Source organism: Amycolatopsis bullii, assembly GCF_014654205.1.
Lineage (GTDB): Bacteria > Actinomycetota > Actinomycetes > Mycobacteriales > Pseudonocardiaceae > Amycolatopsis > Amycolatopsis plumensis.
The window spans coordinates 1-53,314 of the sequence record NZ_BNAW01000061.1 but is presented as its reverse complement, the minus strand read 5'-3'; the positions used below and the strand labels follow the sequence as shown (position 1 = coordinate 53,314).

Genomic DNA, 53,314 nt, shown 5'->3' with positions numbered 1-53,314 from the left:
CGCTGGCCCGGGCCCGCGGCGACGCCCGGCGCGCGGCCGAAGACCTGCGGGCCGCCGTCGAGCTCGCCACCGGCCTCGGCGCGCGCGGGGTCCTGGTCCGCGCGCTGCGGCCGTTGAGCGAGCTGCTCGGCGAGACCGGGAAGCAGACGGAGGCGGCGGACGTGCTGCGGAACGGGCTGATCGCGCTGGGCGCGGAAGACGGGTAACCCTTTTCTGAGCAGTACTAACGAATCCCGATGATCGAGATCGTCCGGCGTTCGGATGGTGTCGCCGACAATCCCTACGAAAGTCGTTCCGGGACGGAACACGGGGAGAATCCCCTGCTGCGGCGGGGTTTGTACGAATTGATTCGATAATCCGGAACGCACCGTTGGTCCGTTCGGCGCATTGACGCCCCGATCCGCTGATCCTTTACTCGGATGCGTCCGGACGCATACCTGCAGTTAGCCGCCTGGACACCTCTCCCCTTTCCCTTACCGGACCTCGATTCTGCCTTCATGGAAGGAAGACCTCGATGACCCATCGTGGGTTCAGCACGGGCTTGGCGGCCGCCGCCGGGCTCGCCATGACGCTCGCGTTACCGGTGACCCCGGCGAGCGCAGCGTCCGCAGCACAGCCCGCCACCCCGGAAGCGGCCGCCGCCCGCGCCGCCGACCAGGCGGCCGCCAGCGGCCTCGACGCCCTGCGCCGCGGCCCGGCCGAATCGTTCCAGCGCATCGGCCTGACCGCCGGGGGCGGTGGCCTCTTCTACGGCGCCTACCAGCGCACCTACCAGGGCCTGCGGGTCGTGGGCGGGGACGCGGTCGTCGTCGCCGATGGTGCCGGGCGCGTCCGCGGCACCAGCGCCGCGGAGACCGCGGCCATCACGGTCGGGACCCAGGCGCTGGTCGACGCGGCCAAGGCAGCCGCCACCGCGCGCGCTCAACTGCCCACAGTGGACAGTGTGAGCACGCCGGAGAAGGTGGTGCTGGCCGGGGCGAGCCCGAAGCTGGCCTACGAAGTCGTCGTCGCCGGGCGCACCGCCACGGCGCCGAGCAACCTGCACGTGTTCGTCGACGCGGCGACCGGTGCGGTGCTCGACAAGCGGGACGACGTGAAGACGTTCGCCTCCGGCGCTCGCACGCAGGCCCAGCCGGCGACGGTGAACGTGGCCGGCACCGGCAACAGCTACTACGTCGGGAACGTGTCCATCGACACGACGCAGTCCGGCAGCACGTACACGCTGCGCGACCCGGGCCGCACCGGCATCAGCTGCGGCCGCGAGGGCGGATCCGTCTACAGTGGACCGGACAACAACTGGGGCAACGGCTCCGGCACCGACCTGGAGACCGGCTGCGTCGACGTCCTCTACAGCGTCCAGACCGAGTGGAAGATGCTCGCCGACTGGCTCGGCCGCAACGGCATCAACGGCAGCGGTACCGGCTACCCGGCGTCCGTCGGCCTCAACGACGTCAACGCGTACTGGAACGGCTCCTCGACGCACTTCGGCCACTCGCAGGACAACCAGCGCCAGGCCACCTCGATGGACGTCGTCGGCCACGAGTTCGGCCACGGCATCTTCCAGTTCACCCCGGGCGGCGCCGGTTCCGGCAACGAGAACGGCGGGATGAACGAGTCGACCGGTGACATCTTCGGCGCGCTGACCGAGGCGTACGCGAACAACGCCAAGGACACCCCGGACTACGAGGTCGGCGAGGGCGTCAACCTGGTCGGCCAGGGCCCGATCCGCTACATGTACCAGCCGTCCAAGGTGGGCGACCCGAACTGCTACTCGTCGTCGATCCCGAGCACCGAGGTGCACGCGGCGGCCGGCCCGCAGAACCACTGGTTCTACCTGCTGGCCGAGGGCTCGAACCCGGGTGGCGGCAAGCCGTCCAGCCCGACCTGCAACAACTCGACCGTCACCGGCGTCGGCATCCAGAAGGCCGGCAAGATCTTCTACAACGGCCTGCTGAAGAAAACCTCGTCGTGGAACCACAAGGCCGCCCGCAAGGCGACCCTCGAAGCCGCGATCGCGCTGTTCCCAGGCAGCTGCACCGAGTACAACGCCACCAAGGCCGCGTGGGACGCCGTCTCCGTCACCACCGTCAGCGGTGAGCCCACCTCCTGCAGCGGCGGCGGGCCGGACTTCTCGGTCGCGCTGAACCCGGCTTCGGGTTCGGTGCAGCCGGGTGCCTCGGCGACCACGACGATCAGCACGGCGATCACCTCGGGCGCGGCGCAGTCGATCACGCTGTCCGCCTCGGGCCTGCCCGCCGGCGCGACCGCGACGTTCAACCCGGCCACGATTCAGTCCGGTGGCTCCTCGACGCTGACCATCGCGACGTCCGCGTCGACGCCGACCGGCAGCTTCCCGGTCACCATCACCGCCGACGGCGCCAGCACCGACCACACCGCGACGTACACGCTGTCCGTCGGCACCACCGGGTCGTGCGCCGCGGTGACCAACTCGACCCGCCTGGACATCCCGGACTACCCGGCGAGCGCGGTCAACAGCACCAACACCGTCAGCGGCTGTGCCCGCAACGCGTCGGGCACCACCAAGGTCGAGGTGCACATCGTCCACACCTACCGCGGTGACCTGGTCCTCGACCTCGTCGCCCCGGACGGCACGGCGTACCGGCTGAAGAACTCCGGCAGCGACTCCGCCGACAACATCGACACCACCTACACCGTCAACGCCTCGTCCGAGGCCGCGAACGGCGCGTGGCAGCTCCGCATCCGAGACGTCGGCCCCGCCGACACCGGTTACCTGTCCTCCTGGACGTTGACCGTGTAGCACGCCCCGCCCCGTGAAGGCCGCACCCGCCAGGTGCGGCCTTCACGGCCGTTCTCCCAACCCCCACCGAAGGAATTCACCGCCATGAAGTGGAAGACACGACTCGGCGCCGGGGTCACCGCCCTCGCCGCCGTGCTGGGCGTCGTATCCGCGCCAGCGGCCACCGCCGCACCCGCCACGGCGCTCGCCGCGCCGGACATCTCGCTGGCCAACATCAAGGGCCACCTCAACCAGCTGCAGGCCATCGCCAACAACAACGGCGGCACCCGCTCGCCGCGCGGCGGCGGGTACGCGGCCTCGGTGTCCTATGTGGAAAACCTGCTGAAGAACGCCGGCTACACGACCACCCGGCAGACCTGCACCAGCTGCATCGGCCAGTCGCAGAACCTGATCGCCGATTGGCCGCAGGGTGACGCGAGCCAGGTCATCATGCTCGGCGCGCACCTCGACAGCGTGAGCGCCGGCCCCGGCATCAACGACAACGGCTCGGGCAGCGCGTCGATCCTCGAGGTCGCGCTGACGCTGGCCCGGACCAACCCGGCGATGGCCAAGCGCGTCCGGTTCGGCTGGTGGGCCGACGAGGAGTCCGGCCTGGTCGGCTCCAAGTACTACGTCAACAACCTGCCGAGCAGCGAGCGCACGAAGATCAAGACCTACCTCAACTTCGACATGATCGGCTCGAAGAACTGGGGCTACTTCGTCTACGACGACGTCGCTTCGATCAAGGCGATCTTCGACGAGTACTTCGCCTCGATCGGCATCCAGACCGAGGGCGACAGCGAAGGCGACGGCCGGTCCGACCACGCGTCCTTCAAGAGCGCGGGCATCCCGGTCGGCGGACTGGCCACCGGGGCCGGCGACATCAAGAGCTCGGCGCAGGCGCAGAAGTGGGGCGGCACCGCGGGTTCGCCGTTCGACAACTGCTACCACCGCGCCTGCGACACGACGTCCAACATCCCGGACCCGCCGCTGGAGAAGAACAGCGACGCCATCGCCTACGCGCTGTGGAAGCTGGCCGTCGGCACGACGCAGGGCAACGACTTCTCCGTGTCGCTGAACCCGGCGTCCGGGACCGTCCAACCGGGACAGTCGCTGCAGGTCGCCGTCAGCACCGCGACGACGTCCGGCTCGGCGCAGTCGATTTCGCTGTCCGCTTCGGGCCTGCCCGCGGGCGCGACGGCGTCGTTCAGCCCGGCCACCGTGCAGTCGGGTGGCAGCTCGACGCTGACCATCACGACGTCCGCGTCGACCCCGACCGGCACCTTCCCCATCACGGTGACCGCGGACGGCGCGAACGCCGACCACACGGCGACGTTCTCCCTCGGCGTCGGCAGTTCCTCGTGCGCGCCGGTGACCAACTCGACGCGGCTCGACATCCCGGACTACCCGGGTGCGGCGGTGAACAGCACCGCGAACGTGGCGGGCTGTGCGCGCAACGCGTCCGGCACCACGAAGGTCGAGGTGCACATCACCCACACCTACCGCGGTGACCTCGTCCTCGACCTCGTCGCCCCGGACGGCACGGCGTACCGGCTGAAGAACTCCAGCAGCGACTCGACGCCGAACCTCGACACGACCTACACCGTCAACGCCTCTTCGGAAGCCGCGAACGGCGCCTGGCAGCTGCGGCTGCGGGACGTCGGCCCCGCCGACACCGGTTACCTGTCCTCCTGGACGCTGACCGTCTGACCGGCCGCTCGGGGGCGTCCTTCGCGGGGCGCCCCCGAGTTGTCTAGACCACCCGTTCGTAGGTAGTCACCGGTTCCCCGCGGCGCTTATGTTGGGCGGACAAGCCGCGTCCACCCTTCAATGACGATGGGAGCCGGGATGTCCGGTCGCTTCTTCGCCACCCTGCTGGCCACGGTATTGGCCGTCCCGCTGTTCGTGTCGGCCCCCGCGCAGGGGGCGGTGCAGGCCGACACGTGCGCGGTGAAACCGCGCCCCGCGGGCAAGGTCCTGCAGGGGTACTGGGAAAACTGGGACGGCGCCGCGAACGGCGTCCACCCCGGCATGGGCTGGATCCCGATCACCGACAGCCGGATGGCCCAGCACGGCTACAACGTCATCAACGCCGCCTTCCCGGTCATCCGATCCGACGGGACCGTGCTGTGGGAGAACGGGATGGACGCCGGGGTGAAGGTGTCGACGCCCGCCGAGATGTGTGCCGCCAAGGCCGCGGGCGCGACGATCCTGCTGTCCATCGGCGGCGCGGCCGCCGGGATCGACCTGTCGTCCTCGGCGGTGGCCGACCGGTTCGTCGCCACGGTGGTGCCGATCCTGAAGCAGTACAACTTCGACGGGATCGACATCGACATCGAGACCGGGCTGACCGGCAGCGGGAACATCAAGACGCTCTCGGCGTCGCAGTCGAACCTGATCCGGATCATCGACGGCGTGCTCGCCCAGATGCCGGCGGGCTTCGGGCTGACCATGGCGCCGGAGACCGCGTACGTCACCGGCGGCAGCATCACCTACGGCTCGATCTGGGGTGCGTACCTGCCGATCATCAAGAAGTACGCGGACAACGGCCGGCTGTGGTGGCTGAACATGCAGTACTACAACGGCTCCATGTACGGCTGCTCCGGCGATTCGTACCAGGCCGGGACCGTGCAGGGCTTCACCGTGCAGACGCAGTGCCTGAACAACGGCCTGGTCGTGCAGGGCACGACGATCCGGGTGCCCTACGACAAGCAGGTCCCGGGCCTGCCCGCCCAGCCGGGCGCGGGCGGCGGGTACCTGTCGCCGAGCCTGGTTTCCCAGGCGTGGCGGTCGGTTCCGGGTCTGAAGGGCCTGATGGACTGGTCGATCAACTGGGACGGCTCGAAGGGCTGGACGTTCGGCAACAACGTCAAGTCCCTCCAGGGCCGCTGAGACCCTCGTGAGTGAGAAACAGTGTTCTGACACTGTTTCTCACTCACGAGTCGCCAGCTCGGAACGGATGAGTTCCAAGAGCCGGCCCAGCCAGTTGGCGCCGCCGGCACTCCAGTACTTCGAAGCCCAGTCGCTGTAGAGCAGGCGGGCGTCGCCCGTGTCCAGCAGCGTCGCCGCCATGGCGGGGTGGCGCTCGAACTTGTCCCGCAGCAGCGTGGCCATCACGCCCAGCCGGGCCGCCGGCCAGCCCGCCCGCCGGGGCGCCTCCTCGCCGAGGCTCCGCGCGTCGATGCCCCGGGAGGCGGCGGCGATCCGATCGTGCCAGCCGGCGTCGTCGGTGGACAGCGCCCAGTAGGCGTGCATGACGCTCGCGTACTCCCGGCCGCCGTGGGTCACCGCCGCCGGGTAGTCGATCTGCAGGACCTCCGGGCCCGCCGGATCGGGCCAGCCGCTCGGGTGGACGTGCCCGCCCACGACCAGCGGGACGGTCGTCTCCGGTCCGTCCGCCACCCGCCGCGGCTGTTCTCCGGCGACGCCGGCCTCACTCCGGCGGAAGTAGCCGAGCGCCCACTCCCGGAGCTCCGGGGTCACCGTGAGCGTCCGGCCTTCGTCCCGGGCCGGGATCGTCTCGCCCACCTCGGCGAGCAGGATCCGCACCGGGACGTCGTTCTGGTCCATGTCGCCGAGCGCGTAGATCCGGCGGTGCTCGGGCACCGCGCGGTAGGCCTCGCGGACGAGCTCGAGGTTGGCCCCGGTCGGATCCGCGGCGTACGCCACCGAGGCGTCCCAGCAGCGCCGGGCGGAATCCGGCCGGTCGTTGAGCTTGTCGACCTCGTCGGCGAGCTCGCCGATCAGCAGCTCCGGAGTCAGCCACGACTCCAGCGCCGGCACGGTTCCCTTGGCCGTGCCGGTGATGACGAGTGGTGCGCCTTCAGGCGGGGTCAGGGTCAGGGTGCCGTCGTCGAACGCGGCGCGGAGACCGTCGAAATCGGTCGTTTCGTAGTTCCAGAGGACGGCGCCGTCCGCGAAGACGCCGAGCGTGCCGAGCACGTAGTAGTTGCTGTTGCGGACGAAGACGTGGCGTTGCCGCCCTCCGACGACATCGCCGCCGACCACGCGCGACGTCGGGGTGCTGTCCGGCATGCCGGCGAGCCTAGCCGGGGATCAGGAGTCGCCCGCCGGGATCGGGTCGTTGTACTCGCCCGGCGGGCCGGCGTACTCGCGGGCGCCGTCCGGGAACGGCCACGGGTTCGGGACGCAGCCGTGCAGCCCGAGCGTCTGCTGCTCCATCACCGGCGCCGGCTTGCCCGGGCCGGGGCACAGCTCGTGGCCCTGGCCGAGCCGGTGCCCGGTCTCGTGCGTGACCATGTACTGGCGGTAGACGTCGAGCGGGGCGCCGTAGTTCGGGACGGCGTTGGCCCAGCGGGCGACGTTGAGCACGACGTTGCTGCCGTTGCGGCAGGAGGTGTAGCTGTCCGGCGTGCCGCCGCACAGCTTGTCGCGGCTGGCCGGTGTCGCGAGGTAGAGGGTGAAGTCGGCCATGTCGGCCGGGCCGACCTGCTGCAGCCGCCACTGGCCGCCGGCGGTCCAGCCGCGCGGGTCGCCGAGGATGGCGCGGATGTCCTTGGCGAACTCGGCGGGCCCGACGCCGTCGATGTCGGTCTCGATGGCGATCCGGTAGCGCATCAGCCGGCCCGACTTCCCGGCGACCTCGTCACTGCCCGGGGTGAACATCCACTGGCCGGACCCCGTCCGCGGGAAGCTGATGGCGGCTTCGACGGGCGCGCTCTGCGTCACCGGCTCGCGCTCGGCGGGCGGCGGGATCGAGGTGGCCTCCCCGATGGCGGTGCGGACCGGCCCCGCCGCGGGCGCGGCGATCGGCTGCCGCTCCCCGCCACAGCCGGCCACCGCCAGGGCGAGCACGGCCACGGCCGCGGCTCGTCGTGCGGTTTTCGGCATGGGTCCTCCCGGGGTGCGCGGCTTCAGAAGGACATACGGGCCGCGGCCGGGAAAAGTTGCGGTGACCTGCGGTTGCGCAGCGTCACCGCAGTTCAGGCCGCTGAGTGTGACCACGACCACAGCACCGCTGCGACGTTCGGTGCAGCGGGTTCAGGCCAGGAACGTGCGCAGCACCTCGGTGACCTGCCGGATCTCCGCCGTCCGGACGTTTTCCTGCTTCGTGTGCGCCAAAGTGGGGTTGCCCGGGCCGAAGTTCACCGCCGGCATGCCGCGCGCCGCGAAGCGCGCCACGTCCGTCCAGCCGAGCTTGGCCGCCGCGCGGCCGCCCGCCGCCGCCACCAGTTCCGCCGCCGCGGGGGCGGACAGGCCCGGCAGCGCGCCCGGCGACATGTCCACAACGGACAGTTCGAAACCGTCGAAAACCTCGCGCAGGTGACGTTCGGCCGCCGCCGCGTCGCGGTCCGGGGCGAAGCGGTGGTTCACCGTCAGCACCGCCGCGTCCGGGACCACGTTGCCCGCCACGCCGCCGCTGATCGACGTCGCCTGGAGGCCCTCCCGATAGGTCAGGCCGTCGATGTCGACGATCCGCGGCGTGTATTCCCCCAGCCGCCGCAGTGGCTCGGCCAGCGCGTGGATCGCGTTCTCGCCCATCCACGCCCGCGCGGTGTGCGCCCGCTTCCCCGCAAGCCGCAGCTCGACGCGCATGGTGCCCTGGCAGCCGGCCTCGATCACGCCGTTCGACGGCTCGCCGACGATCGCCAGGTCGCCCGCCAGCCACTCGGGCAGCTCGCGCTCGATCCGGCCCAGCCCGTTCTTGACCGCCTCGACCTCTTCGTTGTCGTAGAAGACGAAGGTGACGTCGTGCCGAGGTGACGGCAGCGTCGCCGCGAGGTGCAGGAAGACCGCGTCGCCGCCCTTCATGTCGACGGTGCCGAGACCGTGCAGGATCTCCTCGTCGCCGGTGCCTTCACGCCGCGAAGGCAGGTTGCCGTTTTCCGGCACGGTGTCCAGGTGCCCGGCGAGCACGACCCGCGACCCGCGGCCGAGGTCGGTCCGCGCGAGGACGGCGTCGCCGTTGCGGACGACCTCGAGGTGCGGGGCCTGGGTTTGCAGCGCTTCCTGCACCGCCGTCGCGATCTCGGCCTCGGCGCCGGACACGCTGAAGATGTCCACCAGCGCTGCGGTCAGGTCCACGGGGTCGGCGTGCAGGTCGATGCTCATGCCCCGCACGCTACCGTGGGGGTGTGCGCAGGTTCGGAGTCGCCGTGGGCGGCGCGTTGCTGGTCCTGGTCCTGTCGGGCTGCGGGAACGAGGCCGGGCCCACGCCTCCCCGCCAGGGCGGCGAGCCCGGTCCGGACGCGCTGCCGACCAAGCTCGACGCGCTGACCGTCGACCAGTGCTACGCCAGCCCGCGCACCCAGCTGCCGAAGGGCTGTGAGAAGTACGTCACCGAGGTCGGCAACGTGCCGGGCGCGGCCCGCAAGCGCGCGGACGACCGCGACCCGCAGCTGACCGCCGAGGCGACCAAGCTGGACCAGGCGGTCGGGGAGTTCCGGAGCGCGGGCTGCACGACCGTGCCGGCCGCGGGCGGGGCCTGCTCGCAGGCGCTGGTCGACATCGCCGCCGCCCTTTCGGGCCTGAAGAAGCAGGTAGACGCGCGGCCCACGAGTGGTTGATCGCCGTCACTCGGCTACCGTGTCGGGCGTGAGCGAGCAGAGCCCGAACCCCGAAACGACCGGCGCCAGCGGCGTCGGGCTGGCCACCGTCACGACCGACGGGACGGTCCTCGACACCTGGTACCCGCACCCCAAGCTGGTCGAGAACGACACCGTCGGCACCCCCGGCACGGAACGCCTCGGCGCCGAAGAGGCCACCGAGCTGCTCGGCGAGGCCGCCGCGGCACTGCTCGGCCCGGACACCGACCGCGGGGTCGAGGTGGTCGCCGTCCGCACCACGATCGGCAGGCTCGCCGACGCGCCCGCGGACACCCACGACATGTACCTGCGGCTGCACCTGCTCTCGCACCGGCTGGTCCGCCCGCACGGCCAGAACCTCGACGGCATGTTCGGCCTGCTGGCCAACGTCGTGTGGACCAACCACGGCCCGTGCCCGGTCGAGGGCTTCGAGACGACCCGGCTGCGGCTGCGCTCGCGCGGCGCGGTGACCGTCTACAGCGTCGACAAGTTCCCGCGGATGGTCGACTACGTCCTGCCGTCCGGTGTGCGGATCGGTGACGCCGACCGCGTCCGGCTCGGCGCGCACCTGGCGTCCGGCACGACCGTGATGCACGAGGGCTTCGTCAACTTCAACGCCGGCACGCTCGGCGCGTCGATGGTCGAGGGCCGGATCTCGGCGGGCGTGGTCGTCGGCGACGGCTCGGACGTCGGCGGCGGCGCCTCGATCATGGGCACGCTTTCCGGCGGCGGCAAGGAAACGATCTCCCTCGGTGAGCGCTGCCTGATCGGCGCGAACGGCGGCGTCGGCATCTCGCTCGGCGACGACACGGTCGTCGAGGCGGGCCTGTACGTGACGGCGGGCACGAAGGTCGTCGTCGAGGGCAAGGTCGTCAAGGCCCGCGAGCTCAACGGCATTTCGGGCGCGGTGTTCCGCCGCAACTCGGCCACCGGCGCGGTCGAGGTCGTGCCGCGCACCGGCGCCGGCGTCGAGCTGAACGCCGCCCTGCACGCCAACGACTGAGACCTCGCGCCGAACGTCTTGAATGACTCATTCCTGGCATCCGACGCCAGGAATGAGTCATTCACTGCGTTCCGGCCGCCCCGTCAGGAGATCGACCAGACGTAGCCGTCCGGCCGGATGAGCACCCGCCGGCCGTTCGTGGCCTCGTAGGCCGCGTACGCGTGGCCGCCCTCGTCGACCAGGTCCGTCCCGGTCGCCACGCTGCCCGCCGGCAGGATCCGGTAGCCGGAACCCGGGCCGTCCCCGAAGATCAGCTCCGTCGCGTGCGGGCCGCGGAACAGCTCGAACAGCCGCACCCGCTTCCCGTTCGCGTCCACCAGCGGCGCGTCCGGCGCCCGGTCGCCCGGCCGCAGCTCGCCGGTCCCCGCCGGGGACAGCGGGCCGCCCCGGTAGGTGATGTCCAGCTGCTGCGTGTCCTCACCGCGCCGGTGGGCGTCCTCGTCGCCGTCGACGTACTTCTGCAGCAGGCCCGCCGAAACCCCCAGCACCCGGGCCGCGACCGTACGCCGCTCGATCTCGTAGCTGTCCAGCAGCTCCGGTGACCCGTCGGCGAGCTTCCAGCCCAGGTTGTAGCCGTCCTGGACGCCGGTGTTCAGGCCCTGCCCGCCCGTCGGCGGGTGGACGTGCGCCGCGTCGCCGGCCAGGAACACCCGGCCGTCGCGGAAGCGGGCCGCCAGGCGGATGTTCGGCCGCCACACCGTCGACCAGGCCAGGCCGGACAGCTTGACCGTGCCGCCACTCAGCGCGTCGAGCCGGGCCTGGACCGCGGGCAACGCCGTCTCGACGTCGGTCTCGCCCTCACCCAGCGCCGCCCCGAACTGGAAGTGCGGGGTGCCCGGCAGCGGGCTGAACATCATGCCGCTCATCGGCTCGTCCGGCGTCGCGAACCAGTGGCCGTAGTTCCGGTCGAGCCCCTCGGCCACGACGTCGCCGAGCAGCATCCGGATCGACTCGTCGGTGGTGCCCTCGAACGCGATCCCCAGCGTCTTGCGCACGAAGCTCTTGCCGCCGTCGGCGCCGACCAGGTACTCCGCGCGGACCGTCTCCCCCGTGCTCAAGGCCGCCGTGACGCCGTCGGCGTCCTGCTCGAAGCCGGTCAGCGCGGTCGCGAGCTCGACGCGCACGCCGAACTCGGCCAGCCGGTCGCGCAGGATCCCCTCGGTCTGCGATTGGCCCAGGAACCAGCCGGTCGGGTACGGCCGCGACGGCGTCGGCTCGACCGGGTCGAACATCATTCGCTCGCCGACGACCTCGCCGCCGAGGTGGATCCGCATCGGCACCGGGGCCATGCCCGCGGCCAGCACCGCGTCGAGCACGCCCAGGTCCTCGAACACCTCCAGCGTGCGCGGCTGCATCCCGTCGCCGCGCGAGCCGACGAAGTACTCCGAAGCCTTGTCGATGATCCGCACGGCGACGTCCCGCCGCGCCAGCTCGATGGCCAGCGTCAGCCCGGTCGGTCCCGCTCCGGCGATCAGCACCCGAGTGTCCATGTCACCCTCCCAGTGAATTTAAGTTCAGTGAATCTAGATTCAGAATGACGCTGCTAGCGTTCCGTGTCAAGGGAGGTGGCGATGACGGCGACGAGCCGCAAGGAAAAGGCCGCGGAGACCGAGGCCGCGCTCAAGGCCGCGGCCAAGCGCGTCTTCGCCCGGAAGGGCTACCTGAACACGAAGATCACCGACATCACCGCCGAAGCGGGCCGGGCCGCGGGGTCGTTCTACAACCACTTCGCGGGCAAGGAAGAGCTGCTGGAAGCGCTCATGGCCGACATCGCGGCCTCAGGCGACGAGAGCGCCGACAGCGAAGACCACCTGGCCGACTTCAGCAACCCCGCCGCCGTGCGCTGGCACGTCAAGCAGTACTGGGACTTCTACCGGGACAACGCCGCGACCATGCTGGCCCTGCGCCAGGCGGCGATGGTCAGCGAGTCGTTCGCGCGCACGGTGGCGCAGTTCGGCGCGTCCCAGGCGGCCGACCTCGACGACCACCTCGCGTACATCACCCGCGCCGGAATGCGGCTGCCGGCGAAGCCCGACCTCTGCGGCATGGTGATCTACCAGCTCGTCGACTCGTTCGCGGCGACCTGGCTGCACGGCTCGGCCCCGGCCGGCACCCCGCCGACCGACGAGGAAGCGATCGAGATGCTGACGCGGTTCGTCTACCGGGGCCTCACCGGCCGCGACTACTGAGCGGGCTCCGGCCAGTGGTCGACGACTTCGACGTGCCTCATCCCGGCTGATGCGGCGATGTGCCGGAACCAGGCGGCGCACTCCGGCACCGTGCTGATCAGCCGGGCCGACTCCTCGGCATCGGCCCGGCTGCGCCACAGCACGATGTCGAGCCAGCCGCCGTCTTCTTCCCTGGTCAGGTAGGCGGCCAGGCAGCCGGGGAACCGCCGGCGCATCGCCTCGACCATGGCCGGGCGCTCCGCGAGCAGCTGCTCCACAGCGCTTTCGTCGACCGTGAAGCGGGCCAATTCGATCGTCATGGTCATGGTCGGCACCGTAGCCGAAAGCACCGACAGTTTCCGGACGGCTCAGCCGGCGGTCAGCCGTTCCACGGCGGCGTCGACGCGCTCGTCCGTCGCGGTCAGCGCGACGCGGACGTGCTTGCCGCCCTTCGGGCCGTAGAACGTCCCGGGCGCGACCAGGATCCCGCGCTCGGCCAGCCACCGGACCGTCGCGGCGGCGTCTTCGTCGCGGGTGGCCCAGAGGTAGAGCCCCGCTTCGGAGTGGTCGATGCGGAAGCCGTTGTCCAGCAACGCCTTCCGCAGGACGAGCCGGCGCCGGGCGTAGCGCTCGCGCTGGGTCGCCAGTGCCTCGTCGTCGGTCAGGGCGGCGACCATCGCCTCCTGGACCGGGCGCGGCACGATCATGCCCGCGTGCTTGCGGACTTCCAGGAGCTGCTTGATCAGGCGGGGGTCACCGGTCAGGAACCCGGCGCGGTAGCTGGCCAGGTTCGCCGACTTCGACAGCGAGTGCACCGCGATCAGCCCGTCGGTCCGGCCGTCGCAGACGTCCGGGTGCAGGATCGACAGCGGGTCGGACTCCCAGCCGAGCGCCAGGTAGCACTCGTCGGAGACCACGACGACGTCCCGCTCGCGCGCCCAGTCGACGACCTTGCGCAGGTGCTCGGCCGGCAGCACCTGGCCGGTCGGGTTGGACGGCGAGTTCAGCCAGATCATCGCCGGTTTCTGCGGCCCGAGCGCGACCGTGCTGTCGGCACGCAGGACCGACGCGCCCGCCAGCAGCACCCCGACCTCGTACGTCGGGTAGGCCAGCTCCGGGATGACGACGACGTCGCCGGGGCCGAAGCCGAGCAGCCGCGGCAGCCAGGCCACGGCCTCCTTGGACCCGATCGTCGGCAGGACGGCGTCCGGCTCGATGCCGTCGACGTCGTGCCGCCGCGCCAGCGCTGCCCGCGCGGCGTCCCGGAGGGCCGGGATGCCGTGGGTCGTCGGGTACCCGGGGATCGCCGAGACCGACGCGAGGGCCTCGCGGATGCCGTCCGGGACCGGGTCGACCGGCGTGCCGATGGAGAGGTCGACGACCCCGCCGGGATGCGCCTGCGCCGTGGCCTTGACCTCGGCGAGCGAATCCCAGGGGAAGTCGGGCAGCGCGATCCGGTTCATTCGCCCTGCGGGGGCAGCGCCTTGATGAAGGCCGGGTCGTGCGCGGTCTTGCCCACCTTGGACGCGCCGCCGGGTGAGCCCAGCTCGTCGAAGAAGTCGACGTTGGCCTTGGTGTAGTCCGACCAGTTGTCCGGGACGTCGTCCTCGTAGTAGATCGCCTCGACCGGGCAGACCGGCTCGCAGGCGCCGCAGTCGACGCACTCGTCGGGGTGGATGTACAGCATCCGCTCGCCCTCGTAGATGCAGTCCACGGGGCACTCGTCGATACACGCCTTGTCGAGCACGTCGACGCAGGGCTCGGCGATCACGTAGGTCACTGCGCACTCCTGCTTTTCTCTGCAAACAGCCAGTCCGTGCCGACATTACGCGGCGTCGGCACCCGTTCGGTTGGTGAGGCAAGCCTTAGCCATACCCGGGGTATGGCACTCACCTCTCCCGGCGGCGCGGGGGCGGGGTGGCCCGGGCGTCACCGGTGATGACGAAGCGGGGCTTGGGTGCCTCGCCTGTGTCACTTTCGGTCTTCTTCTCCCCCACGGCTCGGTTGAACCCTTCGGCGATCTCGTCGACGAGCTTCTCGTTGTGCCGCTCGTCCTTGCGCTGGATACCCACGGCTCACCTCCTGCGGAAATCCGCTCCCGTGACTTTCACCGTCTCCGTCACAATCTAGCGGTGAACGCCCGCGAGAAGCTCGAAATCACCTGTAGCAGAGCATGGCCGCCGCTGGTCGAGGATCCCTTGGGGGACTGGCGCCTGCGCTGGGCGGACGGTTTCACCGGGCGGGCCAACAGCGCACTCGCCGTCGGCGACCCCGGCCGTCCCCTCGGCGAGGCCCTGCGCGCGGTGTGTGATTTCGCCCACGACCGGGCGATCACCCCCATGGTGCAGGTGGTCCGGGACAGCCCGAACGAGCACGCGATCGCCGCCGCCGGGTGGGTGCCGGCCACCGGCCACGGTGCCGGCCACGAGGTCGTCGTCCTGACGAAGGGGCACTTTCACGTGAAAGTGCCCCCGAGTGGTCACTTTCACGTGAAAGTGACCGACGAGCCCGCCCCCGGCTGGTGGGAGCTCGCGCTGCGCCCGGGCGAGGACTCCCCGGCCGCGCGGCAGGTCCTGACCTCAGGGAAGGTCGGCTACGGCGTCGCGACGGCCGAGGGCGGTCTCGCCGGGGTCGTCCGCGGGGCCCTGGTCGACGGCTGGCTGCACGTCGGCCGCCTCGAGGTGGCCCCGGCCTTCCGCCGCCGCGGGCTGGCGTCGGCGCTGATGGGCGCGGTGCAGGCGTGGGGCGTGGAACACGGAGCGGACCACGCGGTGTTGCAGGTCGCGGAGGGGAATTCGGGCGCGCTCGCGCTCTACGCGGGGCTCGGCTACGCCCCGCACCACAGATACCGGTACTGGGTGCCCGCACCCGGCTCGTGCGAGGATTCGACGTCGTGAAGATCGTGGTAGTGGTCGGCGGAGTGGGCGGGGCCCGCTTCCTGCTGGGTGTCAAGGCGGCCCTGGGCATGTCCCCGGAGGGTGCGTCCGAGTCGGAGCACGAGGTGACGGCGCTGGTGAACACCGGCGACGACGTCTGGATGCACGGGCTGCGGATCTGCCCCGACCTGGACACCTGCATGTACACCCTCGGCGGCGGGATCGACAAAGAACGCGGCTGGGGGCACTCGGGCGAGACCTGGGTGGTCAAGGAGGAGCTGGCGGCCTACGGCGCCGAGCCGACCTGGTTCGGCCTCGGCGACAAGGACATCGCCACCCACCTGATCCGGTCGCGGATGCTGCGCGCGGGCTACCCGCTCTCGGCCGTCACCGAGGCCCTGTGCGACCGCTGGCAGCCCGGCGTCCGGCTGCTGCCGATGTCCGACGACCGGGTCGAGACGCACGTCGTCATCGACGACCCGGAGCAGGACGGCCAGCAGAAGGCCGTCCACTTCCAGGAGTGGTGGGTGCGCTACCGCGCCGAGCCGAAGGCGCACTCGATCGTCGCGGTCGGCAACGACGAGGCCAAGCCCGCGCCGGGGGTGCTGGAAGCGCTCAAGGACGCCGACGCCGTGCTGTTCGCGCCGTCGAACCCGGTCGTCTCGGTGGGCACCGTGCTGGGCGTGCCCGGGGTCCGGGACGCGCTCCGCAAGACGTCCGCGGGTGTCGTCGGGGTGTCGCCGATCATCGGCGGCAAGGCGCTGCGCGGGATGGCCGACGCGTGCCTGACCGCGATCGGCGTCGAGACGTCCGCGGAGGCGGTGGGCCGGCACTACGGCTCGCGCAAGGACGGCGGCGTGCTGGACGGCTGGCTGATCGCCGAAGGCGAGACCGCGGACGTGCCGGGTGTGACCGTCCGCGACGTGCCGCTGCTGATGTCCGATGTGGACGCGACCGCGGCGATGGCCCGCGCCGCCCTCGACCTGGCTGGAGCCCCTGTTGTCTGACCATGCCTCGCCCAAGCTGGAGATCCTGCCCGTCACCGGGCTGCCCGAGTTCCGCCCGGGCGACGACCTGACCGGCGCGATCGTCGAGGCCGCGCCCTGGCTGCGCTCCGGCGACGTCCTGGTCGTGACCAGCAAGATCGTCTCGAAGGCCGAGGGCAGGCTCGTGCGCGTGCCGTCGGACCCCGAAGCCCGCGACGCCGAACGCCGGAAGCTCGTCGAGCAGGAGGCCGTGCGGGTCGTCGCGCGGATCGCGCGCACCGTGATCACCCAGAACCACCTGGGGATCGTGCAGGCCGCGTCCGGCATCGACGCGTCCAATGTGGCCGGTGACGAGGTCGCGCTGCTGCCCGCGGACCCGGACGCTTCGGCGCTGGCGTTGCGCAACGGGCTACGGGAGCGGCTCGGCGTCGAGGTCGCTGTCGTCGTCACCGACACCATGGGCCGCGCCTGGCGGGTCGGGCAGACCGACGCCGCGATCGGCTCGTCCGGGCTGCGCGTGCTGCACGCCTACCGCGGGCAGGTCGACGGGCAGGGCAACGAGCTGGCCGTCACCGAGGTGGCCGTCGCCGACGAGCTCGCCGCGGCCGCCGACCTGGTCAAGGGCAAGCTGGGCGGGACGCCGGTCGCCGTCGTCCGCGGCCTCGACCTCTTCGACGACGGCTCGTCCGCGCGTGACTTGATCCGCCCGCTGGAGGAGGACCTCTTCCGGCTGGGCGTCAACGAAGCCGTCGCCCAGGGCCGGCGGGAAGCCGTCCCGGCCCGGCGGTCGGTGCGGCAGTTCGCGGACGAGCCGGTCTCCCCCACCTCCATCCGGCGGGCGGTGGGTTCCGCGCTGACCGCGCCCGCGCCGCACCACACGCACCCGGTGCGGTTCGTCTGGCTGCGGGATCCCGGGCTGCGGCAGAAGCTGCTGGACGCGATGCGCGAGTCGTGGCGGGCCGACCTCGAGTCCGACGAGTTCACGCAGGAGCAGATCGCGAAGCGGCTCAGCCGGGGCGACATCCTGTACCGGGCCCCGGAAGTCGTCATCCCGTTCCTGGTGCCGGACGGCGCGCACACCTACCGCGACGACCGCCGCAACGACTGCGAGAAGACGATGTTCACCGTGGCCGGTGGCGCCGCGGTCCAGGGCCTGCTGGTCGCGCTGGCGGCCGAGGGCCTCGGCTCGTGCTGGATCGGCTCGACGATCTTCGCCGCCGACGTCGTCCGCGAGGTCCTCGGCCTGGACGAACGCTGGCAGCCGCTGGGTTCGGTCGCCATCGGCGTGCCGCTCACCGAGCCGGCGCCGCGGGGACCGGCACTGGCCGGGGAAGGGCTGCTGGAGCTGTGAGCCTGCACGCGGACGCCGTCGCGACGCTTTCGTCGTGGCGGCCTGCCGTGGCGTCCCAGGAGTCGCTGCGCCAGGCGTTCCTCGGCTTCCTGGCCGCGCGTGACGATTCATGTCAGCGCTCCTGCGCGGCCGGGCACCTGACGGCGTCGGCGGTGGTGCTGGACCACACCGGCACGCGGGTGCTGCTGACGCTGCACCCGCGCGTCGGGCGGTGGCTGCAGCTGGGTGGCCACTGCGAGCCGTCGGACGTGTCACTGGCCGGCGCGGCGCTGCGGGAGGCCACCGAGGAGTCGGGGATGGCCGGGCTGCGGATCTCCGCCGAGCCGGTGCACCTGGACGTCCACCCGATCACCTGCTCGCTCGGGGTGCCGACCCGGCACTTCGACGTCCGGTTCTCGGTGCACGCCCCGCCGGGCGCCGCGCCGGTGCGCAGCGACGAGTCCGACGACCTGCGGTGGTGGCCGGCGGACGCGCTGCCCGCGGGGTCGGAGGATCTCGCCGATCTGGTGAAAGCCGCCGTTCCTGTCGGTGCCGGGCGATAACCTGGTCCGCGGACAGGGAGGGACCACATGGCTACACAGTTCCCGGAGCGGGTGCACTACCACTCCGGCGGTGGCGGCGACACCGGCGTGTTCGGGTACATCGTGCTCGGGCTGATCATCCTGGGCGTCATCGTGTTCGTCATCGCGGTGATCGTCCGGGTGTCGAAGATGCGGCGCGAAGAGGCGATGAAGAACGGCGGGCCGTTCCCGCCCAACCCGGGTTTCCCGCCGCAACAGGGGTTCGCGCAGCCGGGCTTCCCGGCGCCGGCGGGTCCGGCGCAGACGCAGGGTTTCGCCCACGCGGGTCCGCCGCCGGGATTCGCGCAGCCACCCGGGTTCGCGCCGGGGTACCCGCCGCCTTCGCCGCAGCAGGGTTTCCCGCAGCGGCCGGTATATCCGCCGGCGCCGCAGCAGTACGCGCCGCAGGGGCCGTCGTTCCCGCAGCAGCAGCTGCCGGGCCCGGGAGCGGGTCCGCAGAGCTGGTGATCGTCCCCTTCGACAGCAGTTCGCCGGTCCCGCCGTTCGAGCAGGTCCGGAGCGGGCTCGCGGCGCGGATCAACGACCGGAGCCTGGCCGTGGGCACGAAGCTGCCCACGGTCCGGCAGCTCGCGGCCGACCTCGGCATCGCCCCGAACACCGTGGCGCGCGCGTACCGCGAGCTGGAGGAAGCGGGCCTGATCGAAACACGCGGCCGGGCGGGCAGCTTCGTCGCGGCCGCGGGCGACCAGACCCGCCGCCGAGCCCAGCAGGCGGCGGCGGAGTACGCGAAGACGACCCGTAAGCTCGGCCTCGACGACGCCGAGGCGCTGTCGATCGTCCGCGCGGCACTCGACGAGGGGAACGGCTGATGGTGAGCGTCCTGATGCTGCTGATCATCCTGCTGGTGATCGCCGGTGTCGTCGGCGTGGTGCTGCTCGTCGTGAACGGGAACAAGCCGAAGCAGCCGCCGTACCCGCCGCAGTACCCGGGGTACCAGCAGCAGCCGGGATACCCGCCGCAGCAAGGCTTTCCGGGTCAGGGCTTTCCGGGGCAGCAGCCGCCGGGTTACCCGCCGCAGCAGGGATATCCCGGCCAACAGGGTTACCCGGGCCAGCAGCCATCGGGCTTTCCCGGCCGGCAACCGCCGGGTTTCCCAGGCCAGGAACCGCCCTACCCGCCCGCGCCGGGTGGTTATCCCCCGCAGCAGTAGTTCGCGGCCTTCAAGGACTTCCGCGGTCGCCGCCGCCCTGCGAGTCTTGAATGACTCATTCATGACGCCCCAAGCCGTGAATGACTCATTCATGACGTCCGGAAGGTGGCCCTACATCGCGCGGTAGTCGCGCAGCTCGATCCGCGGCCCGAACCGCGGCCGCGTGTGCCCGGCCGCCTCCAGGTACCGCACGGCCCGCTGCCGCTGCGGGGCGTACGGCTTCAGCACCTCGGCCATCCCCGCGTCGTCGAGCTTCGTGCCCAGCACCGCGTGGCCCACCATCGACGGGATGTTGTAGTCGCCGAAGCTCACCGCGTCCGGGTCGCCCCAGGCGCGCTGGGCGATCTCCGCCGCCGTCCACACCCCGATGCCCGGGACCTGGCGCAGCCAGTGCCGTCCCTCGAGCCCGCCCAGCTCCACCGCGCGCTCCAGATGACCGGCGATCCGGGCCGCGTTCACCAGGGCCGTCCGGCGCTTGATGTCGACGCCCGTCCGGTGCCAGTGCCAGTCCGGCAGCGCCAGCAGCATCGCCGGCCCCGGGGGCACGCGCAGCCGCTCGGGACCCGGGCCGGGGGCGCGCGTGCCGAACCGGCGGCACAGCTCGGCCCACGACCGGATCGCCTCCTTGCCCGCCACCTTCTGCTCCAGCACGGCGAGCACCAGCCAGTCCCACACGACCCCGGTCGCCCCGAGCCGCAGGCCGGGATTCGCGCGCCGGGCCCGCGCGACGACGTCGTGGTGCGCGACGAACCCCGAATCGTCGTCGTTCGCCCCCAGCAGAGCGGGCACGCCGGCGAGCAGCCGGTCCTTCGAGGAACCCCAGGCCGCGGCCTCGATCCGGCCGTCGGAATGCCGCCGCAACGCGAGTGTGCCGGGACCGTCCGGCGTATTCGAGGCGAGCCAGGTGATGCCGCGCTCGTCGGTGAGGATGTTGAGCGACCCGCGCCCACGCTTCAGCGGACGCAGGACCCGGTCCAGGTCGACTTCGAACGCGGGACGCCAGAACATCGGGCTACGCGTCGCTCGAAAAGCGGACGGACCCGTCGGGCAGCACGACGTCCGGCCAGACGCGCGCGCCGTCCAGGAGCTCGCAGCCGGCCCCGACGGACACGCCGTCGCCCAGCACCACGCCGCGCAGTACCGCGCCGGCGCCGACGCGGGCGCCGTGCCCGAGCACCGAACGCTCGACGATCGCGCCCTCGGAGACCGCCGCGCCGTCGAACAGCACCGAACCGTCGATCTTCGCGCCCGAGCCGACCACGGCGGCGACGCCGATCGTCGACCCACCGGACAGCTGGGCGTCCTCGGCCACCGACGCGCCGTCGAGCACCAGGAAGTCACCGGGACGGCCCGGCAGCGCCGACGTCGGCGCCAGGCCGCGCACGAGGTCGGCCGAGCCGCGCACGAACGCCTCGGGCGTCCCGACGTCCAGCCAGTACGACTCGTCGACGAAGCCCTGGATGTGCGCGCCCTGCTCCAGCAGCTGCGGGAACGTCTCGCGCTCGACCGACACCCGCCGCCCGGTCGGGATGGCCTCGATCACCGGACGGCGGAACACGTAGCACCCGGCGTTGATCTGGTCGGTCGGCGGGTTCGGCGTCTTCTCGAGGAACGCCTGGACGCGGCCGGTCTCGTCGGTCGGCACCGAGCCGAACCGGCTGGGGTCCGGCACGCGCTGCAGGTGCAGGGTGACGTCGGCCTCGGATTCGCGGTGGACGCGCAGCTGCTCGCCGAGGTCCGAGCCGGAGATGATGTCGCCGTTGAAGACGATCACGTGGTCGGCGCGCAGCTTGTCGTACACGTTGCGGATCGCGCCCGCGGTGTCGAGCGGCTCCTCCTCGACCACGTACTCCAGGTCCAGGCCGATCGACTGGCCGTCGCCGAAGTACTCCTCGAACACCTCCGCACGGTAGCTCGTGCCCAGCACGACGTGCCGGATGCCGGCCTCGCGGATGCGCGAGAACAGGTGGCTCAGGTACGGCGTCCCGGCCGTGGGGAGCATCGGCTTCGGCGCCGACAGCGTCAAGGGCCGGAGGCGCGTGCCCTTGCCCCCGACCAGCACGACGGCGTCGACGGCGTCGGTTCGGACCTCGGACGTCACGGAAATCTCCTCTTTTATCACGCACCGCTGAGCGACAAGCCGCGGGAAACCCTGACGGAGGTCGCCCGGAGGGCCTACCCTAGACAGGAAACAGGCGGGCCTTTCCCCAGAGGGCCCCGGGTCAGTCGGGAGGCCGAGGGGATGGACCCCCGCGATCGGGCGGACGCCCTGCTCGCACGAGCCCAGGCGCGCGGAGTGTTCGTCGTGACACCCGACAGCGCGACGTCACCGATGGACTCGGCGAACACCCAGCAGATCCCGCGCGCGCAGATCGACGGGCTCGACCGCAGCCGCGACCCGGACACGACCACGCAGCTCCCGGCGTCGCTGATCGAGGAGAACGACCACCCGCTGGCCGGCTCGGCGCCGACCCGGCGGATGGAGGCCCAGCGCGGCCGCCGCCCGCAGCCGACGACACCGCTGAGCACGCCGTCGCCGACGACGCCGATGCCGACCCCGCTGTCCCGGCGGCCCCAGGCCGAGCAGATCACGAGCCCGCTGAAGGAGCCGGATCCGGAGGACACCGGCCTGGTGCCGACGGTGACGCAGAACATCGGCAAGTCCGACCTTTCGCGCCGGCTCGACGGGATCTAGCGGGTTTCCAGCTTCAGCCGCAGCGCGAGGCCGAGCTTCACGGCGGCCAGCACCGGCTTCCAGGCGAGCCCCTGGTGACGGTCGGCGAGGTAGCGGTAGGCGCTGGCGTGGTGCGCGGCGAGCATCTTCTTCGACGCCTGCGACGTCGAGTGCCCGCCGAGGTGCATGACACCGACCGAGGGCACGTAGACGTTCAGCCAGCCCGCCTTGCCCAGCCGGTCGCCGAGGTCGACGTCCTCGAAGTACATGAAGTACCGCGAGTCGAAGCCCCCGACCGACTCGAACGCCTCCCGGCGCAGCAGCAGGCACGAGCCGGACAGCCAGCCCGCGACGCGCTCGACGGGCGTGCCGGTCTCCTGCCGGTACTGCCGCGTCCACGGGTTCCCGGGCCAGACCTTGCCGAAGGCGGCGTGCCCGATGCCGCGGCCGAACGAGGGCAGCTGCCGCGCGGAGGGGTAGACGGTCCCGTCGAGCTCGTGGATCAGCGGCCCGAAGGCGCCGCCGCGCGGCCACCGCTTGGCCGCCTCGAGCAGCCCGTCGAGCGAGCCGGGCTCCCATTCGAGGTCGGGGTTGGCGATGACGATCCAGCCGTAGGAGTCGTCCAGTTCGGCGACGCCGCGGTTGCACCCGGTCCCGTACCCGACGTTCTCGCCGATGCTGAGCAGGTGCACGTTCGCGCGTTTCGCGGCCTTTTCGGGAGCACCGTCGGTGGAGACGGTGTCGGCCACGACCACCTGGACCGGCCGCTCGGTGGCCTTCTCGAGGGTGTCGAGAAAGCGCTCGAGGGTGTCGCCGGAGAAGTACGTCACGGTCACGACGCCGAGTTCGTCGCCGTAGCGGGATGCCTCAGTCACCCGGCCATTGTCCACTCGTCACCCAGCGCAACCCCGCCACCCCGAAGCCGGTACACAGAGGGTCGGCCTGCGTACCCCAACGGTCGGCCTGCGTACCCGGAGGGTCGGATCGTGAACCGACCCGGGTTACACAAGGTGCAAGCCCGGTCGCAGACTGTGCATTCCCGGGCGGGATGATGACGCGATGACGGTGCACGCCTTCGTCGACGAATCAGCCCGCGGCGGCAGTTTCCTGCTGTGCGCCACGATCGTGGAACCTGCCCACTTGACCACCACGCGGCGCACCTTGACGTCACTGTTGCTCCGAGGAGCCCGCGAGCTGCACTTCAAGAAGGAAAAGGAACCTCGTCGCCGGATGCTCATCGACCGGATGGCCGCAATGCCGGTCACCACGCGTCTCTACCGCGGAGCTTGCACACCCAAGGCCGAGGAGGCCGCCCGCCAACGTTGTCTCGCGCTGTTGGCGGAACACCTGCTCGAGCTGCAGGCTCACCGGCTGGTCCTCGACTCGCGCCACCACCGCGACGGACACGATCGCCAGACCCTGCAGCGAGCGCTGGGCTTCCGGCCGTCGAAAACCGAACTCACCTACGAGCACGTCGACTCGACAGCGGAACCGCTGCTGTGGGTTTCGGACGCGGTGGCCTGGTGTTCGGTGCGGGCGGCGACTGGCGGCGACGTGCCGACCCGCTGGTCACGGGGTGCTTCGAGCTCTGAGGACAGCGAAAAGCCCGTGAGACGACCGTCCGGACGCGTCACGGGCTTTCATACTCGGCCCCACCGGGGCCTCGCACAACCAGCTTACCACCGCCTCATCGCGGCCCGTCCCCGTCAGCGGGTGCGGAGGTGGCGGGACCAGGCCTTGGCGTACGCCTCCCGGTGCCGCTCAGCCGTCGTCGCCCAGGAGAACTCCTTCGCGCGCTGCTGTGCCGCCGTGGCCAGCTCGGCCCGGCGTCCCGGGTCGGCCAGGAGTTCGCCCAAAGCCGCCGCGACGTCGCCCGCGCCCACGCCGCAGTACGCCACCGCGTCGCCGCCGACCTCCGGGAGTGACAGGCGGCGGGTGGTCAGCACGCACGCGCCGCACGCCATCGCCTCCAGGACCGGGAGCCCGAACCCCTCGCCCAGCGACGGGTACGCCACCAGCTCCGCCCCGCCCAGGAACCCCGCCAGCGTGCCGAACGGCAGGTAGCCCGCCCGGATCACGCGCAGGCGGTGCGGGACGGCGTCCAGCGCCCGCTCCACCTGGGTGTCCCAGCCCGGCTGGCCCGCCAGCACCAACGCCGGCGCGTCCGGGCGCCCGGCCACCGCCCGCGCGAACCCGCGGATCAGCGCGGGCACGTTCTTCCTCGGCTCCAGCGCCCCGAGGAACGCCACGTACGGCGTCCGCCCCAGGCCGACGGCCGCGCGCGCCGCCGCGACCTCTTCGGGGGACGGCGGGTGGAAGCGCTCGCTGTCGACGCCGTGGTGAATCACTTCCAGGGAAGCGTGCCGCACCGGGCCGACGCGGGCCAGCTCGATGGCCGTTGCCGCCGAAGGGACGACACACAGCGTCGCGCGGCGAAGCGCCGTCGCCGTCCAAGCGCGGAAGAAGCGGGCCTTCACCGACGAGTGCAGGACGGCGTCGGTGAAGAAGGTCGCGTCGTGCAGCGTGACCACCGAAGCGGCCGACGTCGCGAGCGGCATCGTGTAGTGCGGCGAGTGGACGACGTCGGCGCCGAGGCGGCGCGCCAGCCGCGGCAGGGTCGCTTGTTCCCAGGTCAGGCGGGCCGTGCGGGTGGTCGTGGCCGGCGAAGCGGGCACGACGCGGGAACGCGGCGCCAGCTCGTCGTAAAGCTGCAGGTCGCGGGGCTGGCAGACGACGGTGAGCCGCGTCCCGTCCGTGTCGAGGGCGGCGACGAGCGAATCCACGTACCGGCCGACGCCGCCGCGGTCCGCGGGAACCGCGGTCGCGTCGACCAGCACCCGGGGGTCTTCGCTCACCCCTGCAGGGTACGGCGGCACCCCCGCGCCATGGTGAGGAACTGGCAAACCGGGCAGGTGAGCGCCTCAGTCGCGCGCGCGGCGGTGGATCGCCCACACGGCTTCCGCCGCGCGACGCCAGGTGAAGGTCCGCGCCCGGTCCCGCCCCGCCCGGGTCAGCTCGGCCGCCCGCGCGGGTGAGCCGAGCACTTCCCGCAGCGCGGCCGCCAGCGCCGTCGCGTCCCCGCGGGGCACCATCAGCCCGGCCCCGCCCGCGACCTCGGCCAGCGCCGGGACGTCGGTGTGCACCACCGGGACCCCGGCCGCCATCGCCTCCAGCAGGCCCAGCCCGAACCCCTCGGCGAGGCTCGGCACCGCCAGCACGCTCGCGTGCCGCAACGCGCTCGCCAGTTCGGCGTCCGACACCTTCCCGAGCACGCGCAGCCGCTCGGCGGGCAGGCCGCGTTCCCGGGCCAGCGCCACCGGGTCGACGCCGCCCCAGCCGGGCTGGCCGGCCAGCACGAGCACCGTGCCCTCCAGCGCCGCGACCGCGTCGACCAGCACGTCGATGCCCTTGCGCGGCTCGATCGTGCCGACGGCCAGCACGTACTGCGCCGGCAGGTCCAGCTCGGCCGAGCCGGACGGCACCCGCACGCCGTGCGGCACGACGCGCACCGGGACGTCGACGTCGATGAGCACCGCGAGCTCGTCGGCGACCGCCCGGGTCGGCACGACCAGCCCGGACGCCCGCCGCGCGGCCCGCGCGATCATCGACCGGTGCCAGCTGACCCCGCGTGCGGTCAGGGTCTCCGGGTGGGTCCACGGCACGGTGTCGTGCACGGTCACGCTCAGCGACTTCCCGGCCGGGGCGCGGGGCGGCGCGAACGGCGTCGGCGCGTGCACCGCGTCGCCGCCCGGCCACCAGCGCAGGCCCAGTTGCCACGCGGCGACCAGCGCCCGCGGCGGGATCCGCAGCACGCGCGGGCCCTCGACGCCGTCCAGCCGGGCCGCGTCGACGTCGGCGTGCCGCGCGACCACGCTGGACACCGTCCAGCCCGGTGGCGCGGTCTTCGCGAGCGCGGGGATCAGCTCGGCCGTGTAGCGCCCGGTGCCACCGGGCACGGGCGCGAGGAGCTGCTCGGCGAGCACGACCAGTTCGGGCACGCGGCTATTGTGCGGGACGTGACCGCGAATCCCGCCACCACGGTGGTAGTCGTGACCTGGCGAGGTGCCGGGCACATCACGGCCTGCCTCGACGCACTGGCCGCGCAGACGCGTCCACATCGGACGCTCGTGGTCGACAACGCCTCCGCCGACGGCACCGCCGCCCTGCTCGCGGCCCACTCTTCGCGTCCGCAAGCGATCCGGCTGCCGCGCAACACCGGCTACGCGGGCGCGCTCGCCGCCGCCCTCGAAAAGGTCCAGACCCCGCTCATGGCGTGGCTGAACGACGACGCCGAACCCGCGCCGGACTGGCTCGCCACGCTGGAGGACACCCTCGAGAAGGCGCCGCTGGCCGCGGCGGCGACGTCCCTGCTCGTGCGCCCCGACGGCACCACGCAGTCCGCCGGGGTCCGGCTGACCGCCGACGGCCACGGCGCCGACGTCACCGAGCCCGCCGGCGAGGTCTTCGGCTTCTGCGGCGGCGCGGCCCTGCTGCGCACCGACGCCCTGAAAGACGTGCACGGCGTCCCGGCGGGATTCTTCTGTTATTACGAGGACACCGACACGGCGTGGCGGCTGCGGCTGGCCGGGTGGGACGTCGTCGCGGCGCCGGACGCCCGCGTCCGGCACGCCCACGGCGTCAGCAGCGAGCTCGGCTCGCCGCAGTTCCACCGCTGGAACGAGCGCAACCGGCTGCTCATGCTGCTGCGCTGCGCACCCCGCGGGGTCGCGGTGAACCAGCTGCTCCGGTTCGCCGTGTTGACAGCAGTGCTGCCGCTGCGGCCGGGGCGGCCGGCGGCGGCGAACTTCCGGTTCGGCCTGCGCTGCCGAGTGCTGGCCGAGGTGGCCGTGCGGCTACCAGCGACGTTGCGGACCCGGCGCAAGATCACCCGCCGCGCGGCGCTCGGCCGAGGCGCGGTCTGGGAGGCATGGGCAGGCCTTTAAGCTTGCGCCAGGATCGACGACGAGGAGCTGGCTTTGGCGCAGGGGGATCCGCAACCGCTCGTCTCGGTGATCGTGGTGAACTACCACGGCGCCGACGACACGATCACCTGCCTGCGCGCGCTCGCCGAGCACGACTACCCCGAGCTCGAGCTGATCTGCGTCGACAACTCGGCCGACGGCGCCGAAGCCGCCCGCATCCGCGACGCCGTTCCCCAGGCCCAGCTCGTCGAGGCCGGCCGCAACACCGGCTTCGCGGGCGGCTGCAACCTCGGGGCGAAGCACGCGAAGGGCACCGTCCTCGCCTTCCTCAACAACGACGCCCGCCCGGCGCCCGGCTGGGTCTCCGCCGCCGTCGCCGAGCTGCGCGCGCAGCCGGGTGTCGCCGCCGTGGCCAGCAAGGTCCTCGACTGGGACGGCACCGGCACCGACTTCGTCGACGGCGGCCTGACCTGGTTCGGCATGGGCTACAAGCGCCACGCCGGCACGCCCCTGGCCGACGTCCCGGCGGCCGAGCACGAGGTCGCCAAGGACGTCCTGTTCGGCACCGGCTCGGCGCTGTTCGTCCGGGCAAGCGTGTTCGCCGAGCTCGGCGGCTTCGACGAGCGGTTCTTCATGTTCTACGAGGACGTCGACCTCGGCTGGCGGCTCAACCTGCGCGGCTGGCGCGTCCGGTACGTGCCGGAGTCGCTCACCTACCACCGCCACCACGCCACGATGGCGTCGGTCGACACGCCCGAAACCGGCCGCGAGACGTTCCTGCTGGAGCGCAACGCCCTGGCCGCGCTCTACAAGAACCTCTCCGACGAGACGCTGGCCCGCGCGCTGCCCGCGGCGCTCGCCCTGGCCGTGCGCCGGGCCACCGCCCGCGGCGAGCTCGACGCCACGCAGCTGGACCTCGAACACGGCGGAGCTCCTTCAGGCCCGATCGAGTCCGGCGACGTCACCATCCCCCGCACCACGCTGGCGGGGCTGCTGGCCATCGACCAGTTCGTCGAGCAGCTGCCCTCGCTCGCCGAGTCCCGGGCGGCCGAGCAGGCCGCCCGCGTCCGCACCGACGCCGACTTACTTCCCTTGTTGCGCAAGGCCCTCGAACCCGCCTACCCGCTGCCGCGCTACCTGGCCGCGCACGACATCCTCGTCGAGGCGTTCGGCATCGAGAAGGCGTTCGGGCAGCGCCGGAAGATCCTGGTGCTCACCGGCGACGCGCTCACCGAGCGGATGGCGGGCCCGGCGATCCGCGCCTGGAACATCGCCCTCGCGCTCGCCGCCGAGCACGACGTCCACCTCATCACCACCAACCCCCTCGCGACGCCGCCACCGGCGCCGTTCCGGGTCAGCGCGGGCAAGCACCGCGAGCTCGACGCGCCGATCGCCTGGGCCGACGTCGTCGTCCTGCAGGGGCACGTGCTGGAGCTGGCGCCGTCGCTCAAGAAGCAGCACAGCGGCAAGATCGTCGTCGCCGACCTGTACGACCCGATGCACCTGGAGCTGCTGGAGCAGGGCAAGGGCATCCCCGACGACCAGCGCGCGGCCGACCTCGCCGGCGTCACCCGCGTTCTCGACGCCCAGCTCGAGCGCGGCGACTTCTTCCTCTGCGCGTCGGAGCGGCAGCGGCACTTCTGGCTGGGTCACCTCGCCGCGCTGGGCCGGCTTTCGCCGCGGCTCTACGACGCCGACCCGACCACGCAGTCGCTGCTCGCGGTCGTCCCCTTCGGCCTGTCACCGGAGCCGCCGGTGCGCACCGGGCCGGGCCTGCGCTCGGCGCTGGGCATCGGCGGCACCGACCACGTCGTGCTGTGGGCGGGCGGGGTCTACAGCTGGTTCGACCCGCTGACCCTGGTCCGCGCGATCGACAAGCTGCGGCGCCGCCGCGGCGACGTCCGGCTCGTGTTCCTCGGCATGAAGCACCCGAACCCCGAAGTCGCCGAGATGGACATCGGCACGCGGACGATCCGGCTGGCCGATTCGCTGGGGCTGACCGGCAAGCACGTCTACTTCAACGAGCAGTGGGTGCCCTACCACGAGCGCCAGAACTGGCTGCTCGACGCGAACTGCGGCGTCACCACGCACTACGAGCACGTCGAGACGACGTTCGCGTTCCGCACCCGCGTGCTGGACTACCTGTGGGCGGGGCTGCCGATCGTCACCACCGACGGCGACAGTTTCGCCGACCTGATCCGGGCGGAACGGCTGGGCGTCGTCGTCCCGGCCGAGGACGACGAGGCGCTGGCCGACGCGCTGGAAAAGGCGTTGTACGACGAGGAGTTCGCGGCGGGCTGCGTCGAACGGCTCGCCGTCGTCGCGCAGCGGTTCGCGTGGCCCGAGGCGCTGAAGCCGCTGGTGGAGTTCTGCCGCGACCCGCGCCCGGCGGCCGACCGGCTGCCCGGTTCGGCGGACCTGGTGACGACGCCGCCGGTGCGCGGCCGCGCGATGCTGCGGCGAGATCTGGACCTGATCCGCGAGTACCTCGACGCCGGCGGCCCCGCGGAGCTGGCCCGCCGCGTGGGTGGTCGCGCTTTGAAGGTCGCGCGCCAACGCTTGTCGGGGGGTCCAGGGGGGCTTGTCCCCCGGCTGGGGTCCGGGGCTCGGCCCCGGAGGTCACCGCGTGGCTAGGTCACTGCGTGTCCTCCTCGACGGCACCCCGCTGCTCGGCGCGCGCACCGGGATCGGCCGGTACACGGCCGCGCTGAGCGAAGAACTCGTGTCGATCCCGGAGGTCGACACGCGCGCGGTGGCGTTCACCCTGCGCGGCTGGCGGCGGCTGCGCCACGTGCTCCCGTACGGCGCCCGCGCCCGCGGGATGCCGGTGGCGGCGCGGCTGCTGCGGGCGGCGTGGCTGCGGTCGGACTTCCCGCCGGTGGAGCTGTTCGCCGGCCCGACGGACGTGGTGCACGGCACGAACTTCGTGCTGCCGGGCCGCTTCCGCGCGGCCGGCGTGGTGACGATCCACGATCTGGCCTTTCTGGACAATCCCGCGGAGCTCGCCCCGAGCGACCGCGGCTTGCCGGACCTGGTCCGCCGCGGCGCCCGCCGGGCCAACGTCATCTGCACCCCGACGGCCGCGGTGGCGGACGCGGTGGCGGAGCGTCTCGACGTCTCGCGCGACAAGATCGTGGTGACGCCGCTGGGCGTGAACCCGGCGTGGTTCACCGCGCGTCCCCCGGACGACGAGCGCCGGGCGCGGCTGGGGCTGCCTTCGCGGTATCTGCTGTTCGCCGGGGCCGCCGGGCCGCGGAAGGGCCTGGACTGGCTGACCCGGGCCCACGAGGCCGCACCGGACCTGCCGGACCTGGTGTTCGCGGGCCCGGGCCCGTTCCCGCGGGGTGCCCGCCGGTTCCAGACGGGTTACCTGTCCGATGTGGACCTGCGGACGGTGGTGGCGGGCGCGTCGGCCCTGGTGCTGCCCTCGCGCGACGAGGGGTTCGGGCTGCCGGTACTGGAGGCGATGGCCTCGGACGTCCCGGTGGTCTGCACGGACATCCCGGCGCTGCGCGAGGTGGCGGGCGAGTGCGCCAGCCTGGTCCCGTACGGCGACGTGGACGGCTTGGCGGAGGCCCTGCGGATGGCGGTGACGGACCCGCACGCGGTGGCCACGTCGGCATCGAGGCGCGCGCACGCGGCGAACTTCACGTGGCGCACGTGCGCGGAGCTGACGGTGGGCGCGTACCGGCTCGCCTCAGGACGTCACTGAGGCCTTGTAGGCGGCAAGGACGTCCTCGAGCGGGCCGGCCCGGCGGATCCGGCCCTCGTCCATCCACAGCGCGTCGGTGCACAGCTCCCTGAGCAGTTCGTCGGAATGCGAAGCGAAGACGAGGATCCCGGACCGGCGCGCGAGGTCGACCAGCCGTTCGCGGGCCTTGGCGAGGAAGGCCGCGTCGATGGCGCCGAGGCCTTCGTCGAGGAGGAGGATCTCCGGATCGATCGTGGTGACGACACCGAGTGCGAGCCGGACGCGCATGCCCGCGGAGAAGGTGCGCAGGGGCAGGTGGAGGTAGTCGCCGAGCTCGGTGAACTCGGCGATGTCGTCGACGCGCTTCTCCATCTCCGCGCGGTTCATGCCGAGGAACAGGCCGCGGATCAGGATGTTCTCGCGGCCCGTCACCTCCGGGTCCAGCCCGACGCCGAGGTCGAACACCGGCGCGATCCGCCCGGCGACCCGGCTGCGGCCCCGCGTCGGCTCGTGGATGCCGGACAGCAGCCGCAGGAGCGTGGACTTGCCGGCACCGTTGTGCCCGACCAGCCCGACGCGGTCCCCGTCGCCCATGGACAGCGTGATGTCCTGCAGGGCTTCGATGACCGGCGTTCCGCCGCCGGTGCCGATCTTCCCGCCGACCTTGCCGAGCACCCGCTTCTTCAGCGATCGGGTCTTGGCGTCGAAGATCGGGAAGTCGACGTAGGCGTTCTGCACGTCGATGCCCACCATGCTGTCACCCCTCCACGGCTCGGATGTGAACGCAAGTTATCATTCACATCTGCACCGCGACCAGTGGGAGGTACCCGTGCACGAGGGCTTTCGCCCGCCCCAGCAGGCGCGCAGCCGTGCGTCACTGGAGAAGGTGCTGGCCGCGGCCGAGCACGTGCTCGCCCACCGCGGCCACGAGGAGTTCACGATCGGCGCGGTCGCCGAACAAGCGGGTTTGTCGGTGGGCGCGATCTACCGCCGCTTCGACGGCAAGGACCAGCTCCTGTTCGCCGTGAAGGACCAGCTGCTCAGCCGCCTGGAGACGAGCGTCGGCGAAGCGCTCCGCGACTCGGCGCCCGGGGCGCGCGCGGTCGTCGGCGCGTTCACCCGCGCGCTGGCGGACACTTTCGCCGACCACGACCGGATCTTCTCCGAACTCCTCGACGGGCAGCGCGCCGACGGTCGCGAACGCGGTCTCCAGGCCCTGGCCGCCATCCAGCGGGCGTTCGCCGAGGCCGCGGGAGACAGCCGGGCCGTGCGGATGACGGCCCGGACCATCCTCGGCGCCTGCGTGCACCGCGCCGCCACCTGCCGCTACTGGCCCGACGATCTGGACTGGACCACGTGGGCGGCCGAGACGACCGAGATGGCGCTCGCTTACTTGGCGTCCGCGAAGTAGGCGTCCAGCGCGTCTTCCCACGACCGCATCGGGGTCAACCCGGCGTCCAGCCAGGACTTCGGCGACAGCACCGAGTACGCCGGCCGAGTCGCCGCCTGCGGGTACTCCGCCGACGTGCACGGACGGACGCGCGACGGGTCCGCACCCAGGTGCTTGAAGATCGCCTGCGCGAACCCGCACCAGCTCACCGCACCCGCGTTCGTGCAGTGCAGGATCCGCTGCGGCGGTCCGTCGCCCGACGCCACCCGGGACGCCAGCTCCAGCAGCCCGCCCGCCAGGTCGAGAGTCCACGTAGGACCGCCGACCTGATCGTCCACAACGGACAGTTCCGGGCGGGAGGACTCCAGCCGCGCCATGTTCTTCACGAAGTTCGAGCCCGACTTGCCGTACAGCCAGGACGTTCGCACCACCCACGACGACGCCCCGGACCCGAGCACCGCGTCCTCGCCCGCCGCCTTCGTGCGGCCGTACGCCGACCGCGGCCCCAGCTCGTCCGCAGGCTCGTACGGCGCGGAAGCGTCGCCCGGGAACACGTAGTCCGTCGACACGTGGATCAGCGGCACCCGCCGGGACGCGCAGGCCGCCGCGAGCACACGCGGGCCGTCCGCGTTCACCGCGAACGCGCGCTCCTCGTCGGTCTCCGCCGCGTCGACCGCCGTGTACGCCGCCGCGTTGATCACCACCGGCGCCGAGCCCGCTTCCCGGGCCCGCTCGGCCAACGCGCCGACCGCGGCCAGCACCTGGCCCGTCGCCGTCACATCCAGTTCGGCCGAACCCGGGGCCACGACGTCCACCGAAGCGGACGCCAGTGCGGCGAGATCCCGGCCGAGCTGCCCGGAACCCCCGGGCACAAGCACCGTCAGCGGCACAGAAACTTCCCCTACTTCTTCAGCGCGGCCCGTTCGGCCAGCGGTTCCCACCACGCACGATTGTCCCGGTACCACGCCACTGTCTCGGCCAGACCGTCCTCGAAGGAGACGCGCGGAGCGTACCCCAGCTCGTCGCCGATCTTCGTGATGTCCACCGAATACCGGCGGTCGTGACCCTTGCGGTCCTCGACCGGCTCGACGCTGTCCCAGCCCGCGCCGACCGCCGCCAGCAGCTTCTCCGTCAGCGCCCGGTTCGTCAGCTCGGTGCCGCCGCCGATGTTGTAGATCTCGCCCGGCCGCCCGCCGTCGGCGACCAGCTGGATGCCGTGGCAGTGGTCGTCCACGTGCAGCCAGTCACGGACGTTGAGCCCGTCGCCGTAGAGCGGCACCTTCCGCCCGTCGAGCAGGTTGGTGACGAACAGCGGGATGACCTTCTCCGGGAACTGGTACGGACCGTAGTTGTTGGAACACCGGGTGATGCACACCGGCAGCCCGTGGGTGGTGAAGAACGACCGCGCCACCAGGTCGGACGACGCCTTCGACGCCGAATACGGCGAGTTCGGCTCCAGCAGGTGGTCTTCGGTCCACGACCCGTGCTCGATCGAGCCGTACACCTCGTCGGTCGACACGTGCACGAACTTGCCGACGCCGGCGTGCAGCGCCGCCTGCAGCAGGTTCTGCGTGCCGAGCACGTTCGTCAGCACGAAGTCGGCGGCGCCGAGGATCGAGCGGTCCACATGGGACTCCGCGGCGAAGTGCACGACGAGGTCGACGCCGGTCATCGCCTCGGCGACCAGCGCCGTGTCGCAGATGTCACCGCGGACGAACTCGAGCCGCGGGTCGGCGGCGACCGGGGCGAGGTTGGCCTCGTTGCCCGCGTAGGTGAGTTTGTCCAGCACCACCACCTCGGCTTCGCGCAACGTCGGGTAGGCGCCGGTCAGCACCTGCCGGACGTAGTGCGACCCGATGAAGCCGGCACCACCGGTGACCAGGACCCGCATCTTCCCGCCTTTCCCTCGCGCCCCGGACGGGACGATCCGCCCCCAGCCTACGGAGGTCCCACAACACCCTCAGTAGAGTCTCGGTGGAGGCACGCTGGTGCCCTGGGGGAAGCACGGGGTCACAGGGGAGGAAGCGCGTGACCGAACAGGCTGCGCCGACCGTCCCGGCGCGCCGTGACCACGGCGTCGCGGCCTTCGCCCGCCGCGGCGGCAAGGTCGTGGTTTCCCTGCTGTCGGTGGCCGTCCTGGCCCTGACCTTCTACGGCTGGCACTTCATCGGCGACCCGAACACCGGCCTGACCACCACGAACGTCTTCGCCGACACCGAGGCGCACGCGAAGCCGCTCGACGGCGCGGTCGACATCCTGCTGGTCGGCCAGGACAGCCGCACCGACGCGCAGGGCAACCCGCTGCCGCGCGAGGTGCTGGACATGCTGCACGCCGGCGTCTCCGACGGCGAGCTGAACACCGACACGATGATACTCGTGCACATCCCCCAGAACGGGAAGCACGCGATCGCGATCTCGTTCCCCCGCGACTCGTGGGTGGAACTGACCGGCGGCTTCGGCAAGCACAAGCTCAACAGCGCGTTCGTCTACGCGTACACGGACACTTACCGGGCGTTGCAGCGCCAGGGCATGACCGACCTGAAGCAGGCCGACCAGGAAGCGAAGGTCGCCGGGCGCAAGAACCTCATCGCCACGCTCGAGAAGTTCATCGGCAAGCCGGGCATGATCGACCGCTACGCCGAGGTGAACCTGGCGAGTTTCTACGAGATCACCAAGTCGATCGGCGGCGTCGAGGTCTGCCTCAAGGGACCGGTCAAGGAGACGAAGTCCGGCGTCGACCTGCCGGGCGGGCGCCAGACGATCGAAGGCGTGCAGGCGCTCGCGTTCGTCCGCCAGCGCTACGGCCTGCCGAACTACGACCTCGACCGGATCGCGCGGCAGCAGGCGTTCCTGTCCGGGCTGGCCCGCAAGGTGATCTCGACCGACGTGCTGACCAGCCCGGGCAAGATCGCCGACCTGGTGGCGGCGGTGAAGAAGTCCGTCGTGCTGTCGCAGGGCTGGGACCTGACCGAGTTCGCCGCGCAGATGCGCGGCCTGACCGGCGGCAACATCGAGTTCCACACCATCCCGACGCTGGGCAACGCCACCATCGGCGGCGCCGACGTGCTGCGCGTGGACCCGGCCCAAGTGGCGGCGGAAGTGACGCGGCTGACGTCGGACGGCGACACTCCGGCGGCCCCGCCGTCGACGCAGCTGGCCGGCGCGAAGGCCGTCACGGTCGAGCTGTTCAACGGCTCGGGCTCACCGTCGGTGGCCGGCCAGACGCACGCGATGCTGCAGAGCAAGGGCTTCACGCTCGCCGCCGACCAGCGGCTGAGCGCCCGCACCACCACGGTCGTCCGGTACAACCCGGCCGACGACGCCGCCCTGGGCCTGGTCAAGCAGGCACTTGGCGCCGTCGTGCAGGCGGAGCCGGACCGGGACGTCCCGGCCGGGCACGTGCGCGTCCTGCTGGGCAAGGACCTCCGGAACTCGGCCGCCGGCCCGGGTGGCGCGCCGACGTCGACGGCCGCCAACCCGCCGGCGGCTCCGGCCACCCCCGCCGCACCGCCGATCACGGCGGGCGACGTCCCCTGCGTCAACTAGACTGGGTACGCAGGGTGTTCGGGGGAGGAAAGCCAGCGTGGCAGAAGACCAGGAAGAACCGGAGAAGACAGCCGAACCGGTGACCGAGAGCGACGACGACCGCTCTCGGGGGTCCGGGTGGCGAAGCCCCCGGCTCGGGGCGAAGCCCCAGATAACACAGAAGCCGTCGCCGTTTCCGCGGCAGGCACCGGCGCCGTCTCGGGTGCGCCGCGTGGGCCGGGTGACGCGCCGCGTGGCCGTCGGCCTGGTGTCGCTGCTCGCGCTCGGGGCCAGCGGGTACGTCTACGTCACCAAGGACCAGCTGCAGAGCACGGTCCCGACGACCGACGCGCTCACCCCGCGCGCCGGCGAGCCCGCGCCGCCGCCCGCGGACGACGGCGCGGAGGACATCCTGCTCGTCGGCAGCGACGCGCGCACGGACGCCCAGGGCAACGCGCTGCCGACGCGGGTGCTCCGGCAGCTGCGCACCGAAGCCAACGACGGCGCGGTGAACACGGACACGATGATCGTGCTGCGGATCCCCAAGAACGGCGGCAAGCCGTCAGCGGTCTCGATCCCGCGTGACACCTGGACGGCGATCCCGGGCCGCGGCGAGGCGAAGATCAACTCGGCGTACGGCGTGGCGAAGGCGCACGCGGCGCAGGCGCTGCGCGGGCAGGGCGAGCGCGACCAGGCGAAGATCGAGCGCGACTCGGACACCGAGGGCCGCCGGGTACTGGTGCAGGCCCTGCAGGACCTGACGCAGGTGCGGATCGACCACTACGCGGAGATCAACCTGCTGGGCTTCTACCTGCTGACCGAGGCACTCGGCGGGGTCAAGGTGTGCCTGAACCACGCGACCGAGGACAAGGATTCGGGCGCGAACTTCCGCCGCGGCGAGCAGACGGTTTCGGGCGGCGAAGCGCTTTCGTTCGTCCGGCAACGCAAGAACCTGCCGCGAGGTGACCTCGACCGGATCGTGCGGCAGCAGGCGTTCCTGTCCTCGGCCCTGCACCAGCTGCTCTCGGCGGGCACGCTGACCAGCCCGGGCACGCTGAACGACCTGATGGACGCGGTGCACCGGTCGCTGACCCTGGACCCGGGCCTCGACCTGCTGCAGTTCGCGCAGCAGGCGAAGGGCATCGCGTCGGGCGAGCTGACGTTCGCGACGATCCCGGTGGTGACGGCGAACGGGCGGAGCCCGGACGGGCAGAGCATCGTGCAGGTCGATTCGAAGGCCGTCCGCGAGTTCGTGGCGAACCTGGCGGGCCGCCCGGCCCCGCAGGCGTCGGGGGGAGGCGGCTCGGGCAGCGGCGCCGCCCCCGCCGCGGCGCCGCTGCTCCGAGACTCCCCCGGGGTGCCCTGCGTCAACTGAAGTCGGCGCGGTGCTCCTCGGCCCATTGGCGGAACGTCCGCGGCGCGTGGCCGGTCACCTCGCGGACCAGGTCCGTCACCGGCGACGGCTCCTCCACCGTCCGCGCCCAGGCTCCGAGGACCGACGCCGGCACGTCCGACGGCCAGCCCAGCGCCAGCATGCGCTCGATCGCCTGCTCCTTCGTCAGCTCCTCGACCCGCAGCGGCCGGCCGAGGACGTCGGCGAGCACCGCGGCCTGCTCCCGGAACGAGATCGGCTCCGGGCCCGTCAGCGCGAGCGACTCCCCGTCGTGCGAGCCGTCGATCAGGATCCGGGCCGCGACGTCGGCGATGTCCCGCTCGTGGATCGCGCCGATCCGCGAATCCGGGTACGCCGTGCGAACCACGCCCGCCGCGACGTCCTCGCGCCAGGCCAGCACGTTCGTCGCGAAGGCGCCCGGGTTCAACGCCGTCGAGGCGAACGACCCGGCGGCCAGGGCCTGCTCGACCGCGCGGTGCAGCCCCGCGATCCGGCTCTGCGCGGCGTCCGGTTGGAGCGTCGCGGCCGACGACAGCAGGACGACGTGCCGCACCCCGGCCGCTTCGGCCGCCTTCACGAATCCTTCGATGCCCTGCGGCCGCGTGTACAGGAAGGCCGCGGAGACGCCGTCGAGGGCGGGCTCCAGCGTCGAGGCGTCCTCCAGGTCCGCGCTCACCTTCGCGACGCCGTCCGGAACGTCGAGCTTCGCGGCGTCACGACTCGAGGCGCGGACGTCCTGACCTGCGGCGACGAGCGCGTCGACCACCGCGCGCCCGACGTGACCGGTGGCTCCGGTGACGAGAATGGTCATGGTTCCCCAGCTTCCAAGATAGGTTTGCTTTCAAAGCAAACGTACTGAGGACGCTCTTCCGGTGTCAACCGGCGCCGCGCGCGGTCCGCGCTTTAGCCTTGTCCCCATGAGCCTGACCGACGAGCTGCTGCGCCCGCTGCCGGCCGCCCAACCGTTGATCACCCACTACGACGACCAGCTGGGCAGCCGCGTCGAGCTGTCCGTGGCGACCACCGCCAACTGGGCGGCGAAGACGGCCAACTGGCTGACCGAGGAGTTCGACATCGAGCCGGGCGACGCCGTGGCGGTGCAGCTCCCGGCGCACTGGCAGACCGTCGGCGTGCTGCTCGGGGCGTGGTGGTGCGGGGCGCGCGTGGTGACCGAGGGCGCCGGCGCGCGGGTGGCGTTCGTCGGGCCGGACGACCCGGAACCGACCGGTGCGGCGGCCACCGCCGTCGTGACGCTGGACCCGATGGGCCGCGGCCTCGCCGAGCCGCCGGGCGGCGGCGCGTTCGACTACCTGTCCGAGGCGCGGCTGGCGGGCGACCAGTTCCGCCCGCTGTTCCCGATCCCCGGCGACACGGCCGCCCTGTTCGAGTCCACTGTGGACGAGCTACTGGCCGAAGCCAGGGCCCGCGCGGCGAAGCTCGGCCTCACCCCGGCCGACCGGGTGCTGTCCACCCGGGACTGGAGCGGTTCCGACGGCATCCTTGACGGCCTGCTCGTCCCCCTGGCCGCGGGCGCGCACCTGGTCCACATCAGCAACGCGGACCCGGCAAAGCTGGACGCCCGCCGCGAAGCCGAGCGCACCACGGCCGACCTCCCCGCCTGAACACCCTGCCGCAACCGGTCGTGAGTGGTAAGGCGGGTTAGAACCCGTCTTACCACTCACGAGGGGCGCGGCAGGGTGGAGAGTCAGGCGTTCTGCAGTTCGCCGACCTCGGCGTCGCGACGGGCGCGCTTGCGGCCCCACAGCAGGTGGTCGAGCGAGAGCCGGCCGCCGTTGAAGCCGAGCGCGAGCCCGGCGAGCGCCAGCACCAGGACCAGCTCGTAGCCGCCCTGGCCGGTCAGGCCGTTGTCGATGTGCACCGAAAGCAGCGCGCCGACCGAGATGACGACGTACCCGATGCCGACGAGCGGCAGCAGGAAGCCGACGATGAAGGCGACCGAGCCGAGGATCTCCACGGTCATCGCGAAGACCGCGGCGGCCGTGGGCAGCGGGATCCCCGTCATCTCGAAGAACTTCGCCGTGCCGTCGATGCCGTTGTTCCACTTCTGGAGCCCGTGTGCGAGGAAGACGACCGCGACGCCGATCCTCCCCAGCAACAGGGCCACGTCCTTGAATCGTCCGAACATCGGTTTCAGCTCCCGGGTAGGTGAAATTTCAACTGACCCGACCCAAAGTAGGGCACCAGGCACCCGGATCCGAAGCTCCGGACGGTGATCGACAGGAAACCGACAGGCACCTCTCAGCGCTTGTGCGACCGGGCCGCACCGAAGCAGTACACGCCGAACGCCGCGAGGCCGAGGGCCACGACGATCAGCAGCACGGTGCCGAAGGGCTGGGCGGAGAGCGTCTTGAGCGCGGCGTCGAGGCCACCGGCCTTGTTCGGGTCGGCGGTGAACCCGGCGATGGCCAGCAGGATCGCGACGATGGCCAGGACGACACCCTTGGCGAGGTAGCCGATGGTCCCGATCGTGCCGATCCAGCGCTGGGCCTTCCCCGGCAGCTCCGACGTGTTCAGGTCTTGGAGGAACTTCTTCTTCGCGCCCTTGACGCCCGCGGCGATGGCGACGCCGAGAATGGCCGCGGCGGCGATCACGACCAGCGCGGGGCCGGCCGGCAGCTTGAGCAGCTCGGCGGTGAACTCCTGTTGCTTCTGGTTGCTGGACCCGCCGCCCCCGCTGCCGGTGGCGATGCGGATGGCGGTGATGCCGAGCAGGATCACGACGACCCCGCGCGCGGCCGCGCCGATCCGCTTGCGCGTCCGCTTGCCCCCGCTGACCCACTCGTACCCGGTGGCGGCCATCAGGAACTGCCAGAGCCCGAACAGGATCAGGCCCACGGCGACGACCCACAGCAGGACCTGCCCGAACGCCGTCGAACCGATCTGCTGCAGGGCACCCTTCTGGTCCGCCTGCTCGCTGTCGCCGAAGGCGACCTGCAGGGCGAGGTACGCGATGACCAGGTGCACGACCCCATAGCACGCCATGCCGGCGCGGCCGAGCACTTGCGCGGTGTTGCTCTTCTCGCCTCGTTCGGCGGTGGCCTCTGTCCGGTTCATGCCTGCTGTAGTACCCAAATCCGAACCGGATCCGCTGGGCCAAGCGGCCTAATCACTTGCTGTACCTGGGACGATCGCGCTCGTGAGTACGCCATTGGTCGGTTACTGGTCGGAGCAGGAGGTCTACCCGGGCTCGCCCGAGTACGCCGACCTGGGCTTCCGCGCGGACGGCTCGGGCTGGATGTACTGGGCGAGCTGGAGCAAGGAGTTCCTCGTCCACCGGTTCCGCTGGCACGTCCCGGCGCCGGGGGTGCTGGCCGTCCGGCTGCACCTGACCGTCGGCGGCGAGTGGTCGGTGGACGAGGGGCACGTCACGCACCACGTCGAGTACCGGGAGGACGCCGACAGCGTCGTCGAGGTCGGCTGGGTGATCGAGCCGAGTTCGGAACTGATCTTGGACCGCCCGCCGGCCTCCCTCTGCGGCACGCGCTTCCGGCCCGTCGCGGACGGCGGCACCGATCCGACGGACGCCGGTTAAGCGGGCCGGCGCCGCACCTCGTCGAGGCCGGCCCAGCCACCGTTGACCGCGAGTAGCGTCAGCACCTGTTCCGCCTGTTCGGCGAACCGCGCGAGGTCCTCGTGCAGCAGGGCCGCGCGCTCGCCGTCGAGCTGGTCGAAGTCGTCGAACCACAGCGAGATGGCCGAGCCGGCCGTGACGGCGAGCCCTTGGGTCAGGCTCAGGAACCCGGGCGACGGCTCGTCGGCGGCCGCGCGGTAGGCGGTCTCGATCTCGTCGCACGCGGCGAGCAGGTCACGCAGCTGGCGGACAGCGCCGGCCGGGGTCCCGTCCCAGGCGGCGGTCGGCCAGGCGCGATCGGACAGCTCGAGCCACAGCCGCCAGCCGGCGACCAGCTCGGCTTCGTCGTGGGGCGTCCAGGACGCCGGAACCGGCCAATACATGCTTCGAGAGTGACACCGGCGGAGCGGAAAACCGCCCCGCCGGTGGGTTATGTCTCATGTGGCGAAATTCAGGAGATGACGGGCGGCACAAAGACACACGGCGGCGTCTTGGCGTGCGCGGGATCGAGCGCGTTGAGCACCAGCCCCTGCGCGACGGGGTCGTAGGTGATGCCGAGGTGGTCGGTGAAGTCGAGCCCGCAGACGTTCTGCAGCAGGATGTTTCTGACGTTGGGAGCGGTTTCGAGGAAGGCGCTGGTGTACGGCGTCACGACGTCGTCGTAGCGGGTCTGGATCACGGTGTACTGGATGCCGCGCACGGTTTCCCCGCCGGCGTTGAGGTCGGTGAGGAAGTCGGAGCCGACGGCCTGGTCGTTGCAGGCCTGGCAGACGGTCCCGAGCGCGGCCGGGACACCGGGGATCATTTCGAGGGTGCTCAGCAGCCCGAAGAGGTCCGTGCCGTGGTTGGACGGCGAGAGCCCGACGAGCCGGCTGATCTTGTCCGCGCCCCCGAGGTACTTGATCCAGTAGCGGATGTTCATCCCGCCCTGCGAGTGCCCGACGACGTCGAGCTTGGCCGCCCCGGTGGCCGCGAGGACCCGGTCCCCGAAGGCGGCAAGCGCTTTCGCGGTGTCGGCGACGGGCCCGACGGTCTGCAGGAAGGCGCCGGGCGCACCGCCGAAGTTGCCGGCGAAGACGCAGTAACCGGCGTCGGCCAGCTTCTTCGAGAGGTTGGCCCAGTTCTCGTAGGCGTTGGCGGTGGTCCCGTTGGAGAGCAGCACGGGGTTGGGGTGCTGCGCGCTGGGCCGGCAGTTCCAGTCGTTCGCCCCCGGCGGTGCGATGGTGGGCGCCGCGAGCGAGTAGACGGCCGCGGTGAGGATGGTGGGCTGCACCGGCCCGGTCGGTTCCCGCTCGGCTGCTTGACCGGTGCCTGCCCCCAGCAGGAGCACCGCCATCGTGGCCGCCGCGGCCGTGAGCCACCTGCGCGTCGTTGCGCCCATCCGTTTCACCTCTCTGTGAACCGATGGTGACCTGCGTCACCGCAGGTTTAACGCGCGAGTAGCTTGCGCAGACTTCACCCGGGTGGGTTATTTCCGGTCCAGAGCGCTGCCGAAGAAGCCGTCGAGCTTCTCGACGGCGGCGTCGACGAACTCCTTCTTGTCGTAGAGGTCGACGTGGCTGGCGCCCTCGATCCAGTGGAGCTCCTTCGGCCCGGCGGCCCGGTGGTGCACCTCGACGGCCATCCACGACGTGACGGCCCGGCTGCCGACGATCTGCAGCAGCGGACGCGGCGCGATGAGCGGGACGGCGTGGAAGGCGTCGAACGAGGCCAGCTTGTCGACACTCGGCCAGGCGAGGAACTTCGCGGACCGTTCGTGTTCGCCGCGCGGGGTGCAGTAGTACTCGAACCCCTCGATCCCGTGCTGTCCACCGAGCGCCCCGGCCTGTTCGGCGGTCTCGGGGAACATGGTCATGACCCCGGGATCCACCCCGCGCGCGGCGGCCGTCCGGGCCTGCGCGGCGAGCCCGAGCAGCCCCTGGAAGACGGCGGGGTCCTGGGTCCCGTCGGCACCGAAGCGGAACTGACGGGCGACGTCGACCCCGGAGACGGTCGCGACGGCCCGCACGCGCGGATCACCCCCGGCGGCGGCGAGCGAGTAGCCACCGGAGGCGCAGATGCCGAGCAGCCCGATCCGGTCCGCATCGACGTCCGGACGGGTGCTGAGGAAGGACACGGCGGCCTTGAAGTCTTCGACGCGCTGAGCGGGGTCTTCCAGCCCGCGGGGCAGCCCACCGGACTCGCCCTGGTGGGCGGCGTCGAAGGCGAGCGTGACGAAGCCGCGTTCGGCCATCAGCCGGGCGTAGGTCCCGGCGGTCTGCTCCTTGACCCCGGTCCCGGGGTGCCCCACGACCAGCGCGGGCCACGGCCCGGCCGAGTCCGGCGTGTGGAGATGGGCGGCGAGCGGAATGCCGGCGCTGTCGAAACGGACGGTGGTCATGGCCATCGGGGTGCTCCTCGGGAAGTGGTGGCTGGTGCTCCACACAGTCCGCCGGATTCCTCGGAGGCGGGAGAGACAGGTTTCTGCCTGGGAAAGAACCTGCCCCCCTTCAGCCGTCCGGGCGCAGGGACACTGGAGAGCATGACGCCGGATTCCGATCCCCGGGCGCTGGGCGCGTACCTCAAGGCCCGCCGCGCCCAGCTGCGCCCGCGGGACTGCGGCCTCCCCGAGCCGGAGGCCGCTCGCCGGGTGGCCGGTCTCCGCCGCGAAGAGGTGGCCCTGCTGGCGTCGATCAGCGTGGACTACTACACGCGCCTGGAGCAGGGCCGCGTCCGGGCGTCGGCGCCGGTGCTGATCACCCTGGCCCGGGCGTTGCGCTTGGACGAAGACCAGCAGCGTTACCTGTACGAGCTGGCCGGCCGGGCCGACGCCCTCCCCCGCAGGCGCGGTCCGCAGCAGCGCGTACGTCCGGCGATGCGCAGGCTGCTGGCCCAGCTCACCGGAACCCCGGCGCTGGTCCTGGGCAGGCGCCTGGACATCCTGGCCTGGAACCCCGCGGCCACGGCCCTCTTCACGGACTTCGAGGCCATCCCCCCGAACCGGCGGAATTACCTGCGCCTGCTCTTCACCAACGAGCAGGTCCGCACGATGCACGAGAACTGGCCGCACGACGCCCGCGAAGCGGTGGCGGCCCTGCGCATGGAAGCGGCGGCCGACACCACGGACCCCGACCTGGCCCGCCTGGTCGGTGACCTGTCCGTACAGGACCCGGACTTCCGCAGGTGGTGGGCCGAGCACCAGGTGAACAGCGCAACGTACGGAACCAAGCGCTACCACCACCCGCTGACGGGAAGCATGACCTTGGACTGCGACACGTGGGCCAGCCCGGACGGCTCAGGCCAGCGACTGATGGTCCTGACGGCCGAACCGGGCACGCCGGACCACGACGCCCTCCTGATCCTCACGGCGTGGGCCGCGGAAGAAGAGGACACAAACCGCACTCGATAGCCCGCCCCGACCACGCCGGAACCCAGAGATCAGCCCTTCAGCAGAGCCCGGGCCATGACCACCTTCTGAATCTGGTTCGTGCCTTCGTAAATCTGCGTGATCTTGGCGTCCCGCATCATCCGCTCAACCGGGAAGTCCCGCGTATACCCGGCCCCACCGAAGAGCTGAACGGCATCCGTGGTCACCTCCATGGCGATATCGGACGCGTAAGCCTTGGCCGCGGAAGCCATGAACCCGGCCCGCTTGTCCCCCCGCTCGGAAGCGGCAGCCGAGGCGTACACCAGGTGACGCGCAGCCTCGATCTTCGTCCCCATGTCGGCCAGCATGAACTGCACACCCTGGAACTCGGAGATCGACTTGCCGAACTGCTTGCGGTCCTTCACGTAAGCGACGGCAGCGTCCAAAGCACCCTGGGCAATCCCGAGAGCCTGCGCGCCGATCGTCGGCCGGGTGTGGTCCAGCGTCCGCAGAGCGGTCTTCAGCCCCGTGCCCGGCTCACCGATGATCCGGTCCTCGGGAATGGTGCAGTTCTCGAAGTAGATCTCCCGAGTCGGCGAACCCTTGATGCCGAGCTTCTTTTCCTTCGGGCCCACCGAGAACCCGGGGTCGTCCTTGTGCACGACGAACGCGGAAATCCCGTTGGCCTTCTTCTCCGCATCCGGGTCGGTCACGGCCATCACGGTGTACCAGGAAGACTCACCCGCATTGGTGATCCACGCCTTGGTGCCGTTGAGCACCCAGTGGTCACCGTCCAGCCGGGCCCGGGTCCGCATGGACGCCGTGTCCGAGCCGGCCTCGCGCTCCGAAAGCGCGTACGACGCCGAAGCCTCCCCCGAGGCGATCGAGGGCAGCACCAGCTTCTTCAGGCTCTCCGAAGCCGACAGGATGATCGGCTGGGTGCCCAGCTTGTTGACCGCCGGGATGAGCGACGCGGACGCGTCGACCCGCGCGACCTCTTCGATCACGATGCACGCGCCGACGGCGTCGGCCCCCTGGCCGTCGTACTCCTCACCGATGTGCACGGCGTTGAAGCCCGACTTGACCAGCGCGTTGTACGCCTCGATGGGGTACCGCTCGTTCTCGTCGACCTCCGCCGCGTACGGCGCGATCTCCTTCTCGGCCAGGGCCCGGACCGCGGCCCGCAGCTCCTCGTGCTCCTCGGCAAGCTGGTACAGGCCGTCGGTCACTTCCGGTCACCTTCTCTACGACGTCGGGAGGGATCTGTCGATGTTAGCGCTCGTTCACCTGCATCGTCCTTGTGGCGTTGACCGCACCGTTCGTATGGTCGGGTGATGCCGATCACCGCGCCGACGCCGCCGCCCGGTCTGCCTGCCACCCTCGACTACCCCGAAGTCCCCGTCGGTTCGATCCTGGCGGCGGGTGCCGCGCGCTGGGGCGACCGAACGGCCTTCGCTCACGACGGCCACAGCCTCACCTTCGCCGAAACCCACCGCGCCGCCTGCCGGTTCGCCAACGCGCTGCGCGAACGCGGCATCGGCCGCGGCGACGTCGTGGCGCTGCACCTGCCGAACTGCCTGGCCTTCCCGGTCGCCTACTACGGAACGCTGCTGGCCGGGGCCACCTTCGGCCCGGCGAACCCGCTGCTCCCGCCGGACGACCTCGCCTTCCAGCTCACCGACTGCGAAGCCGCCGCCGTGGTGACGTTCGGCCCGGTCGCGGGCGCGCTGGCGAGCGTCGCCGACCGGATCCCGGCGCGGCTCACCGTCGTCGTCCAGCCGGTCGACGGCCTGCCCGAGGGCGCGGTCGAGTTCCAGGCGTTCCATGCCGCCCAGCCGGAGACGCCCCCGGCCGTCGACGTCGACATCCACCGGGACCTCGCCCACCTCGCCTACACCGGCGGCACCACCGGCCGGTCCAAGGGCGTGCGGCTGTCGCACCGCAACGTCGTGGTCAACACGCTCCAGCACGCCTGCTGGGGCACCGGCTCGGTCCCGGCGCTCGACGCGCGCGGCGACGTCACGATCGACCAGATCGGCGGCGAGGACGAGTGGCCGGCCCGCCTGGGCACCGGCGTCGCGATCAACCTGACGCCGTGGTTCCACGCGATGGGCATCATCGGCGGTCTCAACGCGGCGGTGGTCGCCGGGACGACGATGGTCCTGCACACGCGCTTCGATCCGGCGGCGTACGTCGCCGACGCCGAGCGGCTCCGCATCACCGGGATCGGCGGCGCGCCGGCGCTGTTCGCGGCCCTGCTCGCGACGCCGTCGTTCCACACCGCCGACTTGTCGTCGGTCCGCTCGATCGGCTCCGGGGCGGCGCCGATGAACCACGCCATGATCAACGCGCTGCGCGAGCGGTTCCCGGACGTGGTGGTCACCGAGGGCTACGGCCTCACCGAGGCGACGATGGGCGCGGTGATCTCGCCGACGTACCGCTCGGGCGTGCGCAAGGTCGGCTCGGTGGGCGTGCCGATCTTCGACACGGAGGTGAAGGTCGTCCCGGCCGAGGGCGGCGAAGACCCCCTGCCGCCGGGCGAGCGCGGCGAGGTCTGCCTGCGCGGGCCGCAGATCATGCTCGGCTACCGCAACCGCCCCGAGGAGACGGCGGCCGCCCTGGTGGACGGCTGGCTCCACACCGGCGACATCGGCATCCTCGACGAGGACGGCTACCTGTCCATTGTGGATCGCAAGAAGGACATGCTGCTGTACAAGGGCTACAACGTCTTCCCCCGCGAGCTCGAGGAGCTGCTCATCAGCATGCCGGGCGTCGCGGCGGCCGCGGTGGTCGGACGGCCGGACGCCGAGGTCGGCGAACTGCCGGTGGCGTTCGTGGTGCCCCGGGGCGACCTGGACGCCGACGGGCTGATGGCCGCGGTCAATGAGAAGGTGCTGCCGTACAAGCGGTTGCGGGAGGTGCACGTGGTCGAGCAGATCCCGGTGTCCGCGGCGGGCAAGGTGCTCAAGCGCGAGCTGAGGCAGCAGCTCATCGGCGACCTGGACTAGCACCGCCGGGCCGGGCCGCCACGACCCGGCCCGCGCCGCAGCGGGACCAGACCGGCCGGAGCCGTCAGTGGCCGGTCTTCTCGCGCAGCGCCGCGTCCTTGTCCAGGACCAGCTTCTCCAGGTCCGCCTGGAACTTCGCCATCTTCGCGCGCAGGCCTTCGTCGGACGCCGCCAGGATGCGGACCGCCAGCAGGCCCGCGTTGCGCGCGCCGCCCACCGAGACCGTGGCCACCGGGACACCCGCCGGCATCTGGACGATCGACAGCAGCGAGTCCATCCCGTCGAGGTACTTCAACGGGACCGGGACGCCGATCACCGGCAGCACCGTCGCCGACGCCACCATGCCGGGCAGGTGGGCCGCACCGCCCGCCCCGGCGATGATCACGCGAAGGCCGCGGGACGCCGCCGACGTCGCGTAGTCCAGCATGCGCTGCGGCGTGCGGTGCGCCGAGTAGACGCCGACCTCGTACTCGACGCCGAACTCGTCCAGCGCCGCGCCCGCCGCCTCCAGCGTCGGCCAGTCCGAGTCGCTGCCCATGATCACGCCCACCTGCGGCGCCATAGCTGATCTCCTAGTGGATTTCGTGGCCGTCGAGCCAGACGGCGTGGGACAGCCAGTGCGCCGACAGCAGCGCGCGGTTGCGCAGGTCTTCCATGCGCTCGCCGGTGAAGTTGACGTGCCCGAGCTTGCGGCCCGGCCGCTCCTGCTTGCCGTACAGGTGCACCCGGGCTTCCGGGTACCGCGCGAACAGGTGGTGCAGCCGCTCGTCCGGCCCCATCTCGGGCAGCTCCGGGGCACCCAGCACGTTCGCCGACACGCACGCGGGCGCGACCAGGTCCGTCCGGCCCAGCGGGTAGTCGAGCACCGCCCGCAGGTGCTGCTCGAACTGCGACGTGCGCGCGCCGTCCATGGTCCAGTGCCCGGAGTTGTGCGGCCGCATCGCCAGCTCGTTCACCAGCAGCCCGGTGTCGGTCTCGAACAGCTCGACCGCGAGCAGCCCGGTGACGTCCAGCGTCGCCGCGATCCGCAGCGCCAGGTCCTGGGCCTCGTGCACCCGCGAGTCGTCGAGCCCCGGCGCCGGGGCGAGGACCTCGGTGTTGATGCCGCCGGTCTGCACCGTCTCGACCACCGGGTACGCCGCGCCCTGGCCGAAGGGCGAGCGGGCGACGAGCGCGGACAGCTCCCGCCGCATCGCCACCTTCGCCTCGACCAGCAGCGAGGTGCCCGCGGCCAGCAGCTCCGGCACGGTCTCCCGCGCGTGCTGCGCGGTGTCGAGCATCCAGACGCCGCGGCCGTCGTACCCGCCGGTCGCCGCCTTGAGCACCACCGGCCAGCCGTGCTCGCCGCCGAACGCCACGACGTCGTCCACAGTGGACACCTCTGCGAACGCCGGGCCCGGCACGCCGAGGCCCGCCATCATCTCGCGCATCACGAGCTTGTTTTGCGCGAACCCCAGCGCGGTCGCCGCCGGCCGGATGACGTGCCCCTCCATCGCCAGCGTGAGCAGGTGCTCGCCCGGCACGTGCTCGTGGTCGAAGGTGAGCACGTCGACCGAAGCCGCGAACTTCCGCAGCGCGTCGAGGTCGGTGTGGTGACCCAGCACGACGTCGCCGGCGACGAGCCCCGCGGCTTCGTTCTCGCCCACGGCGAGCACGCGCAGGGATTGACCGAGGGAGATCGCCGCCTGGTGGGTCATCCGGGCGAGCTGGCCGCCGCCCACCATGCCCACGACGGGCAGACCGGTGTGTTTGTCCATAGCGCCAGTCAGCCTAAACGGTGACCACCTGCGGCGACCGCCGGACCAGGCGAAGCTCACGCGCCGCCAGCCCGAGGATCCCGGCCACTGCCGCGAGCACGTAGCCGTTGCCGAGCACCGACCAGCCCAGGCCCCAGCGGAACTCGGCGTCCCCGCCGTTGGGCACGAGCATGACGATCTGCGACACGAACAGCGCCGTGACGGCCGCCGCGGCCCACCAGCGGGCCTTCACCAGCAGCACCGTGATCAACGGCACGCACCAGACCCAGTGGTGCGACCAGGACACCGGCGACAGCAGCAACCCGTAGAACGCCGTCACGAGCAGCGCGGCCGCGTCCTCGCCCCGCCGGTGCAGCCGCACGACCAGCCACACCGCGGGCACCGCGAGCACCGCCGCCACCCCGACCGCCACCGCCAGCGACCAGGACGCGAGCGCCGAAGCCCGGTTGACCAGCCCGTTGAGCGACTGGTTGAAGATCCAGTGCACCGACCCGACCCGGCTCGGGTCGGTCGCCGAATCCCGCCAGAACCGCACGGCGTCGACCGGGATGACCGCGAACATCACCGCTTCGAACGCTGCGAACGTGCCCAGGGCCCGCAGCCCGTCCTTCCACCGGCCCGTGAAGAACAGATGCGGCACGAAGATCAGCGGGGTCAGCTTGATCGCCGCCGCCACCCCGATCAGCACGCCCGCCCAGCGCGACCCGTGAAGAGACAGCACCAGCACGTCCAGCACCACGAACGCCATCAGTATCAAGTTGATCTGGCCCAGGAACAGTGTCTTCCACACCGGTTCCAGCGCCAGCGCGACGGCCGTTCCCGCCGGCAGCGCCCACCAGCTTCTTCCCAGAAGCGATGAGCCCCCCGGCGGCGACGAAACCACCGTGATGACGACGATAAGACCCACCACCGACAAAAAAGCGATCACGCCCCAGACCAGGCCGGACGGCACCAGGGCGAGCGGCAGGAACAGCGGCGCGGCGGCCGGGGTGTAGGTGAACGGCAGCCGCACCCAGTCCGGCAGCGCGGTCAGCACGTCCCGCGTGTAGAGCGGGTCCCCGTGCAGCAGCGTCAACGCCCCCGCGCGGTACACGGCGCTGTCCGCGCCCAGGTGCCACTTGGCCAGCCAAGCGACCACCCCGAACGCCAGAACCAGAAGCGCGATCCCCCCGGCGAGAAAGCGGCCGGTGCGCGCCTCAGACGCCGGTCTTGACGTCGACATGCTCGTCCGGTGCGGTCCGGTTCCGCGCTCGGCGGAGGAGTCCCCAGCGCAGGATCAGCGCCACGGCCAGCACGACCGGCATCAGGATGTAGGCGTCCCCGAGAACGTTCTGCCACACCTTCCAGTGCAGCTCGACGTTGCGGCCGTTCGGCAGGATCAGCAGCACGCAGCTGACGAACACGAACGCGACCAGGCCGGTCCCGACCCAGCGCCGCCACGCCGTCTTCGGGGTCGTCTTCGGCAGCCGCGAGACCAGCAGCACGATCAGCGGGATCACCCACACCCAGTGGTGGGTCCACGAGATCGGCGACATCAGCAGCGTCCAGAACGCGGTGACGAGCAGCGCGGCCAGCGCCTGGCCCTTGCGGTGGAAGCGCAGCAGCAGCCACAGCGCCGGGATCGCGAGCAGGAACCCGATGCCCATCGCCGCCTTCGACGCCCACGGCGCCAGGTCGGTGGCCCGGTTCATCAGCGCGTTCAGCGACTGGTTGCCCGCCCAGTGCACCGGCCCGATCCGGCCGGTGTCCGGCAGCGTGACCGTCCAGTACTTCGCGGCGTCGTGGGAGTTGATCAGGAACATCAGGCCCTGGAGCAGCAGGAACGTCGCGAACCCGCGGAGGGCGTCCATCCGGCGGCCGGTGATGAACAGGTGCCCGAGGAACACCAGCGGCGTCAGCTTGATCGCCGCCGCGACGCCGACCAGGACGCCGCCCCAGCGGCTCCCCCGTGCCCCGATGACCAGCATGTCCAGCAGGATCATGGCCATCAGGATCAGGTTGATCTGGCCGAGGAAGATCGTCCGCCACACCGGTTCGAGGGCGAGGAAGACCAGGAAGAACACGATGGTCGAGCGGGCGGGCGAGGCCCACCAGCGCGGTCCGTCGGCGGCGGGACGCGGCAGCGCGCCGATCGCGATCCGGATCGACAGCGCCATCGCCCCCAGCGAAACCGCGGTGATCAGGCCCCAGGAGATCTGCGTCGGGAACGCGGCGAGCGGGATGAAGATCAGCGCGGCCGTCGGCGGGTAGGTGAACGGCAGCAGCGCCCACCACGGCTCGTTGGGCAGGGTGTTGGCGTCGTAGAGCGAGTCGCCGTTCAGCAGCGTCAGCGCGCCGGCCCGGTAGACCGCGCTGTCGACGCCGAGCACCCAGTCGTGCTGCCAGCCGTAGATGCCGTACCCGATCGCGACCAGCGGGATCACCGCGAGGATCAGGATCGACCGCGGTCGGACGGACAGGCGGGCGAGTGACTTCCGCAGGGCCAGCCGGTGCTGGGGTCTGGCCGCGACTTCGCCGTCGACGTCGGTGGGTACGGTCCGGGTCACCGCACCAGGAAATCATGACCGGCCCGGTCGTGGTCCGAAGGGTCCTGGCGAAAGCAGACTTTTCGGATGTTCTACGCGCGCGCCAGCTGGGCCAGCAGGTCGCAGGCGAGTTCGTGGGTGGCGGGCAGCCGCACCGCCGAGACGCGGGGCTTGCCCACGTCCGCGAGCTGGGCGTCGACCGACAGCCGCTCGTGCAACGCCCTTCGCAGCGCGACACCGTGCGAAGCCACCCGCTCGTCCTTCGGGACCAGGGCCGCGACGACGGACGGCCCCAGCGAAGCCACGCTCTGCCCGCTGTCGAACACCGTCCGCAGCGCGTCCGCGACCAGGATCATCCCGGTCAGCCGCGCGAAGCCGGCGACCGCGGCGAGGTCGAGCGAGACGACGAGCAGCACGTGGTCCTCGGCAGCCGGCCGCTCGCGCGCCTCGGCCGCGCGATAGACCTCGGCCAGCCGCGTGCGCAGGTAGGCGGCCGTGGGCAGGCCGGTCAGCGGGTCGGTGACCTCGGTGTGCACGAGCTGGTCGGTGGCGACGTCCGCCCAGGCCAGCGCGGTGGTCCGGAGCAGCCGCGCCGGCGTGGCGTCGACGTCCGGCGAGACGAACCCGTCGCCGCCGTGGCCGAGCACGGCGTGCAGCGCGGCGAGGTCGGCGAGAGTCTCCGCGAGTCCGGCACCGGCCGCCGCCCGAGCCCTGGCCAGGCCGGCCAGCGCGGTCTCGGCGGCTTCGACGCGGCCCTTCGCCATCACCGCCGCGCAGACGGCGTCGACCTCGGGCAGCGCCCAGTCGCTGGGGAACCGCCAGCCCGCGGCGAGGCTGGCCGTGCGCCAGCGGGCCCGCAGCGCACGCAGGGAGGCGTCTCGCTCGGCCTGCGTGGGCGGGGTGTCACCGGAGCCGGGACGCGCAGCCGGAACATCCACTGGCCACCCGCCCCTTTCGTCCGGTTCGCAACGATCTTGTCCAGTGCTTCACGATGAGGACGTACCCCGGGGTACCCCGTGACGCGTACTGACCAGGTTTTTGCCGTGGACCTTTTCCCCGGACCGGCCCGGGGGTGGGTGATTTTGCTCCGCCGACGGAGTCATCACCCCGACCACGACGTGACCGCCGGAGGCGGGTCAGTCACACTGGTCTCGCGTCCCGGATCGGCCTGTAATGGCAGGTCCTGGCTCTAGCCGACCGAGGAGTGCCGTGTCCACCGTTCCCGCCGATCTCAGCGGAAAGAGTGACGCCGAGCTGATCGCGGAGGTCCGCTCCGGGAAGCTCGAGTCGTACGGGACGCTCTACGAACGGCACACCGGCGCGGCCCGGAATCTGGCCCGTCAGCTGGCCCGCTCCAGCTCCGAAGCCGACGATCTCGTGTCCGAGGCGTTCGCCAAGGTGCTTGACACGCTGCGTGGCGGCAAGGGCCCGGACACAGCCTTCCGGGCATACCTGCTGACTGCTCTGCGTCACACCGCGTACGACCGCACCCGCAAGGAACGCCGGGTCGACCTCAACGAGGACATGACCGAGGTCGGCGGCGCCGCGGCCGAGGCGCTGACCGTGCCGTTCTCCGACACCGCGGTCGCCGGGCTCGAGCGGACCATGGCCGCGAAGGCGTTCGCACGGCTGCCGGAACGCTGGCAGGCGGTGCTCTGGCACACCGAGATCGAGCAGCAGAGCCCGGCCGAGGTCGCGCCGCTGCTGGGCCTGACCGCGAACGGCGTGTCCGCGCTCGCCTACCGCGCCCGCGAAGGGCTCCGGCAGGCGTATCTGCAGGTCCACCTGCAGGAAAACGCCGAGGAACGCTGCCGCGCCTGCGCCGAACGGCTCGGCGCGTGGACCCGCGACGGGCTGTCCAAACGCGAACGCGCCCAGGTGGAAAGCCACCTCGACGAGTGCGACCGGTGCCGGGCGCTGGCCGCCGAGCTGGCCGACGTCAACGGCGGCCTGCGCGCGATCATCGCCCCGATCGTCCTGGGCGGCGCCGCACTGGGCTACCTCGCCACCATCGGCGCCGCGAAGGCCGGCGCGGCCACGGCGGCCACCGCGGGTGCGGCCGCCGCCGGTGCC

Annotated in this window: 54 protein-coding genes and 1 pseudogene; 26 read left to right on the top strand and 29 right to left on the bottom strand. The window is 71.8% G+C overall.

Annotated elements, in window-relative coordinates:
* The 4 genes and pseudogenes from IE317_RS39365 to IE317_RS39350 form a co-directional block, all read left to right on the top strand.
* Window positions 1-206 (top strand): annotated as a pseudogene (locus IE317_RS39365) (helix-turn-helix domain-containing protein); the annotation flags it as partial.
* Between the two features lie 308 nt (window positions 207-514).
* Complete coding sequence (locus IE317_RS39360) at window positions 515-2,779, top strand: M4 family metallopeptidase (RefSeq protein WP_191316462.1); 2,265 nt, start codon at window positions 515-517, stop codon at window positions 2,777-2,779.
* Between the two features lie 84 nt (window positions 2,780-2,863).
* Window positions 2,864-4,468, top strand: coding sequence for a M28 family peptidase (locus IE317_RS39355; RefSeq protein WP_191316461.1), 1,605 nt, complete (start codon window positions 2,864-2,866; stop codon window positions 4,466-4,468).
* A gap of 138 nt (window positions 4,469-4,606) precedes the next feature.
* The gene (locus tag IE317_RS39350) at window positions 4,607-5,650 is read left to right on the top strand and encodes a chitinase (protein WP_191316460.1); all 1,044 of its coding nucleotides are present in this window, start codon (window positions 4,607-4,609) and stop codon (window positions 5,648-5,650) included.
* Between the two features lie 39 nt (window positions 5,651-5,689).
* Here IE317_RS39350 and IE317_RS39345 read toward each other — a convergent pair whose 3' ends face one another.
* The 3 genes from IE317_RS39345 to dapE form a co-directional block, all read right to left on the bottom strand.
* Window positions 5,690-6,793: an NADAR family protein gene (locus tag IE317_RS39345; protein WP_191316459.1), complete on the bottom strand. Its 1,104-nt coding sequence runs from the start codon at window positions 6,791-6,793 to the stop codon at window positions 5,690-5,692.
* 21 nt (window positions 6,794-6,814) lie between these two features.
* Window positions 6,815-7,609 carry a DUF3152 domain-containing protein gene (locus IE317_RS39340; RefSeq protein ID WP_191316458.1) on the bottom strand — a complete coding sequence of 265 codons (795 nt, stop codon included), beginning with the start codon at window positions 7,607-7,609 and terminating at the stop codon, window positions 6,815-6,817.
* Between the two features lie 150 nt (window positions 7,610-7,759).
* Window positions 7,760-8,830, bottom strand: a complete 1,071-nt coding sequence (gene dapE, locus IE317_RS39335; protein WP_191316457.1) for a succinyl-diaminopimelate desuccinylase — start codon at window positions 8,828-8,830, stop codon at window positions 7,760-7,762.
* Between the two features lie 44 nt (window positions 8,831-8,874).
* Between dapE and IE317_RS39330 the strand changes: the two genes are divergently transcribed.
* Entirely contained in the window at window positions 8,875-9,285 is a 411-nt protein-coding gene (locus tag IE317_RS39330) for a hypothetical protein (protein WP_191316465.1), read from the top strand.
* Between the two features lie 28 nt (window positions 9,286-9,313).
* A complete protein-coding gene (dapD, locus tag IE317_RS39325) occupies window positions 9,314-10,306 on the top strand; it encodes a 2,3,4,5-tetrahydropyridine-2,6-dicarboxylate N-succinyltransferase (protein WP_191316456.1) in 993 nt (330 codons plus the stop codon).
* An 83-nt stretch (window positions 10,307-10,389) separates the two neighbouring features.
* Here dapD and IE317_RS39320 read toward each other — a convergent pair whose 3' ends face one another.
* Window positions 10,390-11,796, bottom strand: a complete 1,407-nt coding sequence (locus tag IE317_RS39320) for an FAD-dependent monooxygenase (protein WP_191316455.1) — start codon at window positions 11,794-11,796, stop codon at window positions 10,390-10,392.
* 81 nt (window positions 11,797-11,877) lie between these two features.
* On the opposite strand from IE317_RS39320, the gene IE317_RS39315 reads away from it, so the two are divergent.
* On the top strand, window positions 11,878-12,495 hold the full coding sequence (locus IE317_RS39315) for a TetR/AcrR family transcriptional regulator (protein WP_191316454.1): 618 nt from the start codon (window positions 11,878-11,880) through the stop codon (window positions 12,493-12,495).
* On the opposite strand, the gene IE317_RS39310 is transcribed toward IE317_RS39315, so the two are convergent.
* The 4 genes from IE317_RS39310 to IE317_RS39295 all read right to left on the bottom strand — a co-directional run bounded on the left by IE317_RS39310 (window position 12,489) and on the right by IE317_RS39295 (window position 14,546).
* Window positions 12,489-12,800 carry an antibiotic biosynthesis monooxygenase gene (locus tag IE317_RS39310; RefSeq protein WP_191316453.1) on the bottom strand — a complete coding sequence of 104 codons (312 nt, stop codon included), beginning with the start codon at window positions 12,798-12,800 and terminating at the stop codon, window positions 12,489-12,491. The two genes, IE317_RS39315 and IE317_RS39310, sit on opposite strands and share 7 nt — an antisense overlap.
* A gap of 42 nt (window positions 12,801-12,842) precedes the next feature.
* Complete coding sequence (gene dapC, locus IE317_RS39305; protein WP_191316452.1) at window positions 12,843-13,937, bottom strand: succinyldiaminopimelate transaminase; 1,095 nt, start codon at window positions 13,935-13,937, stop codon at window positions 12,843-12,845.
* Entirely contained in the window at window positions 13,934-14,254 is a 321-nt protein-coding gene (fdxA, locus tag IE317_RS39300) for a ferredoxin (protein ID WP_003083029.1), read from the bottom strand. Before fdxA ends, dapC begins: the two co-directional genes overlap by 4 nt.
* 109 nt (window positions 14,255-14,363) lie before the next feature.
* Entirely contained in the window at window positions 14,364-14,546 is a 183-nt protein-coding gene (locus tag IE317_RS39295; RefSeq protein ID WP_191316451.1) for a hypothetical protein, read from the bottom strand.
* A gap of 60 nt (window positions 14,547-14,606) precedes the next feature.
* On the opposite strand from IE317_RS39295, the gene IE317_RS39290 reads away from it, so the two are divergent.
* From IE317_RS39290 to IE317_RS39260, 7 genes are read left to right on the top strand one after another with little or no spacing between them, the layout of a single operon-like run.
* Window positions 14,607-15,371, top strand: coding sequence for a GNAT family N-acetyltransferase (locus IE317_RS39290; RefSeq protein WP_191316450.1), 765 nt, complete (start codon window positions 14,607-14,609; stop codon window positions 15,369-15,371).
* Window positions 15,368-16,357 carry a 2-phospho-L-lactate transferase gene (gene cofD / locus IE317_RS39285; RefSeq protein WP_191316449.1) on the top strand — a complete coding sequence of 330 codons (990 nt, stop codon included), beginning with the start codon at window positions 15,368-15,370 and terminating at the stop codon, window positions 16,355-16,357. Before IE317_RS39290 ends, cofD begins: the two co-directional genes overlap by 4 nt.
* Window positions 16,293-17,687, top strand: coding sequence for a coenzyme F420-0:L-glutamate ligase (locus IE317_RS39280; protein ID WP_191316448.1), 1,395 nt, complete (start codon window positions 16,293-16,295; stop codon window positions 17,685-17,687). The genes cofD and IE317_RS39280 overlap by 65 nt, the downstream gene beginning before the upstream one ends.
* Window positions 17,684-18,229, top strand: a complete 546-nt coding sequence (locus IE317_RS39275) for an NUDIX hydrolase (RefSeq protein ID WP_191316447.1) — start codon at window positions 17,684-17,686, stop codon at window positions 18,227-18,229. Before IE317_RS39280 ends, IE317_RS39275 begins: the two co-directional genes overlap by 4 nt.
* 27 nt (window positions 18,230-18,256) lie before the next feature.
* Window positions 18,257-18,715 (top strand): hypothetical protein, encoded by a 459-nt coding sequence (locus IE317_RS39270; RefSeq protein WP_191316446.1) that lies wholly within the window; start codon window positions 18,257-18,259, stop codon window positions 18,713-18,715.
* Entirely contained in the window at window positions 18,712-19,077 is a 366-nt protein-coding gene (locus IE317_RS39265) for a GntR family transcriptional regulator (protein WP_191316445.1), read from the top strand. Before IE317_RS39270 ends, IE317_RS39265 begins: the two co-directional genes overlap by 4 nt.
* Window positions 19,077-19,418 carry a hypothetical protein gene (locus tag IE317_RS39260; RefSeq protein ID WP_191316444.1) on the top strand — a complete coding sequence of 114 codons (342 nt, stop codon included), beginning with the start codon at window positions 19,077-19,079 and terminating at the stop codon, window positions 19,416-19,418. Before IE317_RS39265 ends, IE317_RS39260 begins: the two co-directional genes overlap by 1 nt.
* A 111-nt stretch (window positions 19,419-19,529) precedes the next feature.
* On the opposite strand, the gene IE317_RS39255 is transcribed toward IE317_RS39260, so the two are convergent.
* Both IE317_RS39255 and IE317_RS39250 read right to left on the bottom strand, forming a co-directional pair.
* Entirely contained in the window at window positions 19,530-20,426 is an 897-nt protein-coding gene (locus IE317_RS39255; protein WP_191316443.1) for a DNA-3-methyladenine glycosylase family protein, read from the bottom strand.
* A gap of 4 nt (window positions 20,427-20,430) precedes the next feature.
* The gene (locus IE317_RS39250; RefSeq protein ID WP_191316442.1) at window positions 20,431-21,519 is read right to left on the bottom strand and encodes a sugar phosphate nucleotidyltransferase; all 1,089 of its coding nucleotides are present in this window, start codon (window positions 21,517-21,519) and stop codon (window positions 20,431-20,433) included.
* Window positions 21,520-21,660: 141 nt separating this feature from the next.
* On the opposite strand from IE317_RS39250, the gene IE317_RS39245 reads away from it, so the two are divergent.
* Window positions 21,661-22,113 (top strand): hypothetical protein, encoded by a 453-nt coding sequence (locus tag IE317_RS39245; protein ID WP_191316441.1) that lies wholly within the window; start codon window positions 21,661-21,663, stop codon window positions 22,111-22,113.
* Here the strand turns inward: IE317_RS39245 and IE317_RS39240 are convergent.
* From IE317_RS39240 to IE317_RS39225, 4 genes are all read right to left on the bottom strand, one after another.
* The gene (locus IE317_RS39240) at window positions 22,110-22,967 is read right to left on the bottom strand and encodes a glycosyltransferase family 2 protein (RefSeq protein ID WP_191316440.1); all 858 of its coding nucleotides are present in this window, start codon (window positions 22,965-22,967) and stop codon (window positions 22,110-22,112) included. The genes IE317_RS39245 and IE317_RS39240 overlap by 4 nt on opposite strands.
* 292 nt (window positions 22,968-23,259) lie before the next feature.
* The gene (locus IE317_RS39235) at window positions 23,260-23,565 is read right to left on the bottom strand and encodes a hypothetical protein (protein WP_191316439.1); all 306 of its coding nucleotides are present in this window, start codon (window positions 23,563-23,565) and stop codon (window positions 23,260-23,262) included.
* 233 nt (window positions 23,566-23,798) lie between these two features.
* Window positions 23,799-24,929 carry a glycosyltransferase family 4 protein gene (locus IE317_RS39230; RefSeq protein ID WP_191316464.1) on the bottom strand — a complete coding sequence of 377 codons (1,131 nt, stop codon included), beginning with the start codon at window positions 24,927-24,929 and terminating at the stop codon, window positions 23,799-23,801.
* A gap of 84 nt (window positions 24,930-25,013) precedes the next feature.
* Window positions 25,014-26,090 (bottom strand): glycosyltransferase family 4 protein, encoded by a 1,077-nt coding sequence (locus IE317_RS39225; protein ID WP_191316438.1) that lies wholly within the window; start codon window positions 26,088-26,090, stop codon window positions 25,014-25,016.
* 9 nt (window positions 26,091-26,099) lie between these two features.
* On the opposite strand from IE317_RS39225, the gene IE317_RS39220 reads away from it, so the two are divergent.
* From IE317_RS39220 to IE317_RS39210, 3 genes are read left to right on the top strand one after another with little or no spacing between them, the layout of a single operon-like run.
* On the top strand, window positions 26,100-27,035 hold the full coding sequence (locus IE317_RS39220; RefSeq protein ID WP_191316437.1) for a glycosyltransferase family 2 protein: 936 nt from the start codon (window positions 26,100-26,102) through the stop codon (window positions 27,033-27,035).
* 33 nt (window positions 27,036-27,068) lie between these two features.
* On the top strand, window positions 27,069-29,648 hold the full coding sequence (locus IE317_RS39215) for a glycosyltransferase (protein WP_229903154.1): 2,580 nt from the start codon (window positions 27,069-27,071) through the stop codon (window positions 29,646-29,648).
* Window positions 29,641-30,726: a glycosyltransferase family 4 protein gene (locus tag IE317_RS39210; protein ID WP_191316436.1), complete on the top strand. Its 1,086-nt coding sequence runs from the start codon at window positions 29,641-29,643 to the stop codon at window positions 30,724-30,726. Before IE317_RS39215 ends, IE317_RS39210 begins: the two co-directional genes overlap by 8 nt.
* Here the strand turns inward: IE317_RS39210 and wzt are convergent.
* On the bottom strand, window positions 30,712-31,458 hold the full coding sequence (gene wzt, locus IE317_RS39205; protein ID WP_191316435.1) for a galactan export ABC transporter ATP-binding subunit Wzt/RfbE: 747 nt from the start codon (window positions 31,456-31,458) through the stop codon (window positions 30,712-30,714). The genes IE317_RS39210 and wzt overlap by 15 nt on opposite strands.
* Before the next feature lie 76 nt (window positions 31,459-31,534).
* On the opposite strand from wzt, the gene IE317_RS39200 reads away from it, so the two are divergent.
* Window positions 31,535-32,116, top strand: coding sequence for a TetR/AcrR family transcriptional regulator (locus tag IE317_RS39200; RefSeq protein WP_229903153.1), 582 nt, complete (start codon window positions 31,535-31,537; stop codon window positions 32,114-32,116).
* On the opposite strand, the gene rfbD is transcribed toward IE317_RS39200, so the two are convergent.
* Entirely contained in the window at window positions 32,095-32,985 is an 891-nt protein-coding gene (rfbD, locus tag IE317_RS39195) for a dTDP-4-dehydrorhamnose reductase (protein WP_191316434.1), read from the bottom strand. The genes IE317_RS39200 and rfbD overlap by 22 nt on opposite strands.
* Window positions 32,986-32,996: 11 nt before the next feature.
* On the bottom strand, window positions 32,997-33,986 hold the full coding sequence (gene rfbB, locus IE317_RS39190; RefSeq protein WP_191316433.1) for a dTDP-glucose 4,6-dehydratase: 990 nt from the start codon (window positions 33,984-33,986) through the stop codon (window positions 32,997-32,999).
* A gap of 137 nt (window positions 33,987-34,123) precedes the next feature.
* Here rfbB and IE317_RS39185 point away from each other — a divergent pair, with 137 nt between their 5' ends.
* Together IE317_RS39185 and IE317_RS39180 are read left to right on the top strand one after the other, a co-directional pair.
* The gene (locus tag IE317_RS39185) at window positions 34,124-35,641 is read left to right on the top strand and encodes an LCP family protein (RefSeq protein WP_191316432.1); all 1,518 of its coding nucleotides are present in this window, start codon (window positions 34,124-34,126) and stop codon (window positions 35,639-35,641) included.
* Window positions 35,642-35,852: 211 nt separating this feature from the next.
* On the top strand, window positions 35,853-36,995 hold the full coding sequence (locus tag IE317_RS39180; protein WP_191316431.1) for an LCP family glycopolymer transferase: 1,143 nt from the start codon (window positions 35,853-35,855) through the stop codon (window positions 36,993-36,995).
* On the opposite strand, the gene IE317_RS39175 is transcribed toward IE317_RS39180, so the two are convergent.
* Window positions 36,988-37,824, bottom strand: a complete 837-nt coding sequence (locus IE317_RS39175) for an NmrA family NAD(P)-binding protein (protein ID WP_191316430.1) — start codon at window positions 37,822-37,824, stop codon at window positions 36,988-36,990. The two genes, IE317_RS39180 and IE317_RS39175, sit on opposite strands and share 8 nt — an antisense overlap.
* A 106-nt stretch (window positions 37,825-37,930) precedes the next feature.
* Between IE317_RS39175 and IE317_RS39170 the strand changes: the two genes are divergently transcribed.
* Window positions 37,931-38,635 carry a TIGR03089 family protein gene (locus IE317_RS39170; protein WP_191316429.1) on the top strand — a complete coding sequence of 235 codons (705 nt, stop codon included), beginning with the start codon at window positions 37,931-37,933 and terminating at the stop codon, window positions 38,633-38,635.
* Between the two features lie 83 nt (window positions 38,636-38,718).
* On the opposite strand, the gene IE317_RS39165 is transcribed toward IE317_RS39170, so the two are convergent.
* Together IE317_RS39165 and IE317_RS39160 are read right to left on the bottom strand one after the other, a co-directional pair.
* Window positions 38,719-39,159 (bottom strand): DoxX family protein, encoded by a 441-nt coding sequence (locus tag IE317_RS39165; protein WP_191316428.1) that lies wholly within the window; start codon window positions 39,157-39,159, stop codon window positions 38,719-38,721.
* A gap of 113 nt (window positions 39,160-39,272) precedes the next feature.
* Entirely contained in the window at window positions 39,273-40,088 is an 816-nt protein-coding gene (locus IE317_RS39160) for a DUF1206 domain-containing protein (protein ID WP_191316427.1), read from the bottom strand.
* Window positions 40,089-40,170: 82 nt separating this feature from the next.
* On the opposite strand from IE317_RS39160, the gene IE317_RS39155 reads away from it, so the two are divergent.
* On the top strand, window positions 40,171-40,566 hold the full coding sequence (locus tag IE317_RS39155; RefSeq protein WP_191316426.1) for a hypothetical protein: 396 nt from the start codon (window positions 40,171-40,173) through the stop codon (window positions 40,564-40,566).
* Here the strand turns inward: IE317_RS39155 and IE317_RS39150 are convergent.
* The 3 genes from IE317_RS39150 to IE317_RS39140 all read right to left on the bottom strand — a co-directional run bounded on the left by IE317_RS39150 (window position 40,563) and on the right by IE317_RS39140 (window position 42,985).
* Window positions 40,563-40,988 (bottom strand): hypothetical protein, encoded by a 426-nt coding sequence (locus IE317_RS39150; RefSeq protein WP_086844791.1) that lies wholly within the window; start codon window positions 40,986-40,988, stop codon window positions 40,563-40,565. The two genes, IE317_RS39155 and IE317_RS39150, sit on opposite strands and share 4 nt — an antisense overlap.
* 68 nt (window positions 40,989-41,056) lie before the next feature.
* Complete coding sequence (locus IE317_RS39145; protein WP_191316425.1) at window positions 41,057-41,986, bottom strand: esterase/lipase family protein; 930 nt, start codon at window positions 41,984-41,986, stop codon at window positions 41,057-41,059.
* Between the two features lie 87 nt (window positions 41,987-42,073).
* Window positions 42,074-42,985, bottom strand: a complete 912-nt coding sequence (locus tag IE317_RS39140) for an alpha/beta hydrolase (protein ID WP_229903152.1) — start codon at window positions 42,983-42,985, stop codon at window positions 42,074-42,076.
* Between the two features lie 141 nt (window positions 42,986-43,126).
* Between IE317_RS39140 and IE317_RS39135 the strand changes: the two genes are divergently transcribed.
* Window positions 43,127-43,993 carry a helix-turn-helix domain-containing protein gene (locus IE317_RS39135; protein ID WP_191316423.1) on the top strand — a complete coding sequence of 289 codons (867 nt, stop codon included), beginning with the start codon at window positions 43,127-43,129 and terminating at the stop codon, window positions 43,991-43,993.
* Between the two features lie 29 nt (window positions 43,994-44,022).
* On the opposite strand, the gene IE317_RS39130 is transcribed toward IE317_RS39135, so the two are convergent.
* The gene (locus IE317_RS39130) at window positions 44,023-45,180 is read right to left on the bottom strand and encodes an acyl-CoA dehydrogenase family protein (RefSeq protein ID WP_191316422.1); all 1,158 of its coding nucleotides are present in this window, start codon (window positions 45,178-45,180) and stop codon (window positions 44,023-44,025) included.
* A gap of 105 nt (window positions 45,181-45,285) precedes the next feature.
* Between IE317_RS39130 and IE317_RS39125 the strand changes: the two genes are divergently transcribed.
* Window positions 45,286-46,959, top strand: coding sequence for a class I adenylate-forming enzyme family protein (locus IE317_RS39125; protein WP_191316421.1), 1,674 nt, complete (start codon window positions 45,286-45,288; stop codon window positions 46,957-46,959).
* A gap of 64 nt (window positions 46,960-47,023) precedes the next feature.
* On the opposite strand, the gene purE is transcribed toward IE317_RS39125, so the two are convergent.
* The 5 genes from purE to IE317_RS39100 form a co-directional block, all read right to left on the bottom strand.
* Window positions 47,024-47,521, bottom strand: a complete 498-nt coding sequence (gene purE / locus IE317_RS39120; RefSeq protein ID WP_191316420.1) for a 5-(carboxyamino)imidazole ribonucleotide mutase — start codon at window positions 47,519-47,521, stop codon at window positions 47,024-47,026.
* A gap of 10 nt (window positions 47,522-47,531) precedes the next feature.
* Window positions 47,532-48,716, bottom strand: coding sequence for a 5-(carboxyamino)imidazole ribonucleotide synthase (locus IE317_RS39115; protein ID WP_191316419.1), 1,185 nt, complete (start codon window positions 48,714-48,716; stop codon window positions 47,532-47,534).
* Window positions 48,717-48,729: 13 nt separating this feature from the next.
* Complete coding sequence (locus IE317_RS39110) at window positions 48,730-49,938, bottom strand: glycosyltransferase 87 family protein (protein WP_191316418.1); 1,209 nt, start codon at window positions 49,936-49,938, stop codon at window positions 48,730-48,732.
* Complete coding sequence (locus IE317_RS39105) at window positions 49,913-51,262, bottom strand: glycosyltransferase 87 family protein (RefSeq protein WP_191316417.1); 1,350 nt, start codon at window positions 51,260-51,262, stop codon at window positions 49,913-49,915. The genes IE317_RS39110 and IE317_RS39105 overlap by 26 nt, the downstream gene beginning before the upstream one ends.
* A gap of 71 nt (window positions 51,263-51,333) precedes the next feature.
* On the bottom strand, window positions 51,334-52,179 hold the full coding sequence (locus IE317_RS39100; RefSeq protein ID WP_191316416.1) for a GGDEF domain-containing protein: 846 nt from the start codon (window positions 52,177-52,179) through the stop codon (window positions 51,334-51,336).
* Window positions 52,180-52,450: 271 nt separating this feature from the next.
* On the opposite strand from IE317_RS39100, the gene IE317_RS39095 reads away from it, so the two are divergent.
* Window positions 52,451-53,314, top strand: an 864-nt coding sequence (locus IE317_RS39095; protein ID WP_191316415.1) for a sigma-70 family RNA polymerase sigma factor, incomplete at its 3' end; no start/stop codon positions are given.

Excerpts from the sequence above, each read along its gene's own strand:
- IE317_RS39360 (WP_191316462.1), top strand. The coding sequence starts at position 515 with ATGACCCATCGTGGGTTCAGCACGGGCTTGGCGGCCGCCGCCGGGCTC.
- IE317_RS39355 (WP_191316461.1), top strand. The coding sequence starts at position 2,864 with ATGAAGTGGAAGACACGACTCGGCGCCGGGGTCACCGCCCTCGCCGCC.
- IE317_RS39350 (WP_191316460.1), top strand. The coding sequence starts at position 4,607 with ATGTCCGGTCGCTTCTTCGCCACCCTGCTGGCCACGGTATTGGCCGTC.
- IE317_RS39345 (WP_191316459.1), bottom strand. The coding sequence starts at position 6,793 with ATGCCGGACAGCACCCCGACGTCGCGCGTGGTCGGCGGCGATGTCGTC.
- IE317_RS39340 (WP_191316458.1), bottom strand. The coding sequence starts at position 7,609 with ATGCCGAAAACCGCACGACGAGCCGCGGCCGTGGCCGTGCTCGCCCTG.
- dapE (WP_191316457.1), bottom strand. The coding sequence starts at position 8,830 with ATGAGCATCGACCTGCACGCCGACCCCGTGGACCTGACCGCAGCGCTG.
- IE317_RS39320 (WP_191316455.1), bottom strand. The coding sequence starts at position 11,796 with ATGGACACTCGGGTGCTGATCGCCGGAGCGGGACCGACCGGGCTGACG.
- IE317_RS39315 (WP_191316454.1), top strand. The coding sequence starts at position 11,878 with ATGACGGCGACGAGCCGCAAGGAAAAGGCCGCGGAGACCGAGGCCGCG.
- IE317_RS39310 (WP_191316453.1), bottom strand. The coding sequence starts at position 12,800 with ATGACCATGACGATCGAATTGGCCCGCTTCACGGTCGACGAAAGCGCT.
- dapC (WP_191316452.1), bottom strand. The coding sequence starts at position 13,937 with ATGAACCGGATCGCGCTGCCCGACTTCCCCTGGGATTCGCTCGCCGAG.
- IE317_RS39280 (WP_191316448.1), top strand. The coding sequence starts at position 16,293 with ATGTGGACGCGACCGCGGCGATGGCCCGCGCCGCCCTCGACCTGGCTG.
- IE317_RS39270 (WP_191316446.1), top strand. The coding sequence starts at position 18,257 with ATGGCTACACAGTTCCCGGAGCGGGTGCACTACCACTCCGGCGGTGGC.
- IE317_RS39260 (WP_191316444.1), top strand. The coding sequence starts at position 19,077 with ATGGTGAGCGTCCTGATGCTGCTGATCATCCTGCTGGTGATCGCCGGT.
- IE317_RS39255 (WP_191316443.1), bottom strand. The coding sequence starts at position 20,426 with ATGTTCTGGCGTCCCGCGTTCGAAGTCGACCTGGACCGGGTCCTGCGT.
- IE317_RS39245 (WP_191316441.1), top strand. The coding sequence starts at position 21,661 with ATGGACCCCCGCGATCGGGCGGACGCCCTGCTCGCACGAGCCCAGGCG.
- wzt (WP_191316435.1), bottom strand. The coding sequence starts at position 31,458 with ATGGTGGGCATCGACGTGCAGAACGCCTACGTCGACTTCCCGATCTTC.
- rfbB (WP_191316433.1), bottom strand. The coding sequence starts at position 33,986 with ATGCGGGTCCTGGTCACCGGTGGTGCCGGCTTCATCGGGTCGCACTAC.
- IE317_RS39175 (WP_191316430.1), bottom strand. The coding sequence starts at position 37,824 with ATGACCATTCTCGTCACCGGAGCCACCGGTCACGTCGGGCGCGCGGTG.
- IE317_RS39170 (WP_191316429.1), top strand. The coding sequence starts at position 37,931 with ATGAGCCTGACCGACGAGCTGCTGCGCCCGCTGCCGGCCGCCCAACCG.
- IE317_RS39165 (WP_191316428.1), bottom strand. The coding sequence starts at position 39,159 with ATGTTCGGACGATTCAAGGACGTGGCCCTGTTGCTGGGGAGGATCGGC.
- IE317_RS39160 (WP_191316427.1), bottom strand. The coding sequence starts at position 40,088 with ATGAACCGGACAGAGGCCACCGCCGAACGAGGCGAGAAGAGCAACACC.
- IE317_RS39150 (WP_086844791.1), bottom strand. The coding sequence starts at position 40,988 with ATGTATTGGCCGGTTCCGGCGTCCTGGACGCCCCACGACGAAGCCGAG.
- IE317_RS39145 (WP_191316425.1), bottom strand. The coding sequence starts at position 41,986 with ATGGGCGCAACGACGCGCAGGTGGCTCACGGCCGCGGCGGCCACGATG.
- IE317_RS39140 (WP_229903152.1), bottom strand. The coding sequence starts at position 42,985 with ATGACCACCGTCCGTTTCGACAGCGCCGGCATTCCGCTCGCCGCCCAT.
- IE317_RS39135 (WP_191316423.1), top strand. The coding sequence starts at position 43,127 with ATGACGCCGGATTCCGATCCCCGGGCGCTGGGCGCGTACCTCAAGGCC.
- IE317_RS39125 (WP_191316421.1), top strand. The coding sequence starts at position 45,286 with ATGCCGATCACCGCGCCGACGCCGCCGCCCGGTCTGCCTGCCACCCTC.
- purE (WP_191316420.1), bottom strand. The coding sequence starts at position 47,521 with ATGGCGCCGCAGGTGGGCGTGATCATGGGCAGCGACTCGGACTGGCCG.
- IE317_RS39115 (WP_191316419.1), bottom strand. The coding sequence starts at position 48,716 with ATGGACAAACACACCGGTCTGCCCGTCGTGGGCATGGTGGGCGGCGGC.
- IE317_RS39110 (WP_191316418.1), bottom strand. The coding sequence starts at position 49,938 with ATGTCGACGTCAAGACCGGCGTCTGAGGCGCGCACCGGCCGCTTTCTC.